The following is a 57671-nucleotide window of genomic DNA, read 5'->3' on the forward strand; positions in this document are numbered from 1 at the left end:
CGCGCCACAACAGCAGAATCCGGAACCCATTTCGACTCCACACAATCACCTAACCCATGTCAGGTGTTTCCACGACCACTAGAAATCAAGCAATGAACCGCAGGAAGAAGTTCCTCAGCATTCAAGAGCAAGTCAGTTTAATTCAACGCCGTGGGTTAATCCTGCCTTCCGAAAAATCTGCTAAAGATTTCCTTGAGCGTCAAAATTATTACCGCTTTTCGGGCTACATGCGGTACTTCCAAGAAAACTTAGCCGGTGACGAAGCCAAATTCTTTCCTGGCACCCAGTGGGATGAAATAGTTAACATCTACCGGTTGGACATCGAACTTCGTTCTCTCCTTCTCCGCGGGCTCCAAGAAGCAGAGCTTGCGGCCAGGACGGCCTTTGCTCTCAGCGAAGGTGAAATCCATTCTCCTTATGAGGAGTATCTTCAGCCCACTGCTTACCGGCGCCCACCAAATCCGTATATGAAGCCCACACGCGCTCTAATTATCAGTGAGCTCAAGCGGTCTAAGGAACCATACCTCCACAAATACCAAAAGGACTCAGGGGCCGACACTGAAAGGTGGGTTTACGATGTGCCAATTTGGGTGGCAGTCGAGGCACTGTCCTTTGGTACGTTGTCGAAAGCAATAAGCTTCCGAAACGACAACAACCAAGTTTACGCAAAGACTTGTTCCATTCTTGGCGTAAAGAAACAATATTTAGCGCGCCAATTGCGCTCTTTTACATTCGTGAGAAATAAATGCGCTCACTCAGCTCGGTTATGGAACAGTTTCGTTTTGGACCAACCTTCAGTTTCTAGTGCTACGAAACGGCGTGCTGAGAAAGTTTTAGGTCAAAATTACGGCGAGAACTCGCTACTAGCAGTAATTGTAGCCCTTGATAACTTTCTCTTTCTTACTAATTCGTGGGATGGATTTTTGGATGAGTATATAGAGCTGGTCAAACGAACTCCGGCTTTCCACCAAGGTATAGCGAATCCTCATCATTCATAGCCCTCTTGGTGCATGAACACACAATGGTATTCCGGACCCTTTTCATGCGACCCCGGCCACATATCCTTAAAGTCTTGACCCCTGCCCCTAATTCAGCGCCAGTTGAGAGTTCTCACCAGCAAAACGACAGCAGAATTCTGATAACCCGACCGAAAGAAATTAACATGTGAGTGTGACTGATAGATTCCGCCAACTCCCGGCCCCTGGCCCCGCGTGGGGAGGCAGCCTCATGGGCACCTCCATCGTCTCGCGCCTGCTCGTGGAAGAAGGCATGATGATCCTGGCCGGCATTTTTGCCGCCATCGCGTGCGTCATCTTTGTCGTTCTCACCGCGGGCTTCTTGCGCTACCGCCATCCTAGTTTTGAGCGCACCACTATGGCGGAGTGGTCGATGTTTTTCATCGGAATCTTGGCGCTCGGTGCCGCACTTTCCGGTCTGACGGATATCCCTACATTCCGTCTCGTGGGCTTTTGGATCGGTGGTCCGGTTACAGTTATTACGTGGGCTATCCAGCTCACGCGCTTTGATGGTGAGCCGAAGTTCACCTGGGGCCTGCCGCTGGTCGGCCCTATGATTTCGGCTTCCGTTTCCGGTTGGCTAGCTAATGATTACGGCCCGCTCTACCACGTGATGGGTACGGTATTTTTCTTCATGTCCCTGGTGACGGCGGTGCCCACCTTCGCCCGCGTGTATTGGGCCGCATGGCACGGCAAGGTGGATTTCACCGGCGCGAAATCAGCCACCGCATGGGTCCCGCTAGGCGTAGTGGGCCAGTCCACCACGGCAATGCAGATTCTCTTCCCTGGCCCGGTCTCCATCTATTACGGCGTTACGGCGCTTATTATCGCCATTCCGCTATCCATCTACGCGATGTTTACCTTCTATCCCAATGTGGCACGGTGGGTTCCGTACTCCCCGGCTTGGTGGTCCTGCACCTTCCCGCCAGGAACCGTGAGCATGGGTGGCCACCAGCTGGCATTGGTCAATGGCTCCGAGCTTATCGACGCCATTGCGCTCACCATCCCCGTCCTCCTCACCGCACACTGGATGCTGTGCTCCACCCGCTTCCTCAGCTGGGTGTGGGAAGGAAAGAAGGAAACCGGCCCTGAAGAGCCACTTATTAAGACTGGGCCCAACAGGTAGCAAGGAGGCGCAGTCACTATGCGAGACGCCAGCTTCGAACGAGGAAAGCGCCGCACACGCCGACGCACGCGTGCAGCGCGACCGCGGCGCGAGCACTGGAGCAGGGAATACGCAATCTATGCGGAAGATTCCTGGGGCATCGATGACTTAGGGTCCGAGGGCGGCGAGAATTCCGTGCGCACCTATTCCGGTGGCCGCGCAGATGGCAATCGTCGCCGGCGCCGCTGATGCATAATAGCTCCCCTATCACCTTCATCGCCTGGGATCGTGCCAACGTGGCTGCGGTGAGGGAAGTTCTCGCCGGTCTGCAACGAGACGGGATTTTCCTGCGCCGCGGCCACCTGCTCTTGGAGACGTCGTGGCTTGGCTCAGGCGCGCGGGACTTCTACGCCACTGCCTGGCGCTGGGGCCAGCAAGACTGCCCGCTCTTTTATGACCTAGCCCGGCGCGGAAAGCTTTTGCTTACTATCAGCGATACCGTGATTTCCTGCGGCAGCAAGGACGACATTGCCGATGCGCGCGCTAGCATTGCACAAGAACTCATCGCCGCCGAGAATCCGCAGCAGTTGTGCGGGCTGCTTGCCGACGCCGCAGAAGTCTAGCCCTACAGTCCCGGTCGTTCGCTGCGCTTCATCCAGCCCATGCGCGGGGCAAAACCGCGGGGATGCTTCATTTGGGCTACGGCGTCGGCAATCATGAGGCGGTGGCGGCGCGAAACGCTATCGGGAAGCTTCGCCACGGAGAACCACCCAGCTTCAGTATTTTCTTCATCGCTAATCACCGGCTCTGCATTTTCTGCTACTGATACGCGCAGCGCGGTTCCCATAAAGGTGCACTCATCACCGTTGGGGTAGGTCACAGGGCCGGACTGCCCCACGCCCAATAGCGCTTCCACCTTGGCGTCAAGGCCAACTTCCTCTTTGACTTCTCGCAGCGCGGTGGTGGTAATTTCCTCGCCTGGCTCGCAGATTCCTTCCACCGGGGTCCACGTACCGTTATCGGAACGCTTTACTAGGAGCACGGAGGGGACTTCCCAGAGCGCGGCGTCTGCCGGAACATCGCGGATGATGATGGCGCTACAGGCCGGCACAAAGATCTGATCGTGACCAATCTTTTCGCGCAGCTGAACAATAAAATCTGGAGTCGGCATGCCACCTAGCGTAGACCAGTGCGGCGCACTTAGGCCATGGGCCCCAAGACCTCTTTAGCTAGAAGCTGAATATCGGTGGCCAACGTGAAAGATAGCTCCATGTCCGTCGGCGTGGTTTGGCAGGTGTGGCCTTCTTCGAGGCGCTGCGTCGTTCCGGAAACCACGCCCACGATGGTTTGTTTTCCTTCTACTTCGCCGTACACCGGACCACCGGAGTCACCATTGGTGCTGCATACACGCGCCCTAGCGGCAAGCGAATCCCGCTGGAGTCCCTCCGAATTCAGCTGCGCCATCTCTGCATCATGGGAAAGCGTGCCGCAGGTCTCATCGGTCACGCGGCCAAGCTTGCACACCTGATGCGGAAGGTGAGCCAGGGAGGTGGCGACGCTATTGTCCACCGCCCCGGGGACATAGTACTCAGCGCTGCTAGTGATCTCGATAAAGGCCACATCGAGGTCGTGGCTGTCATCGGAATAGAAATCAGAGTAGATGACCTCGCCGATAGGTTCGGCGGGGTAGCTAAAGTCGCCGTCGGCGGTTCCGGCCCAGACCTTATCGCCGGGTTTGCCGCAATGGGAAGCGGTAACGGCGATCGTGCGGGCGTCGGCAAGCGTAAATGACCATGCCGCGGTACAAGACTGGTAGTTGAAATAGGCGCCCGGCCGCGGTTCATCGCCGGAGAGATCCAAGGCGGTACCCGGAGCGAGCGGCGCCGTGGCCGGAGAATAGGACTCATTGGGAATGAGGTTTTTGTACGACAGCGCGGAGAAACTCGGTTCTTCCCCTCCCCGCACCGGGCTGCAGGCTGCAAGGAACGCGGCCGTGCACACTACAAAGACGCTAGTTGCTCTCCGTGTCCGCATTCCCGGCGTTGTCCTTGTTCTCTTCTTCCGCATCCATCTCCGCCTGGGCTTTGAGATCGCGGATGAACTTTTCCGGATCAAACTCGGTGTAGTGTTCCGGGCCGGCAAAATTTTCTAAGGCCATGGTCTAAACCTCCGTTTTCTGAATCGACGTGGTGATGTAATCCTTGACCGCCGCGGCATCATTAGGCAAGTCCTTGACGTGCCGCTCAGCATCGAGGATGCCGGCAAAGCGCTCGGGTGGCTCAGGGGCAGAGCCGATGGCTTCCGTGATCGTCTCGGCAAACTTCACCGGCAGTGCGGTCTCCAGACACACGATTGGCGTTTCTACGCCCTCGCGCTGTGCGCCACGAGCCACCTTGATGCCGTCGGCCGTGTGCGGATCAGCCAGGTAATCAAAGCGCTCGTGTACATCCTTGATGGTGGCTAGGCGATCGGCATGGCTGGAGGAACCGGACAGGAAACCATAGTCCTCGCGGGCAGCAGCAATCTTGTCGTGGTCGAGGCTAAAGCCGCCCTCTTTCACCTTGGTGCCGAATAGCTCCGCGGTTTCGGCTGCATCGCGGCCGAGCAAGTCGAACGCAAAGCGCTCAAAATTCGAGGCGCGCGAGATATCCATGGACGGCGAAGAGGTTGCCATGGTCTCTGCGGCTGGACGCGGCCGGTAGTTTCCGGTGCGGAAGAACTCATCCAGCACATCATTTTCATTGGTAGCCACGATAAGACGATCAATGGGAAGGCCCATCTGGCGAGCGATGTGGCCGGCACAGATATCGCCAAAGTTACCGGTGGGAACGCTAAAGGAAACCTTCTGATCGGCGGTCTCGGCGACCTTGAGCCAGCAGGAAATGTAGTAGACCACCTGGGCCATCAGCCGTGCCCAGTTAATGGAATTGACCGCGCCAATGCGGTAGGCGGCCTTAAAGTCAGCATCTCCCGATCCCGCCTTGACCACATCCTGGCAATCATCGAAAACGCCATCTAGAGCGATGTTGAAGATATTCGGGTCATCCAGCCCAAACATCTGCGCCTGCTGGAAGGCCGTCATTCGGCCGGCCGGGGTGAGCATAAAGACGCGAATGCCGTGGCGCCCACGCATCGCATACTCTGCAGAGGACCCCGTATCGCCGGAAGTGGCGCCCAGAATATTGAGGGTCTCACCGCGGCGGGCGAGCTCGTATTCAAAGAGCTCACCCAAAAGCTGCATGGCCATGTCCTTAAATGCTGCAGTAGGTCCTTCAGATAGATGGCCGATAAACAGGCCCTCGCCTAGTTCGGTGACGGGAACGATTTCCGGGTCCGCAAACTTGGGGCTGGTATAAGCGCGCGCGGCGATATCCTCGATGTCTTGCGCTGGAATATCGTCAATGAAAAGCTTAAGTACCTCGGCCGCAAGCGCCGCGTAGCCTTTGTCCGCTAGGAGCCTGCGCCATGAATTTAAAGTGGCGGAATCTAGCTGTGGGTAGCTCTCAGGCAGGTATAAACCGCCATCGGGGGCAAGCCCACCGAGGAGAATATCTGTAAAAGATGCGGGCTGACGGGCGGTATCGCGGGTCGAAATGTACTTCACACAAAAGAATCTTAGTAGTTAAGGCGTAAGGTATCAGCCATGTCGCATCCGAATCCCCGAGAAGTCATTACCACTCAGGCTTTAGGCATTTGGGTAGCCGCCATGGCGGTCTACCTCGTAGCGATTACCGGCCGTACCTCTTTTGGTGTGGCCGGTTTGGATGCCATTGAGCGCTTCGATGTCGATGCCGGCCGTATCGCGGTCTTTACCTCTGTGCAGTTGGGTGTGTATGCCCTAGCCCAAATCCCCACCGGCATCTTGATTGATAAATTTGGCCCGCGCCTACTCCTCGTGGTCGGCGCCGTCATTATGGGCATTGGCCAAGTGGTACTGGGCTTTACCACCAGCTATGGCGTAGCCATTGCCGCGCGCGTTCTCATCGGCGCGGGCGATGCCACGGCATTTCTCTCCGTGATGCGCATCCTGCCCTATTGGTTCCCGCTGCACCGCACCCCCATGTTCACCCAGGTGACGTCGTCGCTGGGGCAAATGGGTCAGTTCATTTCCGCGGTGCCCTTCCTGTGGTTGCTGGGTGCGGCCGGATGGACAGCTGCCTTCGTTACCCTCGGCGCGGTGGGCATCCTGGTAGCCATCGCCGCCATCGTGGCAGTAGCAGACTCACCAGAGAAGTTGGGGATTATTCCCACGGAGAAGGAACCACCCAACTCGCAGGCCACCAGCATCCCCGCCCGCTTGAAAACGGTATTCCGCTCCCCGGTGGCCTGGCAGGCTTACTTCATCCACTACATCGGCATGCTCCCGCTCATCGTCTTTGTCATGCTCTGGGGCATGCCCATGATGACCCAGGGCATGGAGATGTCCAAGGCCAAGTCCAGCCTGGTACTTACCTTGCTGGCGGTATTCTTGGTCCTCGTCGGCCCCCTGCACGGCAAAATTTCCTCCCGCGCGCAGCATGTCCGCCCGTGGCTTAGCCTCGGGTTCGTAGCAATTCACGTACTGACCTGGCTGATTTTCTTTACCTTTGGCACCGACAGCGGTGTGGTCGCAATTTTGGTGGTGTCCTTCGTTACCGCACTGTGTACACCGACGGCTAACTATGGCTTCGATATCGTGCGTGAGCGCATGGACCGCTCCGTGGTAGCCACAGCTACGGGCTTGGGAAATATGGGTGGGTTTACCTCCGGCATGTTGGGCGCGCAGCTCTTCGGCATGGTGTTGGACCATTCCTCCGACGCCCCTGATTACTCCATGCCGGATTTCACTGCCGCCGCGGCTGCGGTGCTAGCCGTTTGGGTAGTAGGCATGATTGGTGTGATCATCACCCACTTCCTTCGCCGTCGCGCGGGCGAAGACGGGCCTTCGGTCACCATCGTGGAGGTTTCCTAGAAACCCTCGGTTGATCACTCCGGGTTGAGGATAAAGCGAATGGTCCCCTCAGGGTCCGCCAAAAGCTCCCGGGTTGCCGCCACGGCTTCCGCTTCGTCGAAGGCGATGCGCTCAAAGCCAGTATCGTTGAGCTCCACAATGTCCGCACCAGGGCAGGCCAGAAGAATTGGCGAGTGCGTGGCAATAATGACCTGTGCGCCGCGGTCAACTGCTTGGGCGATTTCCGCTACGAGGGCCAGTTGCCGGATAACGGACAGCCCAGATTCTGGCTCATCAAGGATGTACACACCTTGGCCATTAATGTGCTCATAGAGCAGGTCAAAGACGGATTGCCCGTGCGAGCGGCGGGACAAATCCACGTTCTGAGAAAGAGTCGAACGGCCGCCACGTTCGGCCGCTGAATCCCCACGTCCAATCAAGTACTCGTGCTTTTCGGCGCGCAGGAAATAGGCACGCTGGATCACTTCCTCCGTATCGCAGCGAATGGGGCTGCGAGGAACGATTTCATCTGGGTCATCCATGCGGCCGCCCGCAGGTGAACAGCCCAAATCACTAGCTACGCCAGCGAGCAAGCTCGATTTGCCAATGCCGTTTTCACCTACGAAGACGGTGACAGGGCTTCGCAACTTGAAGCTGCCCAAATCAACTAAGTAGTCGAAGATGGGCAGCTCGGCGCGGTAGTCATCAGGCTTAAACTTCAGGCTTAGGGCATCAACCAGCATGGGCCCTAGGTTAATTCAGTTCATCGAGTACGCGCAGCGCATCTTCCTGCGCTGCCGCCGCGCCAAAGTTTTTCAGGTGGCCACCCAAGTCGCCGGCCGGAACTGACTGGGCGATGGTATCGGCCGGCACGGTATTGACGGCATAAGCCACCCCTACCCCGCCGGTGATGGGGATGGCAATGGCGGCGAGTACTCCCGCCGCGGTCGACAGCGTGGTCTTGAAAGTCATAGTCTCCTCCAGAGGCTTCGGCACCGAGCACCCTGCCCGTTACCAATTTGTGATGTTTTACCTTAGGAAGAGTTACTGCCAAGGCCATGCCGCCTAGCTGCGGGTTGCCTGAATTTTCGCGCCCAGTTCGCGAGGAAATAAAGGGCTAGTTTGCTGGATAGCTCTCGGCCACGATGCCATCGCTGGCCGGCATCACAAGGCCTCGCTCAAATGCTACGAGGACTGCCTTTTCATCGGATTCGCTGATGTCACCAGACTCCACCGCACTGTTGAGCTCGCGCTCGAGGTAGACGCGCACATCGGATTTGCCGTTTTCAGTCTGGGTAATATCCCGCGGGACGGAATTGAGCGGGATGCCCAGCGCCTTCGCCAAGGAGGTCACGCGGTTGGCGTCGGTGGAATCATCGCCTTTGATAGCACCATTGACCTGTGCGGGCATGTCTTCTTGGACTACGCCACCAGCCACGGCCTCGCCCACCGTCTTCGTCCCCTTGGGGGGATTATCGCGATTGGTGGCCCACACCCCGACAGCGATAGCCACGATGACGGCCACGGCTACAAAGGCCCACAGGTAGATGAGCTTATGTCGATACACTCCGCTGATTTTAGCCATGGTAACCAGCGCTATCGCCGAAGGAACCGTAGTCATTGCCGCGAGGGTTCTCGCCGCGATCATTGAGGGCGTCGATGATGGAGCGGATGGTGGCCTCCCCTATGCGGTCGGCGCGCCCCCACGAGCGAGGGGCCTGACGGGAGCTATCGGGCGATGGTTCTTGGCGCGGCGGCGCTGGCTTTTCCTCCCGCGGCGTGGAGACCTCGATGGTCAATGTGGTGCCGTCAAGGTGGAGGGCGTCACCGTCGCGCACGCCCGCGGCACGCGCTGCGGAAAGCAGCGCGGATAGTTCGCTCACCGTGGCGTTGTCCACATCGAGTTGCAGCTTAAAAGACATAACTAGCCAGTCCTTTCTTGTTCCCATCCCACTTTAGAGCCCAAAAGTGCAAAAAGTAAGGCCACAATGCGCGCATCGGGGACTTTCAAGGCTAACTCTAAGAATGCTCGAAGGATTCCTCCTCGCCCCAGAAGACCTCATCCACAACCTTCCGGGCATGGCGGGTAAGTTTCAGATAGTTTTCTAGAAACCCTTGGTTGTCCTCCGGCGGCCAGCCAGCGGCACCGGCTACCTGGGCCAGCTGCGGACCGGGCCCGGGCAACTGGTCGACGCGCTTGCCGCGCACGAGCACCAGTGCATTGCGGGCGTCGGTAGCCATAAGCCAGGCTTCGCGCAGGTCCGAGACCTGCTCGGCAGAGAGGATTGCGTTTTCCTCCAAGGCGTCGAGCACGCGCAGTGTGGACGGATCGTGCAGCTGGGCATACTCGTGAGCATGCATCATGGTCAGGAGCTGTACGGTCCATTCAATATCTGAGAGCGCACCGCGCCCCAGCTTGGTATGAGTATTGCGGTCCGCGCCGCGCGGCAGGCGCTCATTGTCCACGCGCGCCTTCATGCGCCGGATATCGCGAATGGTCGAGGCGCTCGCGCCGCCTTCTGGGTAGCGGAAGCTATCGACCATGGACATAAATCGCTCGCCTACTTCCTTGTCACCAGCCACGAAGGCCGCGCGCAACAAAGCCTGCAGCTCCCAAGACTCGCCCCACTCGCGGTAGTAACGCTCATAGGAGGAGATGGTGCGCGCCACCGCACCAGAGCGGCCCTCTGGGCGCAGGCCCAAATCGACGTCCAATGGTGGGTCGCCCGAAGGCTTAGACAGGCGGCGCCGAAGCTTATCGACGATCCCGATGGCCCACTTCACGGCCTCCCCTTCCGCACCAGAGTCACCGGCCGGTTCGCTAGGTTCTGCTACGACGAGCACATCCGCATCTGAGCCAAATCCCAGCTCCATACCTCCCAAACGGCCCATGCCAATGACGGCGATGCGCGCTGGCGGCTCTGCGTCCTCGTTAGCCAGGCGCCACGCGCGCACCTCAGCGCGAAGTGCGGCCTCAAGGACGGCATCCCAAATTGTGGATAGCTCGTGACACACCTGCTTGACCGGCATGAAGCCCAGCAAATCCGCACTGGCGATGCGGGCCAGCTCAACCCGGCGCAACGAGCGCGCCACCGCCACCGCTTTATCCGGGTCGGCGTGTCGCTTGCTGGAATTGACCAGCGCCTTGGAAACCTGTTCGGGCTTGGTTTCTAGCAGTTTGGGGCCAGTGGCGCCGTCGGAAAGCTGCTTAACCGAATCCGGTGCGCTAATAATCAGATCAGAAGTAAACGGCGAGGTACCCAGAATGTGCATGAGCCGCTGGCCCACAATTCCTTCATCGCGCAGCATGCGCAAGAACCACGACCTATCGTTCGCGGCCTCCGAGAGCTTGCGATAGTTCAACAGACCCATATCGGGGTCTGCGGTATCAGCCAGCCATTCCATCAAGGTAGGCAGCAAAATCGCCTGGATGCGTGCCTTGCGCGAGGTTCCCGCCGCCAAGGAGGTCAAGTGCTCGAATGCGCGGTCGGGGTGGTTATAGCCCAACGCGGCCAGCTGCAGCTTGGCGGCCTCCGGCGACAGCTTGAGCTCATCGGCGGACATGGTGACCACGGAATTAAGCAGCGGCCGGTAGAACAGGCGCGAGTGCAGCTCGGAGATCCGCAGACGGATTCGGCGCAGGTGCGAGAGCATGCGCTCGGCCGCCGACTTGGTGCCCTGCGGATAAAAGCCGGCGATGCGCGCCAGCCACTTCATCCCCTCTTCATCGTCCTTTTCCGGCAGCGTGTGTGTGCGGCGGAAGCGCTCCAATTGCAGGCGGTGCTCAAGCAGGCGCAGAAACTCATAGGCTTCAATGAGCTGGGTGCCGTCCTCGCGGCCGACGTACCCCGCTGAAATCAGTGCCTCCAGCGCCTCCACCGTGGAAAGCGCCCGCAGCGTCTCATCGGAGCGCCCGTGCACCAATTGCAAGAGCTGGACAGCAAATTCGATATCGCGCAGGCCGCCCACGCCTAGCTTCAGCTCGCGGTGCTTGAGTTCTTCGGGAACATTGGCCAGCACGCGGCGGCGCATGGCCTGTACGTCCTCAACAAAAGACTCCCGCTGCGACGCCGTCCACACCATCGGTCGGATCTGGTCCAAATAGTCCTGGCCTAGTGGGAGGTAGCCCGTCATAGCGCGCGCTTTAAGGAGCGCCTGGAATTCCCACGTCTCTGCCCACCGCTTGTAGTAGGCCACGTGGGATTCCAAAGTGCGCACCAATGCGCCCGACTTTCCCTCCGGGCGCAGGTTGGCATCCACCTCGAAGAAGGTGGTGGATCCAATGCGATTAAACTCCGCCGCTAGCCGCGTGGCCCTAGGGGTTGCCTCGCTGCCAACGAAAATGACGTCCACATCGGAGATATAGTTCAGCTCGCCTGCGCCGCACTTGCCCATCGCCATGACTGCCAGCTGTGCATCCAAGGGTTCATCACCATAGATGGTGCGCACGGCGCAGGCAAGGGAGGCGGTCAAAGCGGCGTCGGCAAGCGCGGTGGTCAGCGCCGTAATCTGGCGGAATCCTACCTCCGGCTGCAGCCTGGTCTGGCCCTTGCGTGAATGGAAGGTGCCCGCCACATCACAGGCGGCAATGCGCATCATCAAAGTGCGGTAGGTCGTGCGCAGCGCCTGCTTATGCTCACCCTCGCCGGCACGGTAAGTACCCGCCGCGCTCAAGTCCTCGCGCGCCGGATCGGGCCGGTCAATGTCATCCGCAAAGTCTGCGGGCTCGGCGTCGACGGCCCCAAGCAAGCTTTGCAGCATCTCTTCGGGCTGCGGAAGGGGTTTTTCCAATTCTCGCCACAGTTCAGGGTGCGCCGCGAGATGATCACCAAAGGCGGTCGACGCCCCCAAGAGTGCGAAGAGGCGCACGCGCAAAGTTTCATTGGAACGCACGGCATCATCGAGCTCTGGGGCTTGTTCATAGATGCGGATCAAGTTATTGAGAGCCAGGTCTGGGTCGCCCACGGCAGCGAGGGTCCACAACAGATCCACCGATTCCGGATTCTTCCACCCCAGCTGCTCAATATCCTGGGCAGCGTGCGAGCGGGTAAGGCCTAGTGTGGCCGGTGAAGGCACAGCAGCAGGACGCATTTTTCTCCTAGAAGTTCAGGTTATTGCGCAGCTCAAAGGTGGTGATTTGGCTTTGATAGTGGTGCCACTCATCCCACTTGGAGCGCAGGAAGAACTCAAAGACGTGCTCGCCCAGGATTTCTGCCATGAACTCGGATTTTTCAAATTCTCGCAAGGCCTGATCCAAGCTGGTGGGTAGATCCTTGTAACCCATTGCCCGGCGCTCGCGGCGGGTGAGCTGGTGGACATCGTCCTCGGCCGGATCATCGAGCTCGTAGCCTTCGCGGATACCTCGCAGGCCTGCCGCTAGTAGCACCGCATAGCCCAGGTAGGGGTTCATCGAGGCATCAATGGAGCGAATTTCTACCCGGCGCGATTCTTCCTTGGTAAGCCGGTAGGTGGGAACGCGGACCAGCGCGGAGCGATTCGATACTCCCCAGGTGGCTGCGCCCGGCGCCTCGTTGCCGAACATCAGGCGCTTATAAGAATTGGTCCACTGATTCACAATCGCGGACATCTCCGTGGAGTGCTCCAAGATGCCGGCGATGAACTGGCGGCCGGTCTGGGACAAAGAGAATTCATCATCCGGATCGTGGAAAGCATTGGATTGGCCTTCAAAAAGGCTCAAGTGGGTATGCATGCCAGAGCCCGGCAAATGTTCGAAGGGCTTAGGCATGAAGGTGGCGCGCACGTTGGAATTGGTGGCCACCTGCTTGATCACGTGCCGGAAAGTCATGATGTTATCGGCCATGGTGAGCACGTCCGCATGGCGCAGATCAATTTCTTGCTGGCCCGGCGCGGTTTCGTGGTGGCTAAACTCCGTGGCAATTCCCAGCGATTCCAGCGCTAACATTGCCTTCCTGCGGAAAAGCGGGGCGGTATCGTGCGTTGCTTGGTCGAAGTAACCGCCGTTATCCGTCGGTACCAAGTCAGTGAGTTCGCGGCCGCGCTCGAAAAGATAGAACTCGATTTCAGGCGAAGCCATGCAGGTAAATCCATCGTTGGCGGCCTCGGTGACCTGGCGGCGCAGGATATGGCGCGGGTCCACCATAGAGGGCTGGCCGTCTGGCTGTGCGATATCGCAAAACATGCGGGCCGATTGCAGGTCCGGCTCATCCATATCAAAGGGCAGAATCTGGAAGGTGGAGGGATCTGGCAGGGCGATCGTGTCAGACTCAGAGATGCGAGAAAAGCCCTCTACGGAAGAACCATCAAAGCCAACACCTTCTTCAAAGGCCGATTCCAATTCGGACGGGCTCATGACCACGGATTTAAGGGCGCCCAGAATATCCGTAAACCACAGGCGGATAAAGCGGATATCGCGTTCCTCAACGGTGCGCAAGACAAATTCGTGTTGGCTATTCATGCTTTAGACCTTACCGGCTCTCCCCCGAGGGATGTGCAGTTCATGCGACAGTTTTTCCGGGGCGAAATGTGCAGGTCGCAAGAGTATCTAGGGGGTGGCCAGTGGGGGATTTTCCGGCAGGAGCCAGCTCCAGCGCATGCTTTGCTAAGTGGGCAAGCGAACACACGTACACCTCTTAAAGGACGAATCTTTATGACCACCCACTGCGATGACCTTTCTGCTCACGTAATCGAACGCCTCGTCACCGCCGCACAACAAGGCTGGGCGCCGGCGGACTTAGAACACGTCTTAGGCCCGCACGCCTACCCGATTATTTACCGTGCAAGCCCCCATGTGCCGGCACGAATTACCTCCCCTGCGCTGCGCAAAGCATGGCTACAGATGGCCCCTCCGCAGGAAAACTTCATTCCCCGCGATAAGTTGCGCGCCATTATTAAAGAGCTCATTCACCTACCGAAGCTGCGCGATACCGAGCTTTTAGCCTCCGGCGAATCCTTGCGGGAGGACGGGCTCAGCGATAAGCAACGCAAAATCCGCGAGAAGGTTCTAGGCCTTTTACGGAAAGCGGAATCTACCAGCTTTGAGGATGAGGCCGAGGTTCTCATTTCTAAGGCGCAGTCCCTGCAGCAGAAGTATCGCATCGAAGACCTGCTTACTTCCGAGCTGCCTCATCTCATTTCCCACCGCGTGCACATCCACCCGCCGTATATCAAGCACCAGGCTTCCCTGTTAAGCACCATCTCCGACGCCAATGGATGCACCACTCTCCTGATTCATGACAAGGGTTTAGCCTGTGTGATTGGCGCCCCTGCCGACGCCGCCCATTGCGCCGATCTCTTCGCCTCTCTCAACCGTCAATGCGATTGGTTCATGCGCAACGGTGACGGCGCAGAAATTGCCCGTGCTACCGGCTCCACCGCCGCCTATCGCCGTAGCTTCCGGCTCTCTTATGCCGCCCGTATCGGTGAATTGCTCACCCAAGCAAATGAGGACGGCATCGCAGAAAACCTGCGGGAATCCCAGTACTGCTCACACCACGCAGAGACTGTAGCTACCCAAACCCTTCCGGCGTTGCAGGCGCGCACCGATCATGCCATCGATACTCGCAATCGCCTCTTCCCCAACCTGACGGAAATGTCGCTTTCCATGAACAGCATGCACGGCATCAACGATGGCATTGCCGCTGCCGATAAATCTCACTTTGGCGGCGATGCTTCCGGGATCGGTTCGGTTCCAGAAATTACGCAGTAATTTTGCCCTGCTCAAGGCCATTCTTCCCTCCCGTTCCCTGCTAGCGAACGGGGGCGAGGAGCGACACCGAAACGAATGCTTAACGGGTAGGATCACCGGTGAGATATTGGTCTAGAAAGTAAAAGGTACGTGAATGTCTACACAGTCTTTTCTCGAAGTTGAAGCGAAATTCTCCGTAGCCGAGTCCACTCAGCTCCCTGAACTGACCCGCCTCGAGGGAGTTGACCACGTTGCAGACACGCGCCACCACGCGCTTTCTGCCATCTACTACGACACCGAAGACCTCCGCCTCACCCATGCAAAGGTCACCCTCCGCCGTCGCACCGGTGGTAATGATGATGGCTGGCATATCAAGATTCCTAGCGAGGCTGGCCGCACTGAAATCCACGCCGAGCTGGGAGAACCTGTAGATGGCTGCTACGAAGTACCTGAGGAGCTTCTCCACCAGGTCCGCTCCATTATCCGCCACAACGAACTCACCCCGATTGCTCAAGTAGACAACAAGCGCACCGAGATGGTCCTAGCGGATGCCGATAATAAACCGGTAGCAGAATTCTGCGATGACCACGTCACCGCCTTTTCCTTCCTTCCAGGTGGCCAGCAGCAGTCGTGGCGCGAGTGGGAAGTAGAGCTCGCCGGTGAGCTTCCTGGCACTGAGGAAGGTACGCAATTCATTCGCCGTGCCACTTCCCTGCTCATCGGTGCCGGTGCGCGCGTTTCTTCCTCCCCATCCAAGCTGAAGACCGCCCTGGGTGATTCCTACGCCAACGCACCGCTGCCTCCAGCCCTAGTTTCGCCAGACGTGGATCCAGACTCCCCTGCCGCGGCCGTCATCACCGCGCTCCAAGCCAACCGCGACAAGCTAGTTGATTATGACCCTCGCGTGCGCCGCGATGAGTGGGACTCGGTTCACCAGATGCGCGTCGCCACCCGCGAGCTGCGCAGCCACCTGCAGACCTTCCATGGCATCGTTGTCGGCCCAGAAATCGACAAGATCGAAGCCGAGCTCAAGGAGCTTGCCAGCATCTTGGGCGTTGCTCGCGATGCGGAAGTTGTGGAAGAGCGCTGGCAGAAGCTGCTGGAGTCCGAGGATTCTGACACCTTGGATGACTCCACCCGCGAGCACATTGCGCACGATATGGGCAACGCCTACCGCCGCGCGCACCGCCGCGTTATCGCAGCCCTGGATTCCGAGCGTTACCTCGAGCTGCTGGAGTCGCTCGATCGCCTGCTCGCAGACCCGCCAACGGCCGATAAGCAACAGGAGTCCGCCCCGGCAGCAAGCGATGCGGAGCAGACAGAGGAGCAGTCCTCTGCAGAAGATGACGCCGCTACCCCTACCGAATCCAGCGAGGACAGCGCACCTGCTGCAGAAAAGGCCGAAAAGAAGCCAGAGAAAAAGAAGTCCAAGGACAAGTCCGCCGACATGGATACCGTGATGGCGCAGCACCTTGAAAAGGCCTATAACAAGCTGGTCAAGCGCCATAAGAAGGCCGTGGAGAACTGGGATGACCAGGAACTGTCCCTGCACGAGCGCGAGGATTATTTCCACGATATGCGCAAGGCAGCAAAGAAGCTGCGCTATGCAGCTGAAGCAGCTGGTTCTGCTACCAACCTCAAGACCAAGCGCCTCTACAAGGCCTGCAAGCAGATGCAGTCGGTGCTCGGTGATTTCCAGGATTCCGTGACCTCGCGCGATAAGCTGCTCGAGCTGGCAGGGTCCGCTCGCCGCCGTGGGGAGAATACCTTTGGCTACGGCCTGCTTTACCAGCGCGAGCGAACCATTGGCCTAAAGGCTCTTGATGATTACGCCGAGTCTTTCAAAGACATCAAGGCCGCGTTTAAGCCGCTGCGCAAGAAACTAAAGTAGCCGCGCTCCCCTGGCAGGTGCTGGGAAACACGGCTTTAAAAGAGATGGCTGGGAGTTAGTTACTTCCAGTCATCTTCTTCGTCTGCAGCGTCTGCCGCATCATTGCGGGCTTGGGCAATTTCGATGGCGTTTTCTGCCTCTTCGCGGGTGTCATACGGGCCCATCCGATTTTCCCAGCCAGAGGTCTTGCCTTGGCTGACTTCCTTAGTGGTGGGATCAAAGAACCACTTCTGGTCTGCATCGCTCATGAAACTATCCTCTCAGTTGTTGCATCAGCGGCATCGGCTAAGTGCTGCCGCTGATATGGTTTGTGCCCACACTACCCACGCTGTCCCATTGATGCCCGCTAGAATGTGGGGCAGCACAATTCTTTTATACGAATCCATGTCGTATTCCCCGCCACCGCGCACATAGGTGGCGGGCGTTCGTTGCTTTAAACGCACCGCCGCGTGTGTTGGGCAACGAAGACTTACTGGTCCCAGAACCTGGAAAAGGAGCTTTAGCACCCATGCCACTGTGGTCAACGCCTGCAGAGCCCGTAGCCGAGCGCGCCGCCCGAGCACATACCGAACTCACAGGCAGTGCTCCAACGCATACCGCCAGCGCGCCGGCAACGTGGTCCCTCATTGGTGAACATATTGATCACTTCGGCGGCATTGTCGCCATGTGTGTGGGAAAGTTGCGCGCTGCAGCGGCCGTCAGCCCGCGCACTGACGGCGTGGTGGCCGTACATTTCCACCCAGCTCAGGGCGAGACTGCCCATGACTCGATTAGCCTGCAGGCGCTGGCAGAGCTGGCAACGGCGCAACAGCCCACCACGGATGCGGAAGGCCAGCCTGTTATTCCACCGGCACCACAAGGTGGGTTGGCGGCCCGCGTAGGTGGCATTGTCCACACGATGATTAATCGTCAGTTGCTCTCCCGAGAGACGGCCGGTGCGGATATCACCATCGCCTCCGATATTCCAGAGGGCGCGGGTGTAGGCGCGGATGCCGCTGCGGACGTCGCGGTGGCGCTAGCGCTCATGGGCGCAGATGCGGATCTCGATGCACCGTTGAGGGCCCGGGTGGCTGATGTATGCACACAGGCCGTTTCTGCCTTCGCAGCGCGACCGCCACTGCGCGCACGCCACAGCGCAGCGCTGCGCAGCACGGGTGAGGGCGTGTGCATCATGGACTACGCCGATGGTTCGGTCACCCACGCCCCGCATGTGGTGGGGCGCGAGATGTCCGTCTTTGCGGTGGCGGTGCCGGAGGATTTTTCCGCGCAGGAGGAAAGGGCCATCGCCGATATCCGCCAGCGCCAGCGCTTTATCGATGATGCGTGCCACTCCTTCGGCACCGATTCGCTGCGCTTGCTTCCCGACGCCCAACAGCGCGTCCTAGACTGGCTCAAGGCCGTGCACAAGGTCTACGGCGAGGACGGCCGCCCGAGCATCAGCGCCGCCACGGAGTGGATGGCCTTTTATGAGGAAGAAACTGAGCGCGTAGAAAAGTTTGCGCGCTGCCTGCGCTCGCACCGCGGCGCGGAGCTCTTCCCTATCCTGTTGCAGTCGCAGTCTTCCTTGGCCAATATCTACGGCTTGGATTCGGCAGAAAAACTCGCCGAGTTGGTCACGGTTCGCGGTGCCGTAGCGGGTCGATCGGCGCATGCTGGTACCTCGAACGCGGTCATTGCTTATGTGCCAGCGAAAAGCGCGCACAATTTCGCAGCTGACTTGGCTGAAGACGGACTGCTCGTCGTCGAGCTGCAGCCAGGCGAGGCCGCCCGCGGCGAAGGCTAAGAGCCTTGCCGGCTAGTCGGCCGGCCAGGCAAAAAGAACCTCGCGCGAATCGGTATCCGCCGTCACCAGCGAGACAGTGGTTTCACTGCCGGTTTCCGGTGCGCCCACGCATTGGGCGAAGACGGGTGGCTCCGGTACGAAAATCCGCGCCCTGTCCCGCTTCGGATCGCCGCGGACCACAGTGGCTGGGAAATTGGTACCGAGCCAAGGTCGCAGCACGGTGGCCTCTGTCAGGTTCAGGCAGGCCTTATCCACTTGGGAGGCGAGCTGCGAGGTCGAACGCATTGCCCCGATGACCTCCGTAGCGCTGCCTGTTACCCACTCGGGAACCTCATAACCGCCGCACAGCGCTAGGCAGACTTCCGTGGCGAACCTATCGGAAAGGCGCCGCAGCGGCGCGGTGACGTGGGCATAGTAGCCACCGATACCGGCGTGTACCTGCGCCTCCTGCTCGCCTAACCAGGCATAGTCGGCTCCGCGCAAAAGGCTCTGGGCCTCGCGCATGACGGCCATGCCGCGCGGAGAATCGGCGTCGACGGTGAGCAGGAATTGGGGAATGGGGGCGTCGCCAAGCGCAAAGCCTAGGGCCTGCGCCTCGGCGCGAAATTGGCGCTCATGCTCCGGTTCAGCCCCGGGCAGGGTGCGCAAGAAGCCCACGCCAGCTTCCTGCATGAGACGCCCGGCGCACATGCCAGCCAACAGGGAAATTTCGGAGTTATAGTCCATGACCTCATAGCGCGGCTCGATGATGAGCTCAAAGGTACCGTCCTCATTTTCCACCACGCGCTGGGAGGGCAGGCGCAAGGAAATGGCCTCGCGGCGCAGGGAGGATTCCTGGCGCAGCCGTCCGACCACTGGCAGCAGTGCAATAGATGGGTGGAGGTTGCCGGCCGCAAGATCCGCATGCGCGCCTTCATAATCCAGGCGGGCCTGGGAGTAAATGAGCGCGCGCTCTACGTGGAAGGACTCCACCTCGCCATTGCCATCCAAGTCAAAGGTCCACAACACGGCCGGCTTATCGGTGCCAGGCAGCAGCGAAGCTCGGTCCTCGGAAAGCTCCGGTGGGTGCAGGCGCGCGGGTTCATCGGGAAGATAGATGGTCTGGCCGCGGCGGAACGACTCGCGCTCCAGCTCGCTGCCGGGCTCGATGAAAGCAGCAACGTCCGCGATGGCATAAAAGACGCGGTATCCGCCCTCGCGTTCTTCGATGTAGACCGCCTGATCCAAGTCCATGGAACCGGCGGGATCCAGGGTCACGAAGGGAATGTCGCGGGCGTCGCGGCGCGAGTCGGCGTATCGGTCCTGCGCGCGGGCGGCCTGGGCGGTGACCTCTGCCGGAAAATCGGTGGCCACCGAAAATTCTGTGGCAATGGCGCGGAAATCGAGCGGGGCGGCGTAGAGCTTCATGCCCACCACCATAAACGTAGTAGGGCGAATGAGCCGGCCTATAAGCCGGATTCTGTCTAACCGCGGCACTCCCTGGGGAGCACCGCGCGGTGAACATCCATCTAGACCAACCGTTGCCAGTTGGCTCCAGCAGCTACCTTCAGGCTCGAGCGAGCAGCCTTAAAACGCCTGATCGGGCCCCGCAACGTGGCGGGGCCGTGATGCCTTGCTCCCGGTGGGGTTTACCCAGCCACCGCCATCACTGACGGTGCTGGTGCGCTCTTAACGCACCGTTTCACCCTTACCTTGTGGCTCCAACGTGGCCGAAACCAAGTGGAGGTACAAGGCGGTCTACTTTCTGTTGCACTTGCCCGCGGGTTTCCCCGGGTTGCCGTTAGCAACCACCGTGCTCTGTGGAGTCCGGACTTTCCTCGGCGCCCACGCGGCAGCACGTGGCTGCCCGTATGAAGCGACGCGATCACCCGGCCGGCTCATTCGCGTTCTTTATTCTAGCGCAGGCCTGCCAGGTGGCCCACATCGTTAAATCCGTGCACCATAGAGCCGCCTTCCCAGAATTCCACCCGCGAAATGGCAGCCAGGTCGAGGAAGAGATGCCCAAAGGTGGCAGGGCCGGCATCGAGTGCTTGGCGGATGAAGGACTTAATTGGGTTGACGTGGCTGACCACCAGCACGGTCTTTCCTGCGAAGCGCTCTTGGAGCTCCTTGCGGGTGGTGCGCACGCGGCGGTTGACCGCCTGCAGCGATTCGCCGCCCGGACAGGCGACGCTCGCATCATGCAGCCATTCCTCGTGTAATTCCGGATCGCGCTGGTGGGCCTCGGCTGCGGTCTTGCCTTCCCACGCACCGAAGTCCACCTCGATGAGGCCTTCGACGGTCTCTACCTCGATATCCCGGCCATTGGCCACGGCCGCCGCGGTCTCTTGGCAGCGGCGCAGGGGCGAGCAGACGATGGCGTCAAAGTCGGCGTCGGCAAGCGCTTGCGCCGCGGCGAGCGCCTGCTTTTGGCCAAGCTCGGTAAGGCCCGGATTGGCGCGCCCCGAGTACTGCTTGGCAGCCGACATCTCCGTCTGCCCGTGGCGAAGCAAGATAAAGCGGGTGGTAGGTCCGCGGTCCCCCAGCCAATCGGTGGGGTGCGGCGCGGTGGTGTCCTGTTCCGCGGCTGGTGCTGGCTCGGAGTCTTCTTCGCCGGCAACGATGCCTTCGGGGTGCCCGGCGGCCGCGGCATCCATGGCGTCATTAGACAGGGCGTCTGCCACCTTGTTTTTGGCGCGCGGCACCCAGTCCAGGCTGAAAGAGGAAAAGCCGTTGATGTACTCGCGGGCGCGCAGGGCCAGCTTCTGCATATCGGGGTGCTTGATCTTCCAGCGGCCGTTGATTTGTTCCACCACCAGCTTGGAATCCATGTGGAATTCCACCTCGGTAGCGCCCATCTCGGTGGCAGCTTCGAGCCCGCGCAACAGGCCGTTGTATTCGGCGACGTTATTGGTTGACTTGGTACCTACCACGTAGACAATCTCGCGCAGGATGCGCTGCCCGCTGCCGTCATAGATAACGGTGCCGGAACCGGCTACTCCGGGGTTGCCGCGGGAGCCGCCATCGGCGTAGATGATGACCTTCATTAGACCAAGCGCACCAGGTAGGAGCCGCAATCGCCGCACTGCGGCAGCTCATCGGCCGGGGCATTGCGCACAGCGTTTTGCTCGGCCGGCGGCAAGACGATGAAGCAGCCGCCGCAGGCACGGTTGGCCTTGAACTGGGCGGCGCCTACGCCATTTTCCTCGCGCTGGGTATCGTACTCGCTGAGCACTCCGGCGGGCAGTTGGTCGCGCAGCTCGCCGATGCGCACGGCCGGATCTTCTTGATTGGCGGCCGCTTCCTTAGCAGCCTCGGCCGCACGGCGCAGCTTTTCCAGCTTGCGCTCGGAATCAGAAACGCGCGCGCCGTGGACGTCCAGGTTGGAACGCAGCGCGTGCACCTCGTTATGCGCCTCCTGCAGCTCGCTCATGAGGTCTGCGATGCGGGACTTGGCCGCGTAGAGATCATGCTCCAGATCCTTGCGGGTTTCTGGGTCTACTGCGGCGCCGAGCTGGCGCTTATCATCGCGCTCGCGCTGGCGCAGCTTGCGCTCATCGGCCTGGATGCGCAGGATTTCAGTCTCCATGTCATCAACGGCCATCTGTGCAGAACCGGAGGCATCGAGCAGGCGCTTGTGCTCCTCTTTGGCCTTGTCATACTCGGCTTGTTCCGGGATTTCCTTCTCGGCGCCATGGCCCTGCGAGCGTTCCAGGTTGGCCAGTTCCAGCAGTACCGGCTGTAGTTCTTGCGATAGTTTCACTTATGACTCCTTTGGGTGCGCAGAGATAGTCCACGGGTCGGTGCGCAGGCTAATAATTTCCGTATCCAGTTCTAAAGCATTCTCTACGATATCGCGCGCCTGGGCCGTCCACGGAAATTCGCTGGCCCAGTGGGCGGTATCGATAACAGCGGGGCCGCCGGCGCGCAGGTGCTCATCCACCGGGTGGTGGCGCAGATCCGAGGTAACGTACACGTCCACGCCTAGCTTCGCGGCCGCAGAGAGGAAAGAATCTCCCGAACCGGAAGACACGGCCACCGTACGCACTTTCCGGTCCGGATCGCCGGCGGCGCGGATACCCCAAGCGGTCTCCGGCAAGGCATTAGCCACCTGCTGGGTGAACTCGCGCAGGGTCATCTCCTGCGGCAGCTCTCCCACACGGCCCAGGCCGAGCGCCTTGTCCAGGTCCTGGTGGCCGGCGGTTTCCGTGATGTCATAGGCCGGCACCTCATAAGGGTGGGCGGTGTGCAGGGCCTTCAGCACGGAGGAGCGAAGTGCGGCTGGGGCGACGAACTCGACGCGGATTTCCTCGCCGCGGTGCAGCGCGCCAATCGTGCCCTCGGTAGGGTCAGCGCCCTCTTCCGGCTGGAATTGGCCCGTGCCGGCGATGTCAAAGGAGCAGTGCGAGTAGGCGCCAATGTGGCCCGCGCCGGCGTCGAAAAGCGCCTGCTTTACTTCCTCGGCCGCGGCGACCGGCACGTGCACGCCCCACTTATCCACACCCTGGGGCTCCGGCACGATGGGCCGGCCGGGGTTGATGCCTACCAGCTCCGCGAGCTTGTCGTTTACGCCCGGCCGCGCCTTATCCGCGTTGGTATGGGCTGCAAAGAGGGCAACGTCATTGCTGACCAGCGTGTGCACTACCTTGCCCTTGGGCGTATCGGCCGCCACGGACTCCACCCCGCGCAGCAGCAACGGGTGGTGGACCACGAGCATGTCCGCGCCGAGCTCCACCGCGCGCTCGGCCACCGCCTGGGTGCAGTCCAAGGCAAAGGCCACCCGCTTTACCTCCGCGGCAGGATCACCGCAGATAAGCCCCACGGCATCCCACTTTTCCGCCAGGTGCGGCGGATAGGCCTCATCGAGTACGCGGCGGACATCGCCCACGCTCACAGCGGACATAGAGGTGCTCCTTTATACTCGTTTCATGGAATAGTTACTACTGCTATATCCTATCTTCCGCACCACAGTACTATTCGCGCGAAGGGGTTTTCCGCATGACCGAATCCGATACCCGCTCCGGCCTTTACCTCGTCTTTGTCTGCACCGGAAATATCTGCCGCTCCCCCATGGCAGAAATCATTGTGCGCGATGAAATGGAAAAGGACATGCTAGACCTCGTCGCCACCGTAGATTCCTGCGGCCTAGGCGGCTGGCATGTGGGCCAGGGCGCAGATGAGCGCGCGATTGCCGAGCTTCGCCGCGGCGGCCACGATGGCGGTTCCCACCGCGCGTCCAAGCTAGGCGCCGAGCACATGGACGCTGATCTTTTCATTGCTATGGACAAGGGCCACCGCGAAGCCCTCATTGAGCACGGCATCGACCCGGCCAAGATTCGCCTGATGCGCAGCTTCGACCCCAGCTCCCCGGAGGACGCAGACGTGGCAGACCCCTATTACGGTTCCACAGCGGATTTTGAAACCACGCGCAAGAATATCGAGGCCGCCGTGCCTGGCCTGCTGGATTGGATTCGCGCTAACCGCGACTAAACTAGGCCCCATGCTAAAGACGTTCCTTAAGCCGGGTTGGGTTCTACTGCTGCTGTTCGTCGTGGCCTTTTCCTACCTTGCTTTTACCGTCCTTGCCCCGTGGCAGCTGGGCAAAGACGATGACATTGTGGAACGCAACGAGCTCATCACCCACGCCTATGAGGCTGACCCCCAGCCGGTGGAAGACCTCGTGGATGACCACGGCGCCATCAAGGACGATGAGTGGTCCCGCGCCACCCTGCACGGCCATTACCTGCCGCAGGATGAGGTGCTGCTGCGCCTGCGCCCGGTCGATTCCGGTCCGTCCTACCAATCCCTGGTGCCCTTCCGCACCGATTCCGGCCTGACCATCCTGGTCAACCGCGGCTGGGTCAAGGCCGGCGAGGCCAACGCCGTGCCTGATATCCCTGCTGCTCCCTCTGGCGAGACCACACTTACCGGCATGATCCGCGCCGACGAGGCCGAGCACCAGTCCGCCCCCATTAAGCAGGAGGGCTACCAGCAGGTCTACTCCATCCATACGGAGCAGATTGCCTCGCTTATCGACGCCCCCTTGGCCCACGACTACATCCAACTCTCCGCCGACCAGCCCGGCGTGCTCAACGCCATGCCGATCCCGCAGCTCGACCGCGGCAACCACCTCTCCTACGGCTACCAGTGGATTGCCTTCGGCATCATGGCCCCGCTGGGCTTGGGCTACTTCGTGTGGTCCGAAATCCGTGAGCGTCGCCGCCTGCGCGAGGAGGAAGCAGCCCTCTCCGCCCTCGATGCCGATGCCTCAACTCCATCCGAGCCCGCGGACGCCTCCAGTGCAAGCTCCGCACCGGTAGAAGCCCCGTCCCCCGCGACCTCCCGGCGCGACGCCCACGCGGCCGCTGACGACGCCACCGATACCGCCCCAGCCGTTCCCGCCGCGTCCTCCTCGCATGCCGCCAGCCGCCGCAATCGCTCGCGCTACGGCGACTCCAAGCCGGATCACTACGCCAAGCTGAACAAGCGCCGCCGCGAGCGCTACTAGGGCCTCTGCCTGCCTAGGCTATTTCTTGAACATCCGCCCAGGCCCCGAATCAGCCACGTTAATGCGTTATGCCCTCCCCTCTTGGGGCATAACGTGGCCACAAGTTGGCTATCGAGGCTTTAACTCCTTAACGCTGCCAGCCACCTAAGCCCACCAACACAAAATGTCGTTTAACTCGACACGCCGCAAAACAACACAAGCTGTCGTTTAGGCCTCGGATGTCGTGGGGGTTAAGGGTCAGAAAGTGTGTCTGGAAACGGGGATTTTTAGGCTCTGACCTTTGAGTTAACGTCAAATATACGCTTTGGGAGCATATATCTGGCCTTGGGACGCTAAAACCCCGGTGTGGCTGCCAATCTGTGGTAGAAGACGGTCGTTCGACCACACTGCTACTGCGGTGAAGATACAAAATGCAACAAATCGGACAGCCGAAGCTTCGACCGATGGCGGTTTTAACCAGGTGGCTCTCCGCCATCAAGATTCACTCCCGATGCCCGTTACCTTGTGAGTGTCCCCGATAATGGGGATAGTCGCTGGTCCCGGTATGGCTTACCTGCCCTGTAGTTTCCATAATCCGGGGGGTGTTGCCGCCGGGTGCCAGGACTTTCGATGACAGCTGATAGGGACACGGCCAGTTTTAAACTAGGTCTCTTTGTAACGTGGGTGCTTGCAACGAAGGTCATGACACCAGCGACTGGAACAACGCCATACCCATCTCGTTTTCTAGGAGCTCATCATGTCTCCGGAGCATTCCATCGACATATTCCTTGGGTTAGACGTCGGCAAATCTGAACACCACGCCTGCGCCTTAGACCGTGATGGCAACAAGGTCTTCGACAAACCGTTGCCTCAACTCGAATCCGAACTAGCAGGCGTTTTTCACCAGCTTCAGAAGCTTGGCACCGTGCTCGTGATCGTCGACCAACCCAACACCATCGGCGCACTACCGATTGCTGTAGCCCGGGACTGCGGTTGCGAAGTCGGATACCTGCCAGGTCTTGCGATGCGCAAAGCTGCAGATCTCTATCCGGGACGTGCAAAAACAGACAAACGCGACGCATTCATCATCGCCGACACCGCCCGCACAATGCCCCACACGCTACGTGCCGTCGACCGCAATGATGAGGTACTCTCCGCCCTAAAGATGCTGTCCGGCTTCGATGATGACATCGCCCGCGATTGCACTCGCACTGTCAATCGGCTTCGCAGTGTCCTCACCCAGATCTACCCCAGCCTGGAACGAGTTTTTGCTGGTAGCACCCTGACTCGCACGCCGATCCTGGAATTATTGATCCATTACAAGGGACCGCAGGGGCTAAAAAGAGCCGGATACCAACGAGTGTTGAACTGGATGATCAAGCGCACACGTAAAGACCCCACCCCGCTGGTAGACGACATTTTTACAGCGCTGAAAGCTCAAACAGTCACCGTGCCTGGAAGCGATGCCGCCGAGTTAGTAATTCCTCAACTGGCTGCAAACATCCAGGCCCTCAAAGAGCAACGAAACACCATTGCTGAGCAGGTTGAAGAGATGCTCGCTGATTTCCCTCTTTGTGAGGTCTTGATGAGTATGCCCGGAGTCGGCATCAAGACCGCAGCGCAGATCCTTCTTGCGATCGGTGATGGCTCCGACTTCGCTAGTGCTGGCCACTTAGCTGCTTATGCTGGAATAGCACCCGTGACTAGACGATCCGGTTCGTCGATCAGAGGTGAATTCCCGGCACGGTCAGGCAATAAACGACTGAAAAACGCCTTGTTCTACTCCGCATTCGCAGTTATCCGCAGCCACGAACCGTCACGGCGGTATTACGAACGCAAACGCGCTGAAGGAAAACGCCACAACGCAGCAGTCATCTGCCTGGCACGACGCCGATGCAATGTCATCTACGCGATGCTGAAAAACAAGGAGTTCTTCCGCGAAATCCCGCCACGCCCCGTCGCCGCATAAAGCCCCAAAGACGAAGCCGACCAGCACACGCTGGCCGGCTCCTAGGCACGCCTAAGAAACTACTCCCAAGACTGTGCTCGTCAACATCGGTCTGGCACTTGACAAAAACATAGGGACACCCCCAACACCACCCCACCCCAAAGTTCAATACATTGAATTTGGTGATTCATTGAACTGAACGCTATTCTTGGCTGCCATGAGTATTAGCGTCCAGAACTTGAGCGTGAGCTACGGCGCGAACACCGCGATTCGGAACATCAGCTTCACCCTCGACTCCCCCGGCATGCACGGCATCATCGGCCCCAACGGCTCAGGCAAATCCACCCTCATGAAGGCGATGCTCCAGATCCTGGACAAACACAACGTCCACGGCACAGGCCCCACCGGCGCCCCTGCCGGCTACCCCGTCACCCTCGACGGCAAGGCCCCCGCCGAGCAGCGCCGCGCAATCGCTTATATCGAGCAGCGCTCTGACCTCGACCGCAACTTCCCCACCAGCGTCTTCGACACCGTCCTGATGGGCACTTACCCGCGCCTGGGTCTTTTCCACCGCCCCGGCAAGGCCGAACGCGAAGCAGCCACCCAGGCTCTCAAGGACGTCGACATGTGGGACTTTCGCCACCGCCACATCAGCGAACTCTCGGGCGGACAGTTCCAGCGCGTCCTCTTTGCCCGCGCCATCGTCCAGGACGCGGAGTACATCTTCCTGGACGAGCCCTTCGTCGGCATCGACGTCCCCAGCGAGAAGACGATCGTGACCCTGCTGCGGCAGATGGCGGACGCGGGCAAGCACGTCGTCGTCGTGCACCACGACATGAACACGGTGCGCGGCTACTACAACGACCTCATCGTCCTCAACGGCGAGCTCGTCGCGGCGGGTCCCACCGAGGAGGTCTTCGTCCCCGACGTGCTGCAGAAGGCCTTCGGCGCGCTCGTCATCCGCGAGCCGTCAGCACCAGCCCACCCCACGCCACGGCAGGCAGCCCTCCAGGAGGAGACAGCATGATCGCGGAGTTCCTCGACTCACTACTCAGCCACGGCTACCTGCAAAACGCGCTGATCACCTCGGTGATCGTGGGCGTGGCCTGCGGCATCGTCGGCAGCTTCATCGTGCTGCGCGGCATGGCCCTGATCGGCGACGCCATCTCGCACGCCGTACTACCGGGGGTCGCGGCCTCCTACCTGCTCGGCACGAACCTCTTCCTCGGGGCGGTGGTCGCGGGTCTACTCGCCACACTGGCGATCGGGCTGATCGGCGAACGCTCCACTGTGAAGAACGATTCGGCGATCGGCATCGTCTTTTCCACCTTCTTCGCGATCGGCGTGCTGCTCATGGCGAAAGCGCAGACGGCGACGGATCTGACGGAGATCCTCTTCGGCAACGTCCTGACCGTTCAGGACGCCGACCGCAACCTCTCGATCGGTATTGCCGCTGCCGTGCTGATTCTCACGCTGGTCTTTTACAAGGAGCTCAAGCTCAGCACCTTCGACCCCGTCATGGCGCAGTCGGCTGGCGTGCCCGTGCGGGCAATCCACTACGGGCTGATGGTGGTGCTCACGCTGGTGACGGTCATTTCCCTGCAGACGGTGGGCGTGATCCTGGTGGTCTCCCTGCTGATTACTCCGGCGTCGGCGGCGTACCTGCTGACGAACCGGCTGGGAGTGATGATCGGGCTTTCAGTGGCGATCTCGGCGCTCAGCTCCGTAGTGGGGCTGTTCCTGAGCTATAGCTACAACGTGTCCTCCGGCGTGACGATCGTGCTGACCGCCAGCGCGCTGTTCCTGCTGGCTTTCCTCTTCGCGCCAGGCAAGGGACTGATTGCTCGCTCGCTGGGCAATAAGCCACTGGCCGCGCTGTTGGCCCTCCTGGTGGGCGGTGCCCTCGTGTTCGGGGCCGTGACCTTCTCGACGGAGGAGAAGGCAGACGGTGAGCAGCTGAACGTCGTCACCACCTTCACGCTGCTGGCGGACCTGGTGGAGGAGATCGGCGGCGAGGCGGTGGACGTCCATAACCTCGTGCCGACCGGCACGGACCCGCACGACTACGACCCCCTGCCCGCGGACCTGGATGCGACGAGCGACGCCGACCTGCTGTTCTACAACGGGCTGAACCTCGAGGGCGGTGAGCACGGCTGGCTCGCGAAACTGAAAAACACCGCGGGCCTGGACGATTCCCAGATGGTCGAGGCCACCAAGGGCGTGGAACCGAAGTACCTCAAGGACGAAAAGGGCAACCAGGAGATCAACCCGCACGCCTTCCTGGACCCGACCGTCGGCATCGCGATGGCCGAGAACGTGACCGCGGCGCTGGCCGAGGCCCTGCCCGAGCGTGCCGAGCACATCGAGGAGAAGGGGGCGGAGTACAAGGCCATGCTGGAGAGCATCGACGCCGACTACCGCGAGCAGATCGGTGCGCTGCCGAAGGAGGATCGTGTGCTCGTGGCCAGTGAACATGCCTTCCAATACATGGTCGACACCTACGGCATGGAGCAGCTGTATATCTGGCAGATCGACACGGATGAAAACGGCTCCCCCGCGCAGATCGGACACCTCGTGCGCCAGCTGAAGGACAAGCGCCCGAAGCACCTGTTCGTGGAGTCGAACGTGGATACGCGCCCCATGAAGACCGTCTCGAAGGAGGCCGGGATTCCGATCTTCGACGAGCCACTGCACTCCGATGAGCTCGGCAAGCCGGGCACGGTCGCGGGAACCTACGAGGATTTCCTGCGCAGCAACTTGAAGACCATGATCGCGGGGCTGAAGCGCTAAAACGCGAATGCTCGAGGCCCACATGCGTTGGGCTTCCCCGGTCGCATTCCCGTTACCTTGTGAGTGTCCCCGATAATGGGGATAGTCGCTGGTCCCGGTATGGCTTACCTGCCCTGTAGTTTCCATAATCCGGGGGGTGTTGCCGCCGGGTGCCAGGACTTTCGATGACAGCTGATAGGGACACGGCCAGTTTTAAACTAGGTCTCTTTGTAACGTGGGTGCTTGCAACGAAGGTCATGACACCAGCGACTGGAACAACGCCATACCCATCTCGTTTTCTAGGAGCTCATCATGTCTCCGGAGCATTCCATCGACATATTCCTTGGGTTAGACGTCGGCAAATCTGAACACCACGCCTGCGCCTTAGACCGTGATGGCAACAAGGTCTTCGACAAACCGTTGCCTCAACTCGAATCCGAACTAGCAGGCGTTTTTCACCAGCTTCAGAAGCTTGGCACCGTGCTCGTGATCGTCGACCAACCCAACACCATCGGCGCACTACCGATTGCTGTAGCCCGGGACTGCGGTTGCGAAGTCGGATACCTGCCAGGTCTTGCGATGCGCAAAGCTGCAGATCTCTATCCGGGACGTGCAAAAACAGACAAACGCGACGCATTCATCATCGCCGACACCGCCCGCACAATGCCCCACACGCTACGTGCCGTCGACCGCAATGATGAGGTACTCTCCGCCCTAAAGATGCTGTCCGGCTTCGATGATGACATCGCCCGCGATTGCACTCGCACTGTCAATCGGCTTCGCAGTGTCCTCACCCAGATCTACCCCAGCCTGGAACGAGTTTTTGCTGGTAGCACCCTGACTCGCACGCCGATCCTGGAATTATTGATCCATTACAAGGGACCGCAGGGGCTAAAAAGAGCCGGATACCAACGAGTGTTGAACTGGATGATCAAGCGCACACGTAAAGACCCCACCCCGCTGGTAGACGACATTTTTACAGCGCTGAAAGCTCAAACAGTCACCGTGCCTGGAAGCGATGCCGCCGAGTTAGTAATTCCTCAACTGGCTGCAAACATCCAGGCCCTCAAAGAGCAACGAAACACCATTGCTGAGCAGGTTGAAGAGATGCTCGCTGATTTCCCTCTTTGTGAGGTCTTGATGAGTATGCCCGGAGTCGGCATCAAGACCGCAGCGCAGATCCTTCTTGCGATCGGTGATGGCTCCGACTTCGCTAGTGCTGGCCACTTAGCTGCTTATGCTGGAATAGCACCCGTGACTAGACGATCCGGTTCGTCGATCAGAGGTGAATTCCCGGCACGGTCAGGCAATAAACGACTGAAAAACGCCTTGTTCTACTCCGCATTCGCAGTTATCCGCAGCCACGAACCGTCACGGCGGTATTACGAACGCAAACGCGCTGAAGGAAAACGCCACAACGCAGCAGTCATCTGCCTGGCACGACGCCGATGCAATGTCATCTACGCGATGCTGAAAAACAAGGAGTTCTTCCGCGAAATCCCGCCACGCCCCGTCGCCGCATAAAGCCCCAAAGACGAAGCCGACCAGCACACGCTGGCCGGCTCCTAGGCACGCCTAAGAAACTACTCCCAAGACTGTGCTCGTCAACATCGGTCTGGCACTTGACAAAAACATAGGGACACCCCCCAATGCAGCAGTATTTGCCCAGCCCATCGCCTGCTGCGCTGCGCCGACAACCTGAACGGAACTAGCTCAAAGAATTGGCTCTAGTGCCGCGCACGTTGGGACGGTTGCGTAGTAGAAGCTGCCTAGCCGGTGTTTCCTAGCGCACCGTCGGCCGTACTGATTATCCCAACGACTAGGACTTCACTTACACCGTCTACGCCCAGTCAGCCGGCCTGGAAGCTGGCAAATCTAACCCCCACCGACACGCCGAACCAGACACACATTTTGACCCTTAACCCCACATTTTGACCCTTAACCCTGTCGTGGCGTTGTCGTGGGTATATGAAAGAGCCCCTTTCCGATTTCTCGAAAAGGGGCTCTGACCTTGTGCGGCCTGAGGGGATCGAACCCCCGACCTATTGGGTGTAAACCAATTGCTCTTCCAGCTGAGCTAAAGCCGCATGCGCTCTTGCGCTGTTAGAAACAGTAGCGCAGGTTGCTAAAGCAACACAAATCGGCAGGTAAAGCCCTACTTCTTGGTGTAGCCGCGCTGCACCAAGCACGAGCCTTGCCACTCGCCTAGGCGCTCCGCCTTGGTCTGCACTAGGCCTGCCAGCTGAGCGGACTCAGAGATGAGCCCAGGCTCTACGGTTCCCGGCTTGCCGGCACCTGGAGTAAGCAGCCAGACTGCACCGTTATCGGCCAGCGGGCGGCTCGCGTCCACCAGTCCATCCACAAGGTCGCCGTCTTCTTCGCGCCACCAAAGAAGGACTACATCGCACAGCTCGTCATTTTCTTCTTCCAAGAAGTCATCGCCGAGCACGGCCTCGATCGATTCAGAGATTGCGGTATCGCAATCCTCGTCCCAACCAAGCTCCAGGGCGATTTGCCCTTCCTTGATTCCGAGCTTGACTGCAGCGTCAGCCACTATGCATTTCCTTCCTATTTTAGTGAATGTCTGGTCCGCGTATCGCCCGCATCCTGCGGGTAAATCGCGGCTTAATAGAAGCATTTTAACGTCCACCGGCCCCTTTTACCCGCCTAAGGGCCGCAATTCCCCCATTTTGCAGGCCCTGCCACCAACGCAGCTGGCTCCACAGAGTTAGCAAACTACCCTCTTTTACCCCAACAAACTTTGCAAAGGTACTGGTTATGGCAATGTAACGTACCGCACGTCCCCTTAAGTCGGACTTCACAACGACTGTGGATCTGTGAGCGCGTATCCTAGTAGGCAAACTGTGCAGACCCTTAAATAGGAGGTTTAAATGGCCGAGAAGGACGCCCACCAGGGCGACTCCAACTTCCCCCTCATCCGCGACGGCGTTGCATCGTATCTTCACGATAATGATCCAGAAGAGACCCGCGAGTGGATGGACTCCCTCGATGGTCTGCTGGACCACTCCGATCCGGAGCGCGCACGCTACTTGATGCTGCGCCTGCTCGAGCGCGCTACTGCGAAGCGCGTTGAGGTGCCGTCGTTGACGTCTACGGACTTCGTCAACACCATCCCCACCACCATGGAGCCGGAGTTCCCAGGTGATGAGGAGCTGGAGAAGCGCTACCGCCGCTGGATCCGCTGGAACGCAGCCATCATGGTGCACCGCGCACAGCGCCCGGGCATTGGCGTGGGCGGCCACATCTCCACCTACGCAGGCGCTGCCCCGCTATACGAGGTCGGCCTGAACCACTTCTTCAAGGGCAAGGACGATCCTTCGGGCGGCGACCAGGTCTTCTTCCAAGGCCACGCTTCCCCCGGAATGTACGCGCGCGCATACATGGAAGGCCGCCTGACCGAAAAGGATCTGGACGGCTTCCGCCAAGAGGTCTCCCGCGGTGAGGGCGAGGGCCTGCCGTCCTACCCGCACCCGCGTCTAATGCCATGGTTCTGGGAATTCCCCACCGTGTCCATGGGCTTGGGCCCGATTAACGCTATCTACCAGGCACGCTTTAATAAGTACCTGGAGACCCGCGGCATCAAGGACACCTCCAAGCAGCACGTATGGGCTTTCTTGGGCGATGGCGAGATGGACGAGCCAGAATCCCGCGGTTTGCTGCAGATCGCATCCCTCTACGAGCTGGATAACCTCACCTTCGTGGTCAACTGCAACCTGCAGCGCCTTGACGGCCCGGTTCGCGGCAATACCCAGATCATCCAGGAGCTGGAGTCTTTCTTCCGCGGTGCTGGCTGGGAGGTCATCAAGGTTATTTGGGGCCGCGGCTGGGATAAGCTGCTGGAAAAGGACACCGAGGGTGCCCTCGTCAACGTCATGAACACCACCTCCGACGGTGACTACCAGACCTTTAAGGCGAATGATGGCGCCTATGTGCGTGAGCACTTCTTCGGCCGCGATGAGCGCACGGCCAAGCTGGTAGAAGACATGTCCGATGATGAGATTTGGGCACTGCGCCGTGGCGGCCACGATTACCGCAAGGTCTACGCTGCCTACGCTCGCGCGCTGGAGAACAAGGGCACCGGCAAGCCAACCGTCATCCTGGCGCACACCATTAAGGGCTACGGCTTGGGCCACAACTTCGAGGGCCGCAACGCTACCCACCAGATGAAGAAGCTGACCCTGGATGATCTGAAGCGCTTCCGCGATAAGCAGGAGATTCCGTTCTCCGATGCGGAGCTGGAGAAGGATCCGTACCTGCCGCCGTACTACCACCCGGGCAAGGATTCCCCGGAGATCAAGTACATGCTGGAGCGTCGTAAAGAGCTCGGCGGCTTCCTGCCGGAGCGCCGTGAGGACTTCACCCCGCTTGAGGCACCTGCGCTGGATAAGCTGCGCTCCGTGCGCAAGGGCTCCGGCAAGCAGGAAGTAGCCACCACCATGGCCCTGGTGCGCACCTTCAAGGAGATCATGCGCAACAAGGAGCTGGGCAAGCGCGTTGTGCCGATCATTCCGGACGAGGCCCGCACCTTTGGTATGGACTCCTGGTTCCCCACCATGAAGATCTGGAACCCACGCGGCCAGAACTACGTGCCGGTTGACCATGACTTGATGCTGTCCTACCGCGAGGCTACCGACGGCCAGATCATGCACGAGGGCATTTCTGAGGCCGGCGCCGCTGCCTCCTTCACCGCGGCAGCTACGTCCTATGCCACCCAGGGCGAGGCCATGATTCCGCTGTACATCTTCTACTCGATGTTCGGCTTCCAGCGCACCGGCGATGCCTTCTGGGCGGCTGGTGACCAGATGGGCCGCGGCTTCATTATCGGCGCTACCGCCGGCCGCACCACCCTGACCGGTGAGGGCCTGCAGCACATGGACGGCCACTCCCCTGTCCTGGCCGCTACCAACCCGGCCGTGGTTTCTTATGACCCGGCCTTCGGCTACGAGGTGGCGCACCTGGTCACCCGCGGTATTGAGCGCATGTACGGCAAGGACCATGAGGCCATCATGTACTACCTCACCGTCTACAACGAGCCGGTGCACCAGCCGGCCGAGCCGGAGGACTTGGACGTGGAGGGCCTGCACAAGGGCATCTACCACTTCAACACCGCTGAGGGCGGCTCCATTGCTGCCAATATCTTGGCTTCCGGCGTGGGCGTGCACGAGGCGCTGCGCGCGCAGCAGCTGCTTGCCGACGACTTCGATGTCAAGGCCTCCATCTTCTCCGTCACCTCCTGGAACGAGCTGGCCCGCGACGGTGCCCGCCGCAACAAGGAGGCCCTGCGCAAGGGTGAGGAGCCGACCGAGGCATTTGCTACCTCCCAGCTCAAGGGCTACGAGGGCCCGTTCGTTGGCGTCTCTGACTTCACCACCGAGCTGCAGGAGCAGATCCGCCCGTACGTCCCAGGCACCTACATCACCTTGGGCGCGGATGGCTTCGGCTTCTCTGATACTCGCGAGGGCGCACGCCGCTACTTCAACATCGATGCCGAGTCCATCGTCGTCGCCGTACTCGATGGCCTGGCTCGCGAGGGCAAGATTGAGCGCTCCGTAGTGGAGAAGGCAGCCAAGGATCTCAAGCTGGATGATCCAACCGCTACCACCCACATCGAGGACTAATTCCCGCATTGGTGCGGGTTAGCCCCGCACCAAAACAAGTAAGGCGCCGCCGGCTTCCCGCCGCGGCGCCTTTTTACATGCCTCGAGAATGACCCTATCGAGCGGCCTGCCTATATCGCGTCGAGGACGCCGCCGAGGGCTGCGGAGATGGCCTCAGGGTCTTCGAGGATCACCATGTGCCCGGAGCCTTCCACCGTCTGCAAACTCGCGGCGGGCCAATTCTCACAGAGCACTTCGGATTGCGAACGCGGGGTGACGATATCGGCGGTGCCCACCACTACTTCACCGTGGAGCTTCGCCAGCCTTTCGGCGGCACCATACTCGGCGTGATCCAAAAGGTCATCGAAGAAACCGGAGTAGGAGGCCAAGGGGGTATCGAGAAGCATGGCAACGTGGAACTGCAGCTTCTCCATCTGGGGAAAGCCGGCTAGGGTCACGGCAAAAAGCGGGGCGATAAAGCGGGCAAGTTCAAAGCGGGCGTTATCGACGCGGCCGGGCAGGCGCAGGCACAGGCGGTAGAGCGCGTGCAGGGACTTGGATTGCAAAATCTGGGCCACGCCCTTGGCTGCAAAGCGGCGCATAGAGGTAGAAATCAGCAACGCGCCCTTGATGCGCTCATACACCTCGGCCGGAGCACGGCGGATGAGGTTCAAGGCAACCATGCCGCCCAGGGAATGACCCACGATGACCAAGTTGCCGCGGGGAGCGCGTTCGCGGATGACGGCTAGGACGTCGTCGGCAGCCGCGTCAACGGTGCACTCTCCTGGGGCGACCGTGGAGGACCGCCCATGCCCACGCAGGTCCACCAAGAGTGCGCGGGCATTGCGGCCGCGCAGGTAATTGGCCTGGTCATAATAGGCTTCTGAGGACAGGCAATAGCCGTGAATAAACACCACCGTCACCGGGGCGTCCTGCTGGCCTACTTCATACCAGGCGATGTCTAGGCCACCGTGGTCCACGGTGCCGGACGCGCTGATGTGGGTAAGCCCTGGCTCGGTAGAGGGATCATGCAATCCGCCATAAAGCTTTTCTAGCTCGGCGCGGTGCGAGGGGCGCAGGCGCTTGAGCCAACTACGCGCCACAACGGAAGAACGTTTTCTCAATGCCATAACGGGATCAATACTAGACTGGTGGGCATGGCAAACGACCTCAGTGCCCAATTGCAGGCAAAGTTCAATGCGAGTGCGCCGGACAAGGAGCCGGAGCGAGATACTCTCGGCCAGCTCATCGCACTCATCCACAAGGTCACCGGGACCGAGGAAGACATGGGCCGCGAGACCCGCCTGAAAGATATCGGGATAGAGTCGCTCGATCTGGTGGAGCTCACCGTGCGCGCGGAAGAGGCCTTCCAGGTGCGTTTTTCTGAGGAGACGATGCTCAACAGCGAAACCATCGGCGATATCGCCGAGTATGTGGAGGATAACCAATGATTTCTTATCTATCCGATATGGACGGCGTGCTCATCAAAGAAGGTGAGATGATCCCTGGCGCCGATAAATTTATCCAGGCACTTAAAGACAATGACATCGAGTACATGGTGCTGACCAATAACTCCATGTCTACCCCGCGGGACCTATCTGCACGCCTGCGCAATACTGGTCTAGACATTCCCGCTGAGCGCATCTGGACCTCCGCTACCGCTACCGCGAACTTTCTTTCCAGCCAGGTAAGCTCCAGCAAGGCCTACGTAGTGGGCGAATCCGGCCTGACCACCGCCATGCACGAGGCAGGCTGGATCCTTACCAACGATGACCCAGATTTCGTGGTGCTTGGTGAAACCCGCACTTATTCCTTTGAAGCCATCACCAACGCCATCAATCTCATTCGCAATGGCGCACGTTTTATCGCCACCAACCCGGATGTTACCGGCCCGGCTCCTGAGGGTGTACTGCCGGCCACCGGCGCCGTGGCGGCGCTGATTACCGCCGCCACCAACCGCGAGCCTTATTACGTGGGCAAGCCCAATCCGGTCATGATGCGCTCGGCGCTCAATCATATTGGTGCTCACTCGGAGCACACGGTCATGATTGGTGACCGCATGGATACCGACGTGAAGGCGGGCCTTGAGGCCGGTATGCGCACGGTATTGGTGCGCTCCGGTATCTCCGATGACCGAGAAATTTCCCGCTACCCGTACCGCCCTTCTGCCGTGCTGAAATCCGTGGCCGAACTGCCCGATAAGATCCTCGATCCGTTCGCAGAGGATAACTAAGCCGCGCTGCATGCTCACCGCAGCTCAAAGGGGCTGACCCAGCTTAGGCTGGCCAGCCCCTTTGTGCGTTTATTGTGGCAGACGCACGGCAGCAGTAAAGCCGTGGCGCTGCGCGAGATAGCGCACGACACAATCAAGCGCGTCCAGCTCCTCGCGGGTGCCGGTAAGCACCTGGTGGCAACCGATACCGCTGCCTGCGTTGGCACAGGCGCTCCCGCCTTGGGCAAGCGCCGCTACGGAAAGCCCATCCCGGAACCAACGAGTGCACCACTGAGCGGTCAGTGGGTCATCGCCCGGAATGATAAATTCCGACTCGGTACGGATGCACCGATCCATGGCGTGTTCAATCTCCGAGCGCAGCGTGCGCGGCATCCCGGAAATCTTGAGCACACCGGTGACCACGGTGGCGCCACCGTTGACGGAGGGCCACGTGGAGGTGGAGGCCGGCTGTTCAACCGGCGCAGGGTTAACGCACGTATTCATAGCCGATTCTCCCTCGACATAGATCACCACCGCACGAGGCCTGCCGGCCCGGCGCGATGCAAGACGAGCTTCGTCTTCCCCAACGAACTGTCTGATGCGTCTGCTTATAATTTTCCTGCGTCACACCCCTCCCTACAACCCTCAACTTTCACTTCAACCCCCGTTCGCTAAACCTCAACCCTAGGTACAGACTGGGGCTAAAGTTGCAGGTGAAACCAGTGTTACAAATGTGAAATTTGGAGTTTACTGAGAAAATCCTTGCCTTTCACTGCGGCAGGAAACAGAAGCCCTGCTCACACACCAGAAAGAGCAACTAGGATCTCACGCAACCGCCGCCCGTGTGCTCACGCCGGTCTCCCGCGCCGGATGGCGACATTTCGCACGAAATTCCCCGACTTCTCCCCGCCCCACGGGGGAGCCTTCCACCACTCCAATCCCCCAGTGGAAGGCGCTCGTTCCGCCGAAGCGGGCAGATTATAAAGAGTTCCAGATGGCGGTATTCGTATCGTGCCAGAGCGGCTTGCACCACTCACCAAAGTCGCGGTTGGTGAGCGCGACCATGGCATAGTCGCCGGCGACCCATAGGTAGGTGCCGGACATGCCGAAGTGACCGACGGCGTCGGCAGGCAGGGCGCCCATCCAGTGATCCTTATCGCCGTGGATTTCAAAGCCTAAGCCCCAGGTGCAGTCTTTGAAGCTGCCGTAGCCCGGAACGATGCCGCGCAATCCGCCGAAGTGCACGCGGCGCATATCGGCCACGGTGGAAGGGTGCAGGAGTTGTGGATTCTGGACTTCCGCAGCAAAGGCCGCGAGGTCCTCCACTGTGGAGACCAACCCATGGCCGGCCGAACCTTCGAGCCGGGTGGAATTCATACCCAGCGGGGCCAGTATGCCTTCGCGCAGGTACCCGTCAAAGTCCATGCCCGTAGCTTCGGCCACGGTATCCGCGGCCCACTCATAACCGGCCGAGGAATAGATGCGGCGCTCGCCCACCGGCTTTTGTGGCTCCCGGGAATCAAAGGAAATGCCAGAGGCGTGTGCAAGCAGATGCTCCAGCGTGGAGCCCTCTGGGCCGGCGGGCTGCTCTAGCTCAACGGCTCCTTCTTCCACGGCCAGCATCACGCCGTAGGCTGCGACCAGCTTGGTTACCGATGCCACCGGAAACTCGTGGGCGGTTTCCCCCACCGATTCTTGCACCTCGCCGCGGTGCAGCAAGGCTCCGGCCACCGTATCCGCGGGCCACTGGCTAATTTGGCTAAATTCACTCATACTCTCTAGCCTACTGAGCCGCATTCGAAAGGACTGGACCGCTTTGGGCGCACCTTTTCGAGCCGGTCACCCCTTTGGCTTACTGGACCCGCACACCTTAGGTCCAAGGTGATCGGGCCGATCTGAGCGAATGGACCCCTCAATTCAGCCCTAAAGGCCTCAAATCAGCCCGATCAGAATGGACCTAAGCCACAGAAGCCGGCGAAAGCCCCTCGAAACCGCCCAACCGCCAGACGCGGCAGGACCGCAGGAGGCCGCCCAAGTAAACCACCGGTTAAAACAACAAGAACATTTTATGGAATCGGGCAGGAAACGGTTGCACACCCATTAGACATGAGAAAACTTTCAACCATGTCTAATAATTCTAAGAACACGGGCAGCGCAGTTAACCGCCGCCGCTTCCTGCAATCCACCGGTACCGCCGGTGCCGCCATCGCTTTGTCCGGTGCAGCCGCCAACGCACAAAGCAGCCTCTCGCCGCGCGTGGAGCAGCACATGGTGGAGCCGAAGCTGGGCGAGCGGCCCTTCCTCCACGGCGTGGCCTCGGGCGACCCGATTCCGGACTCGGTCATCTTGTGGACCCGCGTGACCCCGGATGCCGATGCCATGCCGGGATCCGGGCTGGGCGAGGCCACCCGGGTGGAGTGGGAAATTGCCAAGGATGAGGGGTTTGGGGACGTCGTCAAGCGGGGCGAAGTGACCACCGATGCCAACCAGGACCACACCGTGCACGTGGATCCACATGGCCTGGAGCCGGAGACCGTGTACTTCTTCCGCTTTAAGGCGCAGGATAAGTACTCGCCCGTCGGCCGCACCAAGACCGCCCCGGCGCTGAGCGCCTCCCCGGAAGAGCTCACCTTTGGCGTGGCTAGCTGCGCCAACTGGGAGTCCGGCTTCTTCAATGCCTATGGCGATATTGCCCAGCGCGGCCGCGCGGACCAGCTGGATTACATGATTTTCTTGGGCGACTATATCTACGAGTACCCGCAGCGCGAATACGCCGGCTATGGCCCGGTGCGCCTGCACCACCCGGCGCACGAGATTATCTCGCTGGAGGATTACCGCATCCGCTTCGGACGCTACCGCACCGATGAGAACCTGCAGGCCGCACACGGCGCGTTGCCGTGGGTTGTGGTGTGGGATGACCACGAGGTGGCCAACGATAACTGGCGCGAGGGCGCCGAGAACCACACCGAAGGCCAGGAAGGAGCCTTCCTGGACCGCCGCAAGGCCGCGATGCAGGCCTACTTTGAGTGGATGCCGGTGCGCGCAACCAACCCATCCGAGCAGGGCCACCTTTACCGCAGCCTGACCTTCGGTGATCTGGTGGAGCTGACCATGATGGACCTGCGCACCTACCGCGATGAGCAGGTGCGCTTTGGCCCGCGCAAGATGGCCGCTGAAGGCCGCACGATGCTCGGCTCTGAGCAGTACAACTGGCTGCTCAATAAGATCGAGACCTCTTCTGCCAAGTGGAATATGCTGGGCAATTCCGTCATGTTCTCCCCCATGAACCTGGCTACCCTGCAACAAGATGAGAAGACCAAGCCGGTTTCTTCCTCGCTGTCTTCCAATATCACCGGCATTCCGGTCAACGGCGACCAGTGGGATGGCTACTCTGCAGAGCGCCGCTTGCTTATCGACGCCCTCTCAAAGCACGATTCCCACACCCTCTTTGTCACCGGCGATATCCACTCCGAGTGGGCGCATAATATCAGCAAGGATGGCCGCATCTTCGGCGCCGAGATGGTCTGCGCCTCCGTGTCTGCGCCGAACGTTAACGAGCAGCTGAAGCTGCCGGAGGGCAATGAGCTGTCCAAGCTGGCCGAGCGCTACTTGATGGGCGCCAACCCGCACACCCGCCACGTGGATCTGGACCACCACGGCTACAGCTTTGTCACCGTGCGCCCGGATTCGGCGGAAATGCACTGGTTGCGCGTGGATAACCTGCTCACCGCCAAGTCCCCGGTGCGCGAGGCCGTGACCATGACCTGGCGCCCGGGTGAGGGCTACAGCAAATAGTTGTAAGTTCTGTCACATGACAGGTACTCGGTGTTAACGAACGAGTAGTACACCTTCGATAGGCACAGTGAAAGACCCTCTCTGGGGAATTTCACTACCTATCACTCGCCCGCCTGTCGGGCCCCCTTTGGTGCCGCGGATTCTTCCCTAGTCCGCGGCATACTCATAGTCGATGTAGCCGCGCTCGCCGCCCAGGTAGAACGTATCCTGGTCCGGCTCGTTAAGCTCGAGGCCCTCGCGCCAGCGGCGCACCAGGTCCGGGTTGGCGATGAGCTGGCGGCCCACCACTGCGGCGTCCACGTAATCCAGCTCGATTTCGCGCTGGGCATCCTCCTTGGAGGTAATCGTGGGGAAGCCATCATTCATGAGCACCTTGGTCACGCCGTTTGCGCGTGCCTTCTGCGCCAGCGTGGCGATGAGCTCGCTGTCCGGTTCGCCGTGCAGCAAGGACACATAAGCCAGGTTCAGCGGTGCCAGGGCATCGAGCAGACCGCCGTAGGTGGCCAGCATGTCTTCTTGGTCATCCTCGATGACGCCCTGCACATTGTGTGCCGGGGAGAAACGCACGCCCACGCGGTCGGCACCGATTTCCTCCGCCACGGCACGGATGACCATCTCTGGCAGACGCCAGCGATTTTCCGGGCTGCCGCCAAATCCATCCTCGCGCTTATTGGCAGACGGCGCCATGAACTCGTGCAGCAGGTAGCCGTTGGCGCCGTGGATCTCCACGCCGTCAACACCAGCATCAATAGCCCGGCGCGCGCCCTGGCGGAATTCGTCCACGATGCGCGGCAGCTCTTCCTTCTTCAGCTCGCGCGGCACCGGCGCATCCATCTTGCCGGCGAAGCCACGCACGGTTCCGCCCCAGTCAAAGGCGCTCGGCGCCTCCGGGTTCGCACCATCAATCAGGTCTGGGTGGCTCGTGCGGCCGCCGTGCATGATCTGCATGAACAGGGTGCCGCCTTCCTCGTGCACGCGGTCTGCGACGGCGCGCCAGCCTTCTGCCTGCTCGTCGGTCGCAATGCCCGCCTGGCCCGGGAATGCGCGGTTGGTCCACGCCGGGAAGGTTCCCTCCGTAACCACCAGACCAGCCGTGGCACGCTGCGAGTAGTACTTCTGGTGCAGCTCGGTAGGTACACCGCTTTCGCCTGCACGCTGGCGGGTCAGCGCCGCCATGGTGACGCGGTTATTTAGCTTGAAACGGCCAAGTTCCAGTGGTCCGAAAAGTGAAGTCATGCCCAGTGCAACACGCAGCCGGGCTGCACTATTTCACCACTGTCAAAAGGATAATGACACCAGCGTGTATGCCAGCTTTACCTCGCCCAATAATGAGCGCTGGACGGACCGGCTTACTGTAGAAGCCTTACTAGCGCGGCTCTGCCGGGATCTCTTGGCCGGTGCTGCCGGCGGTTCCGGACGCTTGGGTGCCATCGCCAGCGTCGCTTCCGGCAGTGGGCGCAGTGCCGGCCCCGTTGCCGGAATCGGTCCCGCCGTTGGCGGCGCTCGGGGCGGGCGAGGCATTACCTGTAGCACCAGTTTCCTGGCCACCGCCACCACCGCTGCCGGCAGGCGAATCGGTCGCGCCAGCGCCATCAGAGCCTTGCGGGTTAGCGGTCTCCGTGGCAGCAGAGCTGTCTTCTGTCGGCTCGGACTGCGTGCCGGTCTCGGTGGTTTCGGGGGTGGGGTTGGTGGAGGGGGCGTCGGAAAGCTGCGAGGAAGAGGCCTCCGCGCCGCTATCGCGCCAATGCTCGGGCGAAAGCCAGCCCGCGTCCGCGTTTTCGGGATTGCTCGAGGCCAGGGCCAAGGCACCGACGACGAGCAGAGCCAGGATGAGGCCCGTGGTAGAGGCGCGGACACGGCCGCCAATGGTCGCTATCTTTTGGAACTTGGTATTGGTCTCCAGCGCGCGCCAGATGCCTTGAGTGGGCTCAGGCTCTTTTTCGTCATCATCCGGCAGCGCGGGCTTTCCGGGGCCATCGCTATCTGGGCCATCCACCTCGGACGACTGGTGTTCCGGCTGGGAATCAGGGTGCGAGCCCTCCCCTGCCGCGGAGGCATCCTTGACGGACTCTTGTGCCGCAGCATTGTCGCCTGCCGGAAGAAGCGGGCGCTGGAATTCGTCCAAGTCGGCCACGTTGTAGTGATCCCAGAACTCGGAAAGCAGCGCGGAGCGAATGGCGCGCTCCACCGCCCACTGGCGGGCGGGGTTTACGGTAACCAATACGCGGTAGGTCACGTGCCACGACTGTCCGGCGGCCTGCGGGGCCACCAGCTGGGTGGCCGGCAGAACCTCGAGTTCGCCATTGACGTCCACGGCGATGGACGGTTCCTGGATGGCTTGCTTGGAAATCGTGCGCACCCGGCGCGTGATTTCTGGCAGGGTCTCGCCTTCTTGTACCGGCACATCAAAGTTGACCACGGCGCGCGACCATTCCTGAGAATAGTTGGTGACCGCGCCGGCCGAGCTATTGGGCACGGTGACCAGCTCGCCGGTAGGCGTGCGCACCTTGGTGGTGCGCAGGGTCAGCATCACCACGGTGCCTTCCACGTCGGTCACGCCATCGAAACTGACGTAATCGCCCACGCCAAATTGCTTTTCCGAAAGGATGAAGAAGCCGGAGAGAAAGTCCGCAATGATGGACTGGGCGCCAAAGCCCACGGCGGCCGAGACTATCGTCGCCGGCACCGCCGCACCTACCGCTGGCACGCCGAGATTGGTCAGCGCGGCCCAGATGATGAGGAAGTACGCTGCTGCCTGCACGATGTAGACCAGCGCACCGGTCAGCGCCAAGCGCGCCTTGGTAGCTTCTTCCTCTTCATCAAGGCGGCGCTCCATGATGCGGATGGCCAGCCTGCCGATGCGCGGGATCAAAATGCCTATCAGCAATAGCGCGATAAGCGGCAAGCCGTGGTCAACAAAGAGGCTCCACAGCTCGTAGAAGTAATACTTCAGATTCATGCCTCTAGATTAAGCCGCGTGCCTGAAAACTAGATGCCAGTTGACTGCCAGCAACCATGCAAACCCCGCCCCTTCCGGCGCGCACCCCCTATGCCCTGCGCAAACTCCTGCGGGCCTCGCCCGGCTTGGCTACTGTGTGGGGCATGAAGAAATCATTCCTTATCCCCTTCTTTTCCCTCGCCCTCTTTACCACCGGCTGCGGCGGCAGCGATGACACCGCCACCACCATTTCCACGGTGAAGGAGACCGTGACGGAAACGGCCTCTGAGACGAGCTCTACAGAATCCAGCACCGAGGAAACATCCACAGAAGAAACGACCACGGAAGTAGCAACTACCGAGGCCGCGCAGCACGCCGAACCGCAAGCGGAAAATCAGGAAGCCGTGCAACCGGCTACCGAAAACCAACAGCAGGCAAACACCGCGCAGTACCAATGCGCGGACGGCACCTGGGTGGAGTTCGCCGCGTTGTGCAAGGAATCAAATGCTCAACCACCAGTACAAGCGCCGAATGGCCCAAGTGCGGAGTGTCCGGCCTACCTGTGCGGCTATGGCAACGATGCCAATGGCAACCGGAATAAGAGCTCAGGCGAAATCCAGACCCAACACGGCTGCGAGCAAGGCTATATAACGGACCCGCAGCTTTGCGGTGCGGTTGGGCGCTAAGCCTCCACCCTAAGCCGCCGCACTAAAGAACCGCGGCCTAGTCGCGGGAGTTATAACGCTTCATAAGGCGGTCAATGAGCTCATCGGTCAGCTTGTCATCTTCCAAGATGGTATCCAGCAGGCGCTGGGATTCCTCGTGGGAGGCCTGCTCTTCCGCCTCATAGGAGTCACCGCTCAGGTCCACACCGAAGTCGGTGTTCTCAGTCTCCGCAGTCTGGGCGCTGAGCTGATCGACGTCCGATTCAAACGACTCCATAAACTCGCTGGCCTCCGCGGCAGCCTCCTTGCGGCGTTTGCCAGAGCGCACTTCCTTTTCGATGCGGCGCTGCAGTGCGGCCTCCATCTGGCGGTGGCGCCACGAGCGCACGCGGTGCGGCTCCAAGCGGCGGCCTACTGCACGGCTTTTATTTTCGGCTTTCTTGGCCAACACTTTAACCTGTGCGGCGGTGTCATTAATAGGTGCCCAGTCTTGGTAGGCCGGCACCCGCCAACCGGCCCAAATACCCAGCAGCGCCAAGAAGATGGAGACCAGCGGACCGATAATCATGCCTACGGCCATCATGTCATAGTGGTGGCCCACCAAGACGATGATTGCGCAGGCCACGGCCGGGATGACCGTCGGCTGGTTATCGCCAAAGACGCTAGGCTCGCGCCCCATGACGATGTCACGAATCATGGATCCGCCCGTGGCGGTAAACACGCCCATCATGATGCACGGGATTAGCGGCAGCCCATAGGTAATGGCCTTCACAGCGCCGGTGGCAGCCCAGAGGCCGGACACGACGGCGTCGCCATGCGCTTGCAGATAATCCCAGGTCTTGCCCTTGAAGTAGACAAAGCGGGCGATAAGCGCACCGGCAAAGGCCAGATAAAGGTACTCCGGCTGGCTCATGGCCGCCACGGTGCCGCGGTTAATGAGGACGTCGCGCACCATGCCGCCGCCCAGGGAAGAAAACATCGCAATGAAGAAAAAGCCGATGATGTCGTAGCCACGCTTGCGCGCCATAGTGCCGCCGATGATTCCCATCAGCAGCACGCCGCTGATATCGGACCAGCGGTAGAGAGATTCAATGAGTGGATCCACTTCAACCATATGGCTATTAGACTTCACCGCCCGCCACCTCGCAATTAGCACACCCATATGCGCAGCCAGGCACGAGAAAAGGCGCCGGCCTTGCTTGCCGACGCCTCCCTCTCACCGTGGGGCCACCGGGGCTCGAACCCGGGACCAACGGATTATGAGTCCGTAGCTCTAACCGACTGAGCTATAGCCCCGCGCGGATAACGCACCACTAGGGCGAAGATCCGCTCTCAAAAGAGTAGCCAATGCGGGGCTAAAGACCAATTTTCCCCCTACCTTTTTGAGTATTTGTACGTTTCCTACCCCCTGAGGGTAGAAATTATTTATGCGCAAACTACTCTCTTCTCTCGTTCTCGCCTCTGCACTCACGCTTACTTCCTGCTCAGGTAGCGGAAGTGACAACCCAAAGGCAAGCGACTCCAATAATTCCTCATCCGGTGCACAGGCTGATGCGAAGTCCGCAATTGGAACGTGGAAGCAAGAGGACAGCGCATCTGAAGATGGCTGGATGGAAGCCAGCATCACCGATGACGTCATCACCATCGAATGGGTCATGGACAACGGCGAAAATCGCATGATCTATTGGATCGGCACCTTTGACGCTCAAGCCGCTGCATCCGGTGAGACCGTTAGCTCAAACCGCGATACCGTTGCCACCGCCTCTGAGTGGATGGCCGCTTCTTCCAATAAGAAAGATTTCTCTATCGATGACGACTCCTTAACTTTCAAGGTCGCGATTGAAGATAAGGAATTCACCACGCACATGAAAAAGGTGAAGGATGATCCGACAACCGTTAAAGAGCTAAAGAGCACAGATTTCAGCCAATCCTTCAAAGACGGAGTCCTGGATGTTCCAGCCGCCAAGTTCGAAATTACCGATCACCGTGTTGTTCAACCCGGTGAGCCCGGTAACGAAATAGGTGAAAAGCCACTTCTCGTCTTTAACTATGACGTAACGAATAAAACGGATGAAACCCTAACCACCACTGACTTCGTCGTGTACTTCACCGCCATTCAAGACAATGATCCGAATAAGGTAAACGAGCTCGACCTCGGTTCCTATTTTGATCCTGAAACTTCCGATACTCAGCTTGAACAGATTAAAAAGGGAGGAACTGTCGCCGGAACAATAGCCTACGAGCTCGATGATTTAACCACACCTGTGGACCTTGTCGCGTCTAAGTCCTTCAGCCAAGACGAAATCGGCCGCCAAACTTTCGAGCTCGATTAACTGCCCGTACTCAACGCGAGTAACTCTCCCGTTCTGGCTACTGCAGAAGCCGAAGCCCGCTGAAATACAAGGCCTGAAGTGAGATCGAACCATTTTCGCGCCCCGGCTCTGTCTGGCCGCACATGGCCGCTCCTTACTCTGCAGCAAACTCAGCAGTTCCCACAGCCCGATGGAGTGCCCTAGGGCTGTTCCAACCCTTCCCTATGCAAACGTTACCCCTGCTTTTACCTCCGGTTTCTCCACAGCATAGAATCATCAGTGACATTCACCCCGATGTCACTATTTCTGTGATGGGAGATACATATGGCGACACTAGATTCCCTTTTAGTGCCCGGCGCGGTGGAGCTCCACGGCGCCGCAGATAACTGGAGGCAGGCCATCCGGCTCGCGGGCTCGCTGCTGGAAGAAGCAGGCACAATCACCGCGGACTACACCGAGGCAATGGTGCACTCCGTGGAAGAAACGGGCCCCTACATTGTGGTTGCTCCTGGCTTCGCATTCGCGCACGCGCGGCCGTCGGAGGCGGTGAAGGAAACCTCCCTGTCGTGGGTACGGCTGGATAGCCCGGTGGAATTCGGCCATGACTCTAACGATCCCGTCGACCTAGTCGTAGCTTTTGCCGCGCGCAATGACTCCGAGCATCTGCAGGCGATGAAGCAGCTAGCAAAGTTGCTTGCTACCAAGCGTGATGAGCTCAATCGCGTGGACTCTGAAGAGGAGCTCCGTGCGGTTCTTACTGCACACACGCAAAACAAAAAGCAGCCGGCGGCCAGGCCGCAGGCAACATCAGAGCCCCAAGAAGCAAAGGACACGGCCGCAGATTCTGTCGCGTCCAAGGGAAAGATCCTCACGGTGTGCGGCAACGGCCTAGGAACGTCGTTGTTCCTTAAGAACACGCTAGAGCAGGTCCTCGATGAATGGGGCTGGGGACCGTACCTGAATGTAGAAGCCACGGACACCATCTCCGCCAAGGGTCGTGCGAGCGAGGCAGATTTCCTGCTCACCTCCGGCGAAATCGCAGCAACGCTTGGCGACGTCGGCGTTCCCGTCTACGTCATTCAAGACTTCACCTCTATGTCTGAAATCGATGGGGCTCTGCGCGAGCTCTATGACATCTAAGGAGCATCCTCATGGATTTTCTTCTTGCTATAGCAAACTTCCTCGTCAATGAGATTCTCTCCGTCCCAGCATTCCTCATCGGTATCATTACCGCGGTCGGCTTGGCCGCGATGGGACGCGGCACCGGCAAAACCATTGGCGGCGCCATCAAGGCCACGCTTGGCTTCTTGCTCATTGGTGCCGGCGCCGGTCTCGTCACCGATTCACTGGAGCCGCTCGGCGCCATGATTACGGGTGCTACCGGCGCGCAAGGCGTGGTCCCGACGAATGAGGCAATCGTAGGCATCGCACAAGACCAGTTCGGCAGCCAGGTCGCCTGGATTATGATCCTCGGCTTTGTGGTCTCCCTCCTGCTCGCCCGCTTCACGCCCATGAGCTACGTATTCCTCACCGGCCACCACGTCCTCTTCATGGCCACGCTCCTCACCATGGTGCTTGCCCCTGCCGGGTACTCGTCCTGGGTCGTCATCGCCTTTGGCGCGGCTCTGCTCGGCATCCTTATGGTCTCGCTGCCGGCTATCGCCCACCCATTTACCCGCCGCATTACCGGCGATGACTCCGTTGCCATCGGGCATTTCGGCACTGTGGGATACTTGGCTGCGGGCGGCGTCGGCAAGCTGGTGGGCGGCAAGGGAAAGAAGATGTCGCCCTCTACTGAAGACCTGAAGCTACCGGAAGGCCTGCGCTTCTTGCGCGATTCTATGGTGGCAACCGCGCTGTCTATGGCGCTGATGTACGTGGTGCTGGCTGTGCTGTTCATTGCCCGCGCCGGTTCTGAAGAAGCCTTTACCGCCTTCCCTGATGGCGCCACCAACGTTGGCAATTTCTTGATGCAGTCCGTCACCCAGGGTCTTCAGTTCGGCGTGGCTGTGGCCGTTATCCTCTTTGGCGTGCGCACCATTTTGGGCGAGCTCGTGCCCGCATTCCAGGGCATCGCGGCCAAGGTCGTGCCCGGCGCGATTCCCGCACTGGATGCGCCCATCGTCTTCCCTTATGCCCAGAATGCAGTACTCATCGGCTTCATCTCTTCCTTCGTGGGCGGACTGGTGGGCCTTGCCGTGCTTTCCACCTGGCTCAACCCGGCCTTTGGCGTTGCCCTGATTCTGCCGGGGCTCGTGCCGCACTTCTTTACCGGCGGCGCGGCTGGCGTTTACGGCAATGCCACCGGTGGTCGCCGCGGCGCGGCACTCGGCGCCTTTGTCAACGGACTCATCATTACCTTCCTGCCGGCGTTCCTCCTCAGTGTCCTGGGTTCCTTCGGCTCCGCGAACACCACTTTCGGCGATGCCGACTTTGGCTGGCTTGGCCTGCTGCTGGGCTGGTCCATCCACGCCGATGGCGCTCTGGGGCTTTTCTTTATTGCCCTTATCGCGCTGGCTATCTTGGCGTTGGGCTGGGTATGCCAGCGCACGCTTGTCGACGCCCACTGGGACCCCTCCCCTCACCGCCCTTCCCCTACCAGCACCGCCGGTACCACCGAGGGCGCAACCGCGGCTGCCACTTCTTCCGGCACCGCCAAGAAGTATCCCAAGGTGCTACCGCCCGAGGGCGCGCCGGTTCCACCCGCCCGCATCGAGCAGTAACCCCGCACCACATCCCAAAGGGCGCTACAGTATCCCCTATGCAGCGCCCTTCCTTATTCCCCGTAGCGTCCATCCTTCTCGCCGCTGGCCTCACCATCAGCGCCTGCGGCTCCGGCTCCGATTCCGATAGCAACTCCGCGCCGGCGAATGAGCCGGCCTTTTCCACCGCACAGGACAATAACTCCGCCGCGGACGAAGCCGAAGAAGAATCCGGCCCGGAGAAGGACACGAAGCAACCCCGCACCGAAACGGTCACCAAACAGGCCGAACCGGAGCAGCCCGCACCGCAGGCCGGCGGCAACCACAACATCAACGCGGGCCAGATTGGCGGCTACTGCGGGACGTCCTCGTCAGGCGATTCCATCGACGCCGGCGATGCGACCTCCTGCGAATTCGCCGCCGCGGTCTTCGATGCCGCGATGCAGGCTAGCTACACCATGCGTTCGAAAGATCCCACGGTGACGGCGGTATACCACGCAGATATCACCGCCAGCAGCCCGGTGACCAAGCAGTCCTATAACCTGGATTGCCACATAGGCAGCGACCAACGGAATCTCACCTGCGAAAAGGCCGGCGATAGAACGGTGCGCGCCTCATTTGAAACCGCGGACAGGAGCGTGTGGACCAAGCGCGTGGCCACCACGAACTAAGCCCCCAATGTTCAACCGTTGCTAGTAAGGTGAAAAACTGTCAATAAACGCATGCGTCCGCTCTCACACGTTGGCATTTCGGCCGTTGAGTCGACGGTTCAGGTAGACCACGAAATCCACCGGAAAACAAAACTCGCTCATCGGTCCGCAAGAATTTCAAGGGCGCCTTTCCAGCGTTCTGCTGAAGATCGCAATCGCTGATACAGCTCGGCGTCAGTAAGCTGCTGCACGGAAAGTAACGGCCGCGCCGGTCCCTCAGCGCCACGCGCTTCCTGCAATGCGTAGAATTTTTTCATTTCTAGCTGCGAAATCGGTTCGTTGGTTTTCGCCTCAGGTTTTATCTGCCCGTGCGCAACGATCCACGGACGCTCGGAGAGCGTAAGCTCAATTAGCTCACTTGAAGTCTTGTTCCCGTAAAAGGCGATCACGGCCCCAATGATCCGCTCTTCGTCATCCCCTATTGTCCGGACATCAGCTCCTGGTAGCTCTGTAGAAGTTTTCTCGGATCGCAGATACTTATTTTCGCGATAAAGGTCAGGCTCGACCGGACCGTCAATCCACGCCTGAAATTCATTCGATACAAGTGGCCGTCCGTACCAGCCCAAACTCCAGGCGTGGCAGTAGTAGGTAAGCTTTCCTAGCTTACAAGCATCAACCCACCCTAATTTGTTGTAAATGACTTGTGCGACATCCACTGCTGTAGGCACGGCCCCTCCTCTCGCGGTGTTGGAGTGACTATTGCATCCGTACGCCTCAAACCTTACCGCTAGTATTTTTCTTCAGCCCGAAAAATAGAAGTTCATCTGACTAGAACTTCAACAAATTCATTTCTCCAGTTCAAGCCCAAACCAACACAAGTATCCACGCCTATGACTGTAGTTGTGTATTCAGCACAAGCTTCCCAGCTAGCCGTCGGACTCAGGTTTCCGTCTCGGCCCAGCACCGCACCACAACCCACCAGAATGCCGGCAACGCTCATAAATCCACCTCTACCCCATCGCCACCTGCGGCACTACCAGAGTCACCATCGGCATCGTCGAAGACTAGCGTTCTTGCGTACAATCGGCGGACGTACAAAGACCCAATAGAAAAGGAGTCATCATGGACGCCGTTTACACCACCGAAGCACTCTCCACCGGAGCAGGCCGCGACGGCCGCTCTGTAGTCAAGGATTCCGATCTGGATTTCACCATGACCGCCCCAAAGGAGATGGGCGGCAGCGGTGAGGGCGCTAACCCGGAGCAGCTCTTCGCTGCCGGTTACGCCGCTTGCTACCACTCCGCCCTGAAGGCAGTGGCCAAGGACAAGGGCGTAGACGTGGAGAACTCCACCGTCGGCGCTCGCGTCTCCCTGGGCAAGAACGACGAGGGCTTCTACCTCGGCGTGGACCTCGAGGTCACCATCCCAGGCGTTGAGGACGACAAGGCACAGGAGCTTGCCGACGCCGCCCACCAGATGTGCCCTTACTCCAAGGCCACCCGCGGCAACATCGAAGTCAACGTTGGTGTTGCACAGGACTAATTCCTAGTCCTCTCCCCCAGCCCACGCCGCGCTACTTTCAGCGCCGCGTGGGTCTTTTTATGCCTTACGCGACCTCTCAGATTGGTATTCTGCTCTGGAAGATGGCTCGGCGCGGCGGCCAGTCCAGAACTTTATTGATAAAAACGTGCCGTTTCATCAATAAGCCCGCCGTAGGGTGGAGCTAAATTATAAAAAGGCGCGTTTTTAACAAATAGAAAGAACCTCGATGGCACACTCTTATCACTCTTTAAAGTCTATTTTCCATCAGTCTTCACACGGACAATCCTCCGTCGACGAGGCTCACGCTCTTAGGCTGCAGAGTCCGAGTACAATCCGTTGGGACTATCAGGTGCGCGGAAAAGACCTCTTTGTTGTTGTTACCACTCGGCTCCACTCCTTGTGTGAACAGGTCTGGCGCCGAGAAGTTATTATTTCCCGGTTATGGTCCCTGTTACCTAAAGCTGCGACGCGCCACTACATTTTTCAACTCTTGATTGAAGAAATTCAATCTTCGAACGAGATTGAAGGCGTTCATTCCACAAAGAAAGAAATCGCGGAAGCTTTATCCAAGGCGGATTCTACTTCCACCAAGCGCTTCGAGGAAATGTCAGCGCTATATTCTTCGCTTACCGGACTCGATGGAAGTGAGGTCAGCTTTCCCACTCAGCTTGAAGATATTCGCGCGCTCTACGATTCTCTCCTCAAAGGAGAAATCGATGCTGAGAATGGTATCGACGGTGAGCTGTTTCGAAATGGCGTTGTCCACATCTTTGGCGGCAGCACCCAATTCACGTCCGAGGCTCACAACGAGCAAGATATTCGAACCAGGCTCCAACAGTTCCTGGCGTGTCAAGCGTCTACTTCAAACGGCCTCATTAATGCCCTAGCAGGGCATTTTATGTTCGAGCACACGCATCCATTTTATGATGGCAATGGCCGTCTCGGCCGGTTTCTCATGGGCTTGAAGCTGCGAGAAATACTTTCTGTACCCACCGCGATGTCTCTTTCTCGAGAGCTCTCGAAAGACCGGCAAAAATACTACAAGTCCTTCACGGTCACCGAAGAGCCTCTCAATCGTGGCGAGGCAACGTTTTTTGTCATTGCGCTCCTAGAGATGTTGAGCTCGGCGCAAGAATCTCTATTAAACTCACTTGAGCGAAAAAAGTTCGCCCTCGAGAAACTCGAAGGCCGAATTCAAGAACTGCGAAATGGGCCTGGAACTTCCAAAGAGGATCGCCGACTTAATATCCTCTTCATAATGGGACAAGCCGCGCTTTTTGGCCCTCTCTTAGGACTCGATCTCGACACTCTAGCGACCTACTTGGATAAAAGTAAGCAAACCGTCCGTGCCGATACGAAACGTCTAGTTAAGGAAGGGCTCTTGGAAGAGCGGTCACACAAGCCGCTCTCTTTTGCACTCACGGAAGAAGCCCGTGAGTTTCTAGACATTGAATAGCAACACTCGTAGTGAGAGATACTGCCCTTCTTGTCGAGTTCTCAATGCTGATAATGAGAAAGGGGCCAACCTAGCAGTCGTAGTACATCTAATCCTTAACACCTGGTGCCCAACACGCCGTGCCCCTTCGCGCTGCTGTGCATTCCACTCCTGTAGTCACCGCTGCGGATCCTTATTGATAAAAACGCGGGTTTTTAGCAATAAGATCCCCAGAGTGGATGGCTATTTTATAAAATCGTCGATTTTTAATAAATAGGGTTTCTCTGTCCATATCTTAGCCCCGCTAATTCTTCCTAGTACTCTCCCCAGCGAGAAACGTGGCAATTCAGGTTCAGGTGGCATAGAGGGCGAGTGCCAAGACGCGCTTCGCGGCGCATTCCCAAGCACAGTGGACGAAATGGGCGGAGCTAGCGTCGCGGAAGAAATACGTTGCCTACAAAGCTAAGGCGCTGCTTTCCTGCGATTTATGACTCGCTAAGGTCAACCACCCTCCGCATCCCCTCCCCTGCCGAACGGTGAAATGCCTCGGGAACTTGGGAGAGGGTGATAGGGCCATCGGTGACAGATTGCCAGTCAATGCGGGAGCCGGCAAGTAAGTCGACGGCCTGCTCAAGGTGATGCGGCTCGTAGTTATGCACGCCGGTAACAGTGCGCCAGCCGCGGACAATCCATTCGGGGTCCAAGTCGATAGCAGGGCTGTCCGCAACGGAACCGGCGAGTACGGCCACGCCATTAATGTCGAGAGGCTTCAAACAGGTGATAACACCTTGGGGCGAGCTGGAGAATTCCAGCGCGACGTCGAAGTTCTCAACAATATCTAAAGCGGGATCGAAGTCACTAAAACCGGAGATGCAGGCACCCAGCTGAGCAGCGTACCTGCGCCGATGAGAGTTGGGATCCGTCGCGGTGACGGCAGCGCCCGCGCGCAAAGCGGCCTCCACCGCAAGGAGACCGAGCATACCTAAGCCCACGACTAGGACCCGCTTTTCCTTCAACGAGTCCATGGAGGGACAGGCCGTATCGAGGGCAGCCATAACGGTGGCTCCGGCACAGGAGACGATTGAGGCGGGGACATCGCCAAGCGCGGCCTTCGCCCCTGTTAGGCAACGAACCCGCAGTGCTCCCGCCAAAGCACTCTCCATCGGAGCAGACCGAGGCGAGCGCGTAATAGTCAAGAATCCCGATCCAGACTTCACTATGACCAACCAAAGGACGTAGGCAGCTGCAGTGAGGGCTTCTACCTCTGCGTCAATCTCGAGGTCACTATTCCAGGCGTTGAGGACGACAAGGCACAAGAGCTTGCCGACGCCGCCCACCAGATGTGCCCTTACTCCAAAGCCACCCGCGGCAACATCGAGGTCAACGTTGGTGTTGCACAGGACTAATCCTGGCGTCTAGCCTCTAGCCCCTCGCTACAGCATTGCTGTGGTGAGGGGTTTCTTTTCACAATTTACTGCCAACCTTGAAATAACGGAGTCTTGAATACAGCCGACACTATCTGCGGGAAACTCAAAATCATTGGGCTTGCTTAGATAAATTAATCCGCACTTTGAGAAAGCGGAAGTATGACTGGTTTCATCATCTTTTACAACTAAAATCAGGCGAATCCTACATCACGCAATACCCTGACTCTGCTCCGTCTTTGGCGTCGGTGAAAACCAATTCCCGGTACTTCATTGGAGTTGTCCACATCGTCGACGGTTCGGACGGGCTAAATGACCTGTCACCGGCACGGCGAATTCTGCCACATGCCGCGCACGGATCCTCTTTATACCCCTACTCGGAAACCCAAAAATCGAATAAATGAACCAGACACCACTGCACATGTCCGCCACAGCTGTCAAAATCGAGTCATGTCTGTTGAAGCTAGGGCCCTCTCACTGCGACGGTTAATGCACAATTCTGCGGCGGTACGACTGCTTGCGGCTGATAACGCGCCGGTAATTTTGGCGCTGATCGCAGAGTACTTCCCCCGCGGTACCCGAGCACGGCCAGCGGCGGAGGTATACGAGTTGATGGTCACTGATTTTGAGGTTATTGCCAACGATTTTGCCATGCCCCGTACGCCCCAGAGTTATTGCACTGACTGGGTAAAAGCAGGATGGTTGGTGAGAAAATCAGGTAAAAGTTCACACGGCGAAACGTTGGAACCAAGCGAAGACGCACTTTCTGCTCTAGAGGCCATCGAGCGGTGGGAGTCACCGGTATCTGCCGTCACAGCATCACGGGTGGAATCCATTAGCTCGGCCCTACAACGGTTAGCAAGGGACACGAATAAGGACATCGCCAGTCGCGTTGCCAGTCTCGAGGCAGAACGGAACCGCATTGACCAGGAAATTGAAAAGGCACGTTTAGGACAGTTCGAATCCTTAACCTCAGCAGAGACAGAAGAACGTGTACAAGACGTGCTTAATATGGCAACGGCGGTACCGAGTGATTTCGCCCGAGTGCGCCACGAACTTGAGGCCCTCAATCATCAACTACGCCGGCAGTTATTAGACCCAGAGGGATACCGTGGCGATGTGCTCGAAGAGATCTTCACCGGCGTGGACCATATTGCTGAATCTGAGGCTGGACGCAGTTTCCGCGGATTCTATTCCCTCCTTATGGATAGGGAACGCAGTGCATGGTTGGACCAGTGGATAAAAGAAGTATTAGAAAGCGATACCGGCCAGGAGCTGGCGCCAGAAATGCGGCAGCACCTGCGAAATCTTTTCCGTGATATGGAAGACACGAGTTTCGATGTCAACCAGACGATGACTGGCTTGGCGCGTAGCTTGCGCAACTACGTTTCCTCAGAGCAATTCGCAGAAGACAGGCGCATGATTGAGCTCCTAAGAGAGGCGCGCGGTATGGCCATTGATGCCGCACAAAACTCTGAGCTCAAGGCCTTTCACCGAATGGAGACGCCGCTGCAGCGCATCGGTATGTCCATCCACTCCGTTTCACGCATTCGCTTAGCCAACCCAGGTCGAGAGGTAGTAGAGGAATCACCTGAGGCGTTCCAGCCAGGCGAGGAAAACGCAGAAGCATTACTCGAGCTAGTGCGCGAATCAGAGATTGACTTTGAAGAGTTGCACGAGATGATTCGAAAGGCCGTCGATAAGGCGGGCCCGTGCACCATTGGCCAAGTATTGCAGGCCTACCCTGCCACGCAAGGCTTAGCTAGTGTAGTGGGCTTGGTGCACATTGCGGATCAGCACCCCCTGCCTGACTTGAGAAATTCCACGGAGAAGGTCTTTTGGACCGAAGAAAACGGCACAACACGCGCCGCCTTGATTCCCACTATGTATTTCGACCGCACCACCATTGAGGAGCTATCGTGACCGCTGCACTTAATCACCGCGTCGATTCCGAGCATGAACCGCCGCTTTGGAATAGCGATAAAGGGACGCTGACGTATAACTCACGCCGCGCGTTGGTACAGCTGCTAAAAGGACCACTTATTCGAGCACAGAAGGAACCTGTCTTGTGGGCTGCGATTATTTCAGACGAAGAAAACTTGCGGGCTAGACTGCACGAGTTATTTCTCGAGCTCGTTATCGATGAAGCAGAAGGATTCGCCTTCACCCGAATGGTGGAAGAAGAAACGTTAGCTATTCCGCAGGTGCTGCGCACGGATAAGCTCAAGCACATCGACACAGCCATCTTGTTAAACCTGCGCCAAGAACTGGGGCTGGCGCTACCTGGCGAACGTGTAATCGTGGACGTGGAAGACCTGCGAGAGGGAATCGGGTACGTCCGCGCGGTTGATAACCGAGACGAGGCCGGATTCAATAATCGCTTCAATGCAGCAATCAAACGCATCCGCAATGAATATTCACTGTTAAGCGCTACTGAGACTGAAGGCCGGTTTGAGGTTTCACCCGTATTGCGCCAGCTTTTCGATTCCGCCACAGTTACCGCCATCCGGGACGAGTACGCCCGCCTAGCGGAGACAGGGAATGGCCAAGAGGATGATTCCAATGACTAATATTTACCCAGGCCAATACCGGATAAGCCGCATCCAATTAATTAACTGGGGCACATTTCACGGATACTTTTCCATCCCCGTAGCTAGAAAGGGTTTCCTAATCACCGGCGGATCCGGTTCCGGCAAATCTACCTTATTGGATGCAATGTCGGCGGTGTTAGTACCGCAGAAAGATCTGAAATTTAACGCGGCATCGCAACAGGACCTTGGGCGGCATGATGGTCGCAATCTCGT

Annotated in this window: 52 protein-coding genes, 2 tRNA genes and 1 other RNA gene (1 of these 55 running past the window's edge); 28 read left to right on the forward strand and 27 right to left on the reverse strand. The window is 59.2% G+C overall.

What is annotated here, in order from left to right; translation table 11 throughout:
* The first annotated feature begins 92 nt into the window (after window positions 1-92).
* The 4 genes from QP324_RS07120 (at window position 93) to QP324_RS07135 (ending at window position 2744) form a co-directional block, all read left to right on the forward strand.
* Complete coding sequence (locus QP324_RS07120) at window positions 93-998, forward strand: Abi family protein (protein ID WP_284815292.1); 906 nt, start codon at window positions 93-95, stop codon at window positions 996-998.
* Between the two features lie 172 nt (window positions 999-1170).
* On the forward strand, window positions 1171-2142 hold the full coding sequence (locus tag QP324_RS07125; protein ID WP_284815295.1) for a TDT family transporter: 972 nt from the start codon (window positions 1171-1173) through the stop codon (window positions 2140-2142).
* 18 nt (window positions 2143-2160) lie between these two features.
* Window positions 2161-2370, forward strand: a complete 210-nt coding sequence (locus QP324_RS07130; RefSeq protein WP_284815297.1) for a hypothetical protein — start codon at window positions 2161-2163, stop codon at window positions 2368-2370.
* Entirely contained in the window at window positions 2370-2744 is a 375-nt protein-coding gene (locus QP324_RS07135) for a hypothetical protein (protein WP_284815299.1), read from the forward strand. Before QP324_RS07130 ends, QP324_RS07135 begins: the two co-directional genes overlap by 1 nt.
* A gap of 2 nt (window positions 2745-2746) precedes the next feature.
* On the opposite strand, the gene QP324_RS07140 is transcribed toward QP324_RS07135, so the two are convergent.
* Genes QP324_RS07140 through thrC form a run of 4 tightly spaced genes read right to left on the reverse strand, consistent with a single transcriptional unit; the run spans window position 2747 to window position 5725 of the window.
* Window positions 2747-3292 carry an NUDIX domain-containing protein gene (locus tag QP324_RS07140; protein WP_284815301.1) on the reverse strand — a complete coding sequence of 182 codons (546 nt, stop codon included), beginning with the start codon at window positions 3290-3292 and terminating at the stop codon, window positions 2747-2749.
* Between the two features lie 29 nt (window positions 3293-3321).
* Window positions 3322-4122 carry a trypsin-like serine protease gene (locus QP324_RS07145; protein WP_284815303.1) on the reverse strand — a complete coding sequence of 267 codons (801 nt, stop codon included), beginning with the start codon at window positions 4120-4122 and terminating at the stop codon, window positions 3322-3324.
* A gap of 10 nt (window positions 4123-4132) precedes the next feature.
* Entirely contained in the window at window positions 4133-4279 is a 147-nt protein-coding gene (locus tag QP324_RS07150) for a hypothetical protein (protein WP_239279122.1), read from the reverse strand.
* Between the two features lie 3 nt (window positions 4280-4282).
* Complete coding sequence (gene thrC, locus QP324_RS07155) at window positions 4283-5725, reverse strand: threonine synthase (RefSeq protein WP_284815305.1); 1443 nt, start codon at window positions 5723-5725, stop codon at window positions 4283-4285.
* Between the two features lie 39 nt (window positions 5726-5764).
* Here thrC and QP324_RS07160 point away from each other — a divergent pair, with 39 nt between their 5' ends.
* On the forward strand, window positions 5765-7072 hold the full coding sequence (locus QP324_RS07160; RefSeq protein ID WP_284815306.1) for a nitrate/nitrite transporter: 1308 nt from the start codon (window positions 5765-5767) through the stop codon (window positions 7070-7072).
* A 14-nt stretch (window positions 7073-7086) separates the two neighbouring features.
* Here the strand turns inward: QP324_RS07160 and QP324_RS07165 are convergent, their stop codons facing one another.
* The 6 genes from QP324_RS07165 to QP324_RS07190 all read right to left on the reverse strand — a co-directional run bounded on the left by QP324_RS07165 (window position 7087) and on the right by QP324_RS07190 (window position 13487).
* On the reverse strand, window positions 7087-7794 hold the full coding sequence (locus QP324_RS07165; RefSeq protein WP_269953179.1) for an AAA family ATPase: 708 nt from the start codon (window positions 7792-7794) through the stop codon (window positions 7087-7089).
* 10 nt (window positions 7795-7804) lie between these two features.
* Window positions 7805-8023 carry a hypothetical protein gene (locus QP324_RS07170; protein ID WP_040425194.1) on the reverse strand — a complete coding sequence of 73 codons (219 nt, stop codon included), beginning with the start codon at window positions 8021-8023 and terminating at the stop codon, window positions 7805-7807.
* Between the two features lie 145 nt (window positions 8024-8168).
* Complete coding sequence (locus tag QP324_RS07175) at window positions 8169-8618, reverse strand: hypothetical protein (RefSeq protein ID WP_239279126.1); 450 nt, start codon at window positions 8616-8618, stop codon at window positions 8169-8171.
* A 10-nt stretch (window positions 8619-8628) separates the two neighbouring features.
* On the reverse strand, window positions 8629-8973 hold the full coding sequence (locus QP324_RS07180; RefSeq protein ID WP_284768467.1) for a hypothetical protein: 345 nt from the start codon (window positions 8971-8973) through the stop codon (window positions 8629-8631).
* Between the two features lie 97 nt (window positions 8974-9070).
* Window positions 9071-12142, reverse strand: a complete 3072-nt coding sequence (locus QP324_RS07185; RefSeq protein ID WP_284815307.1) for a bifunctional [glutamine synthetase] adenylyltransferase/[glutamine synthetase]-adenylyl-L-tyrosine phosphorylase — start codon at window positions 12140-12142, stop codon at window positions 9071-9073.
* 7 nt (window positions 12143-12149) lie between these two features.
* Window positions 12150-13487, reverse strand: coding sequence for a glutamine synthetase family protein (locus tag QP324_RS07190; protein ID WP_284768463.1), 1338 nt, complete (start codon window positions 13485-13487; stop codon window positions 12150-12152).
* 192 nt (window positions 13488-13679) lie between these two features.
* Here QP324_RS07190 and QP324_RS07195 point away from each other — a divergent pair, with 192 nt between their 5' ends.
* Both QP324_RS07195 and QP324_RS07200 read left to right on the forward strand, forming a co-directional pair.
* Window positions 13680-14738, forward strand: a complete 1059-nt coding sequence (locus QP324_RS07195; protein WP_239279129.1) for a DUF2786 domain-containing protein — start codon at window positions 13680-13682, stop codon at window positions 14736-14738.
* A gap of 133 nt (window positions 14739-14871) precedes the next feature.
* Window positions 14872-16608: a CYTH and CHAD domain-containing protein gene (locus QP324_RS07200; RefSeq protein ID WP_284815309.1), complete on the forward strand. Its 1737-nt coding sequence runs from the start codon at window positions 14872-14874 to the stop codon at window positions 16606-16608.
* Between the two features lie 59 nt (window positions 16609-16667).
* Here the strand turns inward: QP324_RS07200 and QP324_RS07205 are convergent, their stop codons facing one another.
* Window positions 16668-16856: a hypothetical protein gene (locus QP324_RS07205; RefSeq protein ID WP_250410194.1), complete on the reverse strand. Its 189-nt coding sequence runs from the start codon at window positions 16854-16856 to the stop codon at window positions 16668-16670.
* A 260-nt stretch (window positions 16857-17116) separates the two neighbouring features.
* Between QP324_RS07205 and QP324_RS07210 the strand changes: the two genes are divergently transcribed.
* Complete coding sequence (locus QP324_RS07210; protein ID WP_284765716.1) at window positions 17117-18391, forward strand: galactokinase family protein; 1275 nt, start codon at window positions 17117-17119, stop codon at window positions 18389-18391.
* Window positions 18392-18403: 12 nt separating this feature from the next.
* Here the strand turns inward: QP324_RS07210 and QP324_RS07215 are convergent, their stop codons facing one another.
* The 5 genes from QP324_RS07215 to QP324_RS07235 form a co-directional block, all read right to left on the reverse strand.
* The gene (locus tag QP324_RS07215) at window positions 18404-19798 is read right to left on the reverse strand and encodes an RNB domain-containing ribonuclease (RefSeq protein WP_239279137.1); all 1395 of its coding nucleotides are present in this window, start codon (window positions 19796-19798) and stop codon (window positions 18404-18406) included.
* 25 nt (window positions 19799-19823) lie between these two features.
* An RNA gene (rnpB, locus tag QP324_RS07220) (RNase P RNA component class A) lies at window positions 19824-20271 on the reverse strand.
* Between the two features lie 15 nt (window positions 20272-20286).
* Window positions 20287-21417 (reverse strand): bifunctional RNase H/acid phosphatase, encoded by a 1131-nt coding sequence (locus QP324_RS07225; RefSeq protein WP_239279139.1) that lies wholly within the window; start codon window positions 21415-21417, stop codon window positions 20287-20289.
* Entirely contained in the window at window positions 21417-22133 is a 717-nt protein-coding gene (locus tag QP324_RS07230; RefSeq protein ID WP_005324390.1) for a zinc ribbon domain-containing protein, read from the reverse strand. Before QP324_RS07230 ends, QP324_RS07225 begins: the two co-directional genes overlap by 1 nt.
* Window positions 22134-23273 carry a Nif3-like dinuclear metal center hexameric protein gene (locus tag QP324_RS07235; protein WP_284815312.1) on the reverse strand — a complete coding sequence of 380 codons (1140 nt, stop codon included), beginning with the start codon at window positions 23271-23273 and terminating at the stop codon, window positions 22134-22136. It abuts the gene before it with no gap.
* Window positions 23274-23368: 95 nt separating this feature from the next.
* Here QP324_RS07235 and QP324_RS07240 point away from each other — a divergent pair, with 95 nt between their 5' ends.
* The 6 genes from QP324_RS07240 to QP324_RS07265 all read left to right on the forward strand — a co-directional run bounded on the left by QP324_RS07240 (window position 23369) and on the right by QP324_RS07265 (window position 31098).
* Window positions 23369-23860, forward strand: coding sequence for a low molecular weight protein-tyrosine-phosphatase (locus QP324_RS07240; protein ID WP_284815313.1), 492 nt, complete (start codon window positions 23369-23371; stop codon window positions 23858-23860).
* 10 nt (window positions 23861-23870) lie between these two features.
* The gene (locus tag QP324_RS07245; protein WP_284815315.1) at window positions 23871-24878 is read left to right on the forward strand and encodes an SURF1 family protein; all 1008 of its coding nucleotides are present in this window, start codon (window positions 23871-23873) and stop codon (window positions 24876-24878) included.
* Between the two features lie 736 nt (window positions 24879-25614).
* Window positions 25615-26826, forward strand: coding sequence for an IS110 family transposase (locus QP324_RS07250; protein ID WP_011273191.1), 1212 nt, complete (start codon window positions 25615-25617; stop codon window positions 26824-26826).
* 196 nt (window positions 26827-27022) lie between these two features.
* Window positions 27023-27832: a metal ABC transporter ATP-binding protein gene (locus QP324_RS07255; protein WP_035006260.1), complete on the forward strand. Its 810-nt coding sequence runs from the start codon at window positions 27023-27025 to the stop codon at window positions 27830-27832.
* A complete protein-coding gene (locus QP324_RS07260; protein WP_225746661.1) occupies window positions 27829-29595 on the forward strand; it encodes a metal ABC transporter solute-binding protein, Zn/Mn family in 1767 nt (588 codons plus the stop codon). Before QP324_RS07255 ends, QP324_RS07260 begins: the two co-directional genes overlap by 4 nt.
* A gap of 291 nt (window positions 29596-29886) precedes the next feature.
* Complete coding sequence (locus QP324_RS07265; protein ID WP_011273191.1) at window positions 29887-31098, forward strand: IS110 family transposase; 1212 nt, start codon at window positions 29887-29889, stop codon at window positions 31096-31098.
* Window positions 31099-31588: 490 nt separating this feature from the next.
* Here QP324_RS07265 and QP324_RS07270 read toward each other — a convergent pair.
* Window positions 31589-31661, reverse strand: a tRNA-Val gene (locus QP324_RS07270).
* Window positions 31662-31729: 68 nt separating this feature from the next.
* Window positions 31730-32128, reverse strand: a complete 399-nt coding sequence (locus QP324_RS07275) for a DUF3052 domain-containing protein (protein ID WP_005324380.1) — start codon at window positions 32126-32128, stop codon at window positions 31730-31732.
* A gap of 337 nt (window positions 32129-32465) precedes the next feature.
* Between QP324_RS07275 and aceE the strand changes: the two genes are divergently transcribed.
* On the forward strand, window positions 32466-35213 hold the full coding sequence (gene aceE / locus QP324_RS07280) for a pyruvate dehydrogenase (acetyl-transferring), homodimeric type (protein WP_284765710.1): 2748 nt from the start codon (window positions 32466-32468) through the stop codon (window positions 35211-35213).
* A gap of 110 nt (window positions 35214-35323) precedes the next feature.
* Here the strand turns inward: aceE and QP324_RS07285 are convergent, their stop codons facing one another.
* Window positions 35324-36322 carry an alpha/beta fold hydrolase gene (locus QP324_RS07285; protein WP_284815317.1) on the reverse strand — a complete coding sequence of 333 codons (999 nt, stop codon included), beginning with the start codon at window positions 36320-36322 and terminating at the stop codon, window positions 35324-35326.
* 27 nt (window positions 36323-36349) lie between these two features.
* Between QP324_RS07285 and QP324_RS07290 the strand changes: the two genes are divergently transcribed.
* Complete coding sequence (locus tag QP324_RS07290; protein ID WP_284815319.1) at window positions 36350-36643, forward strand: acyl carrier protein; 294 nt, start codon at window positions 36350-36352, stop codon at window positions 36641-36643.
* The gene (locus QP324_RS07295) at window positions 36640-37425 is read left to right on the forward strand and encodes an HAD-IIA family hydrolase (protein WP_049377740.1); all 786 of its coding nucleotides are present in this window, start codon (window positions 36640-36642) and stop codon (window positions 37423-37425) included. Before QP324_RS07290 ends, QP324_RS07295 begins: the two co-directional genes overlap by 4 nt.
* Before the next feature lie 69 nt (window positions 37426-37494).
* On the opposite strand, the gene QP324_RS07300 is transcribed toward QP324_RS07295, so the two are convergent.
* Together QP324_RS07300 and QP324_RS07305 are read right to left on the reverse strand one after the other, a co-directional pair.
* Window positions 37495-37908 carry a hypothetical protein gene (locus QP324_RS07300; protein WP_239274625.1) on the reverse strand — a complete coding sequence of 138 codons (414 nt, stop codon included), beginning with the start codon at window positions 37906-37908 and terminating at the stop codon, window positions 37495-37497.
* 474 nt (window positions 37909-38382) lie between these two features.
* On the reverse strand, window positions 38383-39177 hold the full coding sequence (locus tag QP324_RS07305; RefSeq protein WP_284815321.1) for a serine hydrolase: 795 nt from the start codon (window positions 39175-39177) through the stop codon (window positions 38383-38385).
* Between the two features lie 351 nt (window positions 39178-39528).
* Here QP324_RS07305 and QP324_RS07310 point away from each other — a divergent pair, with 351 nt between their 5' ends.
* On the forward strand, window positions 39529-41199 hold the full coding sequence (locus tag QP324_RS07310; RefSeq protein WP_284815323.1) for an alkaline phosphatase: 1671 nt from the start codon (window positions 39529-39531) through the stop codon (window positions 41197-41199).
* A gap of 147 nt (window positions 41200-41346) precedes the next feature.
* On the opposite strand, the gene QP324_RS07315 is transcribed toward QP324_RS07310, so the two are convergent.
* Window positions 41347-42435 (reverse strand): alkene reductase, encoded by a 1089-nt coding sequence (locus QP324_RS07315; protein ID WP_284815324.1) that lies wholly within the window; start codon window positions 42433-42435, stop codon window positions 41347-41349.
* A gap of 130 nt (window positions 42436-42565) precedes the next feature.
* A complete protein-coding gene (locus QP324_RS07320) occupies window positions 42566-44158 on the reverse strand; it encodes a mechanosensitive ion channel family protein (RefSeq protein WP_284815326.1) in 1593 nt (530 codons plus the stop codon).
* A 143-nt stretch (window positions 44159-44301) separates the two neighbouring features.
* Between QP324_RS07320 and QP324_RS07325 the strand changes: the two genes are divergently transcribed.
* Window positions 44302-44823, forward strand: a complete 522-nt coding sequence (locus QP324_RS07325; RefSeq protein ID WP_284815327.1) for a hypothetical protein — start codon at window positions 44302-44304, stop codon at window positions 44821-44823.
* Window positions 44824-44860: 37 nt separating this feature from the next.
* Here QP324_RS07325 and QP324_RS07330 read toward each other — a convergent pair whose 3' ends face one another.
* Together QP324_RS07330 and QP324_RS07335 are read right to left on the reverse strand one after the other, a co-directional pair.
* The gene (locus tag QP324_RS07330; RefSeq protein WP_284815329.1) at window positions 44861-45916 is read right to left on the reverse strand and encodes a TRIC cation channel family protein; all 1056 of its coding nucleotides are present in this window, start codon (window positions 45914-45916) and stop codon (window positions 44861-44863) included.
* A 108-nt stretch (window positions 45917-46024) separates the two neighbouring features.
* Window positions 46025-46098, reverse strand: a tRNA-Ile gene (locus QP324_RS07335).
* A gap of 131 nt (window positions 46099-46229) precedes the next feature.
* On the opposite strand from QP324_RS07335, the gene QP324_RS07340 reads away from it, so the two are divergent.
* From QP324_RS07340 to QP324_RS07355, 4 genes are all read left to right on the forward strand, one after another.
* Window positions 46230-47135 carry a DUF5067 domain-containing protein gene (locus QP324_RS07340; RefSeq protein WP_284815331.1) on the forward strand — a complete coding sequence of 302 codons (906 nt, stop codon included), beginning with the start codon at window positions 46230-46232 and terminating at the stop codon, window positions 47133-47135.
* 303 nt (window positions 47136-47438) lie between these two features.
* Window positions 47439-48254, forward strand: a complete 816-nt coding sequence (locus tag QP324_RS07345) for a PTS sugar transporter subunit IIA (RefSeq protein ID WP_284815334.1) — start codon at window positions 47439-47441, stop codon at window positions 48252-48254.
* Window positions 48255-48265: 11 nt separating this feature from the next.
* Window positions 48266-49837 (forward strand): PTS ascorbate transporter subunit IIC, encoded by a 1572-nt coding sequence (locus QP324_RS07350; RefSeq protein WP_284815336.1) that lies wholly within the window; start codon window positions 48266-48268, stop codon window positions 49835-49837.
* 38 nt (window positions 49838-49875) lie between these two features.
* Window positions 49876-50487 carry a hypothetical protein gene (locus QP324_RS07355; protein ID WP_284815338.1) on the forward strand — a complete coding sequence of 204 codons (612 nt, stop codon included), beginning with the start codon at window positions 49876-49878 and terminating at the stop codon, window positions 50485-50487.
* A gap of 137 nt (window positions 50488-50624) precedes the next feature.
* Here the strand turns inward: QP324_RS07355 and QP324_RS07360 are convergent, their stop codons facing one another.
* Window positions 50625-51194 carry a Panacea domain-containing protein gene (locus tag QP324_RS07360; protein WP_284815340.1) on the reverse strand — a complete coding sequence of 190 codons (570 nt, stop codon included), beginning with the start codon at window positions 51192-51194 and terminating at the stop codon, window positions 50625-50627.
* Window positions 51195-51588: 394 nt separating this feature from the next.
* Here QP324_RS07360 and QP324_RS07365 point away from each other — a divergent pair, with 394 nt between their 5' ends.
* Both QP324_RS07365 and QP324_RS07370 read left to right on the forward strand, forming a co-directional pair.
* Entirely contained in the window at window positions 51589-52008 is a 420-nt protein-coding gene (locus QP324_RS07365; protein ID WP_005328206.1) for an organic hydroperoxide resistance protein, read from the forward strand.
* A 349-nt stretch (window positions 52009-52357) separates the two neighbouring features.
* Window positions 52358-53464 carry a Fic family protein gene (locus QP324_RS07370; RefSeq protein WP_284815342.1) on the forward strand — a complete coding sequence of 369 codons (1107 nt, stop codon included), beginning with the start codon at window positions 52358-52360 and terminating at the stop codon, window positions 53462-53464.
* A gap of 464 nt (window positions 53465-53928) precedes the next feature.
* Here the strand turns inward: QP324_RS07370 and QP324_RS07375 are convergent, their stop codons facing one another.
* On the reverse strand, window positions 53929-54780 hold the full coding sequence (locus QP324_RS07375; RefSeq protein ID WP_284815345.1) for a zinc-binding dehydrogenase: 852 nt from the start codon (window positions 54778-54780) through the stop codon (window positions 53929-53931).
* A gap of 537 nt (window positions 54781-55317) precedes the next feature.
* Between QP324_RS07375 and QP324_RS07380 the strand changes: the two genes are divergently transcribed.
* The 3 genes in view from QP324_RS07380 to QP324_RS07390 are tightly spaced (each overlapping or abutting the next) and all read left to right on the forward strand, a layout consistent with a single transcriptional unit that may run on beyond the window.
* Window positions 55318-56790, forward strand: coding sequence for a DUF3375 domain-containing protein (locus tag QP324_RS07380; protein WP_250412964.1), 1473 nt, complete (start codon window positions 55318-55320; stop codon window positions 56788-56790).
* On the forward strand, window positions 56787-57437 hold the full coding sequence (locus QP324_RS07385) for a DUF4194 domain-containing protein (protein ID WP_150850728.1): 651 nt from the start codon (window positions 56787-56789) through the stop codon (window positions 57435-57437). The genes QP324_RS07380 and QP324_RS07385 overlap by 4 nt, the downstream gene beginning before the upstream one ends.
* Window positions 57430-57671, forward strand: the start of a protein-coding gene (locus QP324_RS07390) for an ATP-binding protein (protein ID WP_284815349.1). 3121 nt of this gene lie beyond the right edge of the window; only the first 242 of its 3363 coding nucleotides appear in the window; its start codon is at window positions 57430-57432; its stop codon lies beyond the right edge, outside the window. Before QP324_RS07385 ends, QP324_RS07390 begins: the two co-directional genes overlap by 8 nt.

The sequence above is a fragment of the Corynebacterium sp. UMB0012 genome (genome assembly GCF_030216265.1).
Taxonomy (GTDB): Bacteria; Actinomycetota; Actinomycetes; order Mycobacteriales; family Mycobacteriaceae; genus Corynebacterium.

Excerpts from the sequence above, each read along its gene's own strand:
- QP324_RS07120 (WP_284815292.1), top strand. The coding sequence starts at position 93 with ATGAACCGCAGGAAGAAGTTCCTCAGCATTCAAGAGCAAGTCAGTTTA.
- QP324_RS07130 (WP_284815297.1), top strand. The coding sequence starts at position 2,161 with ATGCGAGACGCCAGCTTCGAACGAGGAAAGCGCCGCACACGCCGACGC.
- QP324_RS07135 (WP_284815299.1), top strand. The coding sequence starts at position 2,370 with ATGCATAATAGCTCCCCTATCACCTTCATCGCCTGGGATCGTGCCAAC.
- QP324_RS07140 (WP_284815301.1), bottom strand. The coding sequence starts at position 3,292 with ATGCCGACTCCAGATTTTATTGTTCAGCTGCGCGAAAAGATTGGTCAC.
- QP324_RS07150 (WP_239279122.1), bottom strand. The coding sequence starts at position 4,279 with ATGGCCTTAGAAAATTTTGCCGGCCCGGAACACTACACCGAGTTTGAT.
- QP324_RS07160 (WP_284815306.1), top strand. The coding sequence starts at position 5,765 with ATGTCGCATCCGAATCCCCGAGAAGTCATTACCACTCAGGCTTTAGGC.
- QP324_RS07165 (WP_269953179.1), bottom strand. The coding sequence starts at position 7,794 with ATGCTGGTTGATGCCCTAAGCCTGAAGTTTAAGCCTGATGACTACCGC.
- QP324_RS07170 (WP_040425194.1), bottom strand. The coding sequence starts at position 8,023 with ATGACTTTCAAGACCACGCTGTCGACCGCGGCGGGAGTACTCGCCGCC.
- QP324_RS07180 (WP_284768467.1), bottom strand. The coding sequence starts at position 8,973 with ATGTCTTTTAAGCTGCAACTCGATGTGGACAACGCCACGGTGAGCGAA.
- QP324_RS07185 (WP_284815307.1), bottom strand. The coding sequence starts at position 12,142 with ATGCGTCCTGCTGCTGTGCCTTCACCGGCCACACTAGGCCTTACCCGC.
- QP324_RS07190 (WP_284768463.1), bottom strand. The coding sequence starts at position 13,487 with ATGAATAGCCAACACGAATTTGTCTTGCGCACCGTTGAGGAACGCGAT.
- QP324_RS07195 (WP_239279129.1), top strand. The coding sequence starts at position 13,680 with ATGACCACCCACTGCGATGACCTTTCTGCTCACGTAATCGAACGCCTC.
- QP324_RS07200 (WP_284815309.1), top strand. The coding sequence starts at position 14,872 with ATGTCTACACAGTCTTTTCTCGAAGTTGAAGCGAAATTCTCCGTAGCC.
- QP324_RS07205 (WP_250410194.1), bottom strand. The coding sequence starts at position 16,856 with ATGAGCGATGCAGACCAGAAGTGGTTCTTTGATCCCACCACTAAGGAA.
- QP324_RS07210 (WP_284765716.1), top strand. The coding sequence starts at position 17,117 with ATGCCACTGTGGTCAACGCCTGCAGAGCCCGTAGCCGAGCGCGCCGCC.
- QP324_RS07215 (WP_239279137.1), bottom strand. The coding sequence starts at position 19,798 with ATGAAGCTCTACGCCGCCCCGCTCGATTTCCGCGCCATTGCCACAGAA.
- QP324_RS07225 (WP_239279139.1), bottom strand. The coding sequence starts at position 21,417 with ATGAAGGTCATCATCTACGCCGATGGCGGCTCCCGCGGCAACCCCGGA.
- QP324_RS07235 (WP_284815312.1), bottom strand. The coding sequence starts at position 23,273 with ATGTCCGCTGTGAGCGTGGGCGATGTCCGCCGCGTACTCGATGAGGCC.
- QP324_RS07240 (WP_284815313.1), top strand. The coding sequence starts at position 23,369 with ATGACCGAATCCGATACCCGCTCCGGCCTTTACCTCGTCTTTGTCTGC.
- QP324_RS07245 (WP_284815315.1), top strand. The coding sequence starts at position 23,871 with ATGCTAAAGACGTTCCTTAAGCCGGGTTGGGTTCTACTGCTGCTGTTC.
- QP324_RS07250 (WP_011273191.1), top strand. The coding sequence starts at position 25,615 with ATGTCTCCGGAGCATTCCATCGACATATTCCTTGGGTTAGACGTCGGC.
- QP324_RS07255 (WP_035006260.1), top strand. The coding sequence starts at position 27,023 with ATGAGTATTAGCGTCCAGAACTTGAGCGTGAGCTACGGCGCGAACACC.
- QP324_RS07260 (WP_225746661.1), top strand. The coding sequence starts at position 27,829 with ATGATCGCGGAGTTCCTCGACTCACTACTCAGCCACGGCTACCTGCAA.
- QP324_RS07265 (WP_011273191.1), top strand. The coding sequence starts at position 29,887 with ATGTCTCCGGAGCATTCCATCGACATATTCCTTGGGTTAGACGTCGGC.
- aceE (WP_284765710.1), top strand. The coding sequence starts at position 32,466 with ATGGCCGAGAAGGACGCCCACCAGGGCGACTCCAACTTCCCCCTCATC.
- QP324_RS07285 (WP_284815317.1), bottom strand. The coding sequence starts at position 36,322 with ATGGCATTGAGAAAACGTTCTTCCGTTGTGGCGCGTAGTTGGCTCAAG.
- QP324_RS07290 (WP_284815319.1), top strand. The coding sequence starts at position 36,350 with ATGGCAAACGACCTCAGTGCCCAATTGCAGGCAAAGTTCAATGCGAGT.
- QP324_RS07295 (WP_049377740.1), top strand. The coding sequence starts at position 36,640 with ATGATTTCTTATCTATCCGATATGGACGGCGTGCTCATCAAAGAAGGT.
- QP324_RS07300 (WP_239274625.1), bottom strand. The coding sequence starts at position 37,908 with ATGAATACGTGCGTTAACCCTGCGCCGGTTGAACAGCCGGCCTCCACC.
- QP324_RS07305 (WP_284815321.1), bottom strand. The coding sequence starts at position 39,177 with ATGAGTGAATTTAGCCAAATTAGCCAGTGGCCCGCGGATACGGTGGCC.
- QP324_RS07310 (WP_284815323.1), top strand. The coding sequence starts at position 39,529 with ATGTCTAATAATTCTAAGAACACGGGCAGCGCAGTTAACCGCCGCCGC.
- QP324_RS07315 (WP_284815324.1), bottom strand. The coding sequence starts at position 42,435 with ATGACTTCACTTTTCGGACCACTGGAACTTGGCCGTTTCAAGCTAAAT.
- QP324_RS07320 (WP_284815326.1), bottom strand. The coding sequence starts at position 44,158 with ATGAATCTGAAGTATTACTTCTACGAGCTGTGGAGCCTCTTTGTTGAC.
- QP324_RS07325 (WP_284815327.1), top strand. The coding sequence starts at position 44,302 with ATGAAGAAATCATTCCTTATCCCCTTCTTTTCCCTCGCCCTCTTTACC.
- QP324_RS07330 (WP_284815329.1), bottom strand. The coding sequence starts at position 45,916 with ATGGTTGAAGTGGATCCACTCATTGAATCTCTCTACCGCTGGTCCGAT.
- QP324_RS07340 (WP_284815331.1), top strand. The coding sequence starts at position 46,230 with ATGCGCAAACTACTCTCTTCTCTCGTTCTCGCCTCTGCACTCACGCTT.
- QP324_RS07345 (WP_284815334.1), top strand. The coding sequence starts at position 47,439 with ATGGCGACACTAGATTCCCTTTTAGTGCCCGGCGCGGTGGAGCTCCAC.
- QP324_RS07350 (WP_284815336.1), top strand. The coding sequence starts at position 48,266 with ATGGATTTTCTTCTTGCTATAGCAAACTTCCTCGTCAATGAGATTCTC.
- QP324_RS07355 (WP_284815338.1), top strand. The coding sequence starts at position 49,876 with ATGCAGCGCCCTTCCTTATTCCCCGTAGCGTCCATCCTTCTCGCCGCT.
- QP324_RS07365 (WP_005328206.1), top strand. The coding sequence starts at position 51,589 with ATGGACGCCGTTTACACCACCGAAGCACTCTCCACCGGAGCAGGCCGC.
- QP324_RS07380 (WP_250412964.1), top strand. The coding sequence starts at position 55,318 with ATGTCTGTTGAAGCTAGGGCCCTCTCACTGCGACGGTTAATGCACAAT.